General features: G+C 72.6%; 31 protein-coding genes and 4 pseudogenes (2 of these 35 running past the window's edge). 15 read left to right on the plus strand and 20 right to left on the minus strand.

The annotated features are described in order from the left end of the window. On the plus strand, positions 1-113 hold the 3' portion of the coding sequence (locus ACOBQU_RS39870) for a DUF3592 domain-containing protein (RefSeq protein ID WP_423635402.1). 376 nt of this gene lie to the left of the window's left edge; the window shows 113 of its 489 coding nt (coding positions 377-489); its start codon lies off the left edge, out of view; the stop codon is at positions 111-113. Positions 114-358: 245 nt separating this feature from the next. Here the strand turns inward: ACOBQU_RS39870 and ACOBQU_RS39875 are convergent, their stop codons facing one another. From ACOBQU_RS39875 to ACOBQU_RS39890, 4 genes are all read right to left on the minus strand, one after another. Beyond that, the gene (locus tag ACOBQU_RS39875; RefSeq protein ID WP_423635404.1) at positions 359-760 is read right to left on the minus strand and encodes a DUF6009 family protein; all 402 of its coding nucleotides are present in this window, start codon (positions 758-760) and stop codon (positions 359-361) included. Continuing rightward, the gene (locus ACOBQU_RS39880; RefSeq protein ID WP_423635406.1) at positions 757-2,181 is read right to left on the minus strand and encodes a DNA primase family protein; all 1,425 of its coding nucleotides are present in this window, start codon (positions 2,179-2,181) and stop codon (positions 757-759) included. The genes ACOBQU_RS39875 and ACOBQU_RS39880 overlap by 4 nt, the downstream gene beginning before the upstream one ends. 191 nt (positions 2,182-2,372) lie before the next feature. Further along, complete coding sequence (locus ACOBQU_RS39885) at positions 2,373-3,230, minus strand: AfsR/SARP family transcriptional regulator (protein ID WP_423635408.1); 858 nt, start codon at positions 3,228-3,230, stop codon at positions 2,373-2,375. 434 nt (positions 3,231-3,664) lie between these two features. Continuing rightward, a complete protein-coding gene (locus ACOBQU_RS39890; RefSeq protein ID WP_423635411.1) occupies positions 3,665-5,509 on the minus strand; it encodes an acyl-CoA dehydrogenase in 1,845 nt (614 codons plus the stop codon). Positions 5,510-6,004: 495 nt separating this feature from the next. On the opposite strand from ACOBQU_RS39890, the gene ACOBQU_RS39895 reads away from it, so the two are divergent. Further along, positions 6,005-6,694, plus strand: a complete 690-nt coding sequence (locus ACOBQU_RS39895) for a ScbR family autoregulator-binding transcription factor (protein ID WP_423635413.1) — start codon at positions 6,005-6,007, stop codon at positions 6,692-6,694. A gap of 145 nt (positions 6,695-6,839) precedes the next feature. Next, positions 6,840-8,075, plus strand: coding sequence for a cytochrome P450 family protein (locus ACOBQU_RS39900; protein WP_423635415.1), 1,236 nt, complete (start codon positions 6,840-6,842; stop codon positions 8,073-8,075). Between the two features lie 22 nt (positions 8,076-8,097). Here the strand turns inward: ACOBQU_RS39900 and ACOBQU_RS39905 are convergent, their stop codons facing one another. Further along, positions 8,098-8,847, minus strand: coding sequence for a ScbR family autoregulator-binding transcription factor (locus ACOBQU_RS39905; protein ID WP_423635417.1), 750 nt, complete (start codon positions 8,845-8,847; stop codon positions 8,098-8,100). A 796-nt stretch (positions 8,848-9,643) separates the two neighbouring features. Between ACOBQU_RS39905 and ACOBQU_RS39910 the strand changes: the two genes are divergently transcribed. From ACOBQU_RS39910 to ACOBQU_RS39930, 5 genes and pseudogenes are all read left to right on the plus strand, one after another. Next, positions 9,644-10,318, plus strand: coding sequence for a DedA family protein (locus ACOBQU_RS39910; RefSeq protein ID WP_423635419.1), 675 nt, complete (start codon positions 9,644-9,646; stop codon positions 10,316-10,318). Positions 10,319-10,620: 302 nt separating this feature from the next. Further along, complete coding sequence (locus tag ACOBQU_RS39915) at positions 10,621-11,817, plus strand: sensor histidine kinase (RefSeq protein WP_423635421.1); 1,197 nt, start codon at positions 10,621-10,623, stop codon at positions 11,815-11,817. Next, positions 11,808-12,451 (plus strand): annotated as a pseudogene (locus ACOBQU_RS39920) (response regulator transcription factor). Before ACOBQU_RS39915 ends, ACOBQU_RS39920 begins: the two are co-directional and overlap by 10 nt. Positions 12,452-12,714: 263 nt before the next feature. Next, positions 12,715-12,906 (plus strand): DUF5708 family protein, encoded by a 192-nt coding sequence (locus tag ACOBQU_RS39925; RefSeq protein ID WP_423635423.1) that lies wholly within the window; start codon positions 12,715-12,717, stop codon positions 12,904-12,906. Positions 12,907-13,181: 275 nt separating this feature from the next. Beyond that, positions 13,182-13,688: a hypothetical protein gene (locus tag ACOBQU_RS39930; protein WP_423635425.1), complete on the plus strand. Its 507-nt coding sequence runs from the start codon at positions 13,182-13,184 to the stop codon at positions 13,686-13,688. 256 nt (positions 13,689-13,944) lie between these two features. Here the strand turns inward: ACOBQU_RS39930 and ACOBQU_RS39935 are convergent, their stop codons facing one another. Then, positions 13,945-14,970, minus strand: coding sequence for an ornithine cyclodeaminase family protein (locus tag ACOBQU_RS39935; protein WP_423635427.1), 1,026 nt, complete (start codon positions 14,968-14,970; stop codon positions 13,945-13,947). Between the two features lie 323 nt (positions 14,971-15,293). Next, positions 15,294-15,560 (minus strand): hypothetical protein, encoded by a 267-nt coding sequence (locus ACOBQU_RS39940; RefSeq protein WP_423635429.1) that lies wholly within the window; start codon positions 15,558-15,560, stop codon positions 15,294-15,296. A 62-nt stretch (positions 15,561-15,622) separates the two neighbouring features. Between ACOBQU_RS39940 and ACOBQU_RS39945 the strand changes: the two genes are divergently transcribed. After that, entirely contained in the window at positions 15,623-18,070 is a 2,448-nt protein-coding gene (locus ACOBQU_RS39945; RefSeq protein WP_423635431.1) for an MMPL family transporter, read from the plus strand. A gap of 114 nt (positions 18,071-18,184) precedes the next feature. Here ACOBQU_RS39945 and ACOBQU_RS39950 read toward each other — a convergent pair whose 3' ends face one another. Further along, positions 18,185-18,754 (minus strand): GNAT family N-acetyltransferase, encoded by a 570-nt coding sequence (locus tag ACOBQU_RS39950; protein WP_423635433.1) that lies wholly within the window; start codon positions 18,752-18,754, stop codon positions 18,185-18,187. 133 nt (positions 18,755-18,887) lie between these two features. On the opposite strand from ACOBQU_RS39950, the pseudogene ACOBQU_RS39955 reads away from it, so the two are divergent. Then, positions 18,888-19,262: pseudogene (locus ACOBQU_RS39955) on the plus strand (transcriptional regulator); the annotation flags it as partial. Here ACOBQU_RS39955 and ACOBQU_RS39960 read toward each other — a convergent pair. Next, positions 19,249-20,636: pseudogene (locus ACOBQU_RS39960) on the minus strand (hypothetical protein). The pseudogenes ACOBQU_RS39955 and ACOBQU_RS39960 sit on opposite strands and share 14 nt — an antisense overlap. A gap of 175 nt (positions 20,637-20,811) precedes the next feature. On the opposite strand from ACOBQU_RS39960, the gene cutA reads away from it, so the two are divergent. Then, a complete protein-coding gene (gene cutA / locus ACOBQU_RS39965) occupies positions 20,812-21,138 on the plus strand; it encodes a divalent-cation tolerance protein CutA (RefSeq protein WP_423635435.1) in 327 nt (108 codons plus the stop codon). Here cutA and ACOBQU_RS39970 read toward each other — a convergent pair. Then, positions 21,135-22,436 carry a helix-turn-helix domain-containing protein gene (locus ACOBQU_RS39970; RefSeq protein ID WP_423635437.1) on the minus strand — a complete coding sequence of 434 codons (1,302 nt, stop codon included), beginning with the start codon at positions 22,434-22,436 and terminating at the stop codon, positions 21,135-21,137. The genes cutA and ACOBQU_RS39970 overlap by 4 nt on opposite strands. A gap of 180 nt (positions 22,437-22,616) precedes the next feature. On the opposite strand from ACOBQU_RS39970, the gene ACOBQU_RS39975 reads away from it, so the two are divergent. After that, the gene (locus tag ACOBQU_RS39975; RefSeq protein ID WP_423635439.1) at positions 22,617-23,075 is read left to right on the plus strand and encodes a hypothetical protein; all 459 of its coding nucleotides are present in this window, start codon (positions 22,617-22,619) and stop codon (positions 23,073-23,075) included. Between the two features lie 575 nt (positions 23,076-23,650). Here ACOBQU_RS39975 and ACOBQU_RS39980 read toward each other — a convergent pair. After that, a complete protein-coding gene (locus ACOBQU_RS39980; RefSeq protein ID WP_423635441.1) occupies positions 23,651-24,235 on the minus strand; it encodes an HD domain-containing protein in 585 nt (194 codons plus the stop codon). A gap of 16 nt (positions 24,236-24,251) precedes the next feature. Next, a complete protein-coding gene (locus tag ACOBQU_RS39985; RefSeq protein ID WP_423635443.1) occupies positions 24,252-24,815 on the minus strand; it encodes a hypothetical protein in 564 nt (187 codons plus the stop codon). A gap of 706 nt (positions 24,816-25,521) precedes the next feature. Between ACOBQU_RS39985 and ACOBQU_RS39990 the strand changes: the two genes are divergently transcribed. The 3 genes from ACOBQU_RS39990 to ACOBQU_RS40000 all read left to right on the plus strand — a co-directional run bounded on the left by ACOBQU_RS39990 (position 25,522) and on the right by ACOBQU_RS40000 (position 27,602). Then, positions 25,522-25,857 carry a hypothetical protein gene (locus tag ACOBQU_RS39990; RefSeq protein ID WP_423635445.1) on the plus strand — a complete coding sequence of 112 codons (336 nt, stop codon included), beginning with the start codon at positions 25,522-25,524 and terminating at the stop codon, positions 25,855-25,857. After that, positions 25,854-26,177, plus strand: a complete 324-nt coding sequence (locus ACOBQU_RS39995; protein WP_423635447.1) for a hypothetical protein — start codon at positions 25,854-25,856, stop codon at positions 26,175-26,177. The genes ACOBQU_RS39990 and ACOBQU_RS39995 overlap by 4 nt, the downstream gene beginning before the upstream one ends. Before the next feature lie 315 nt (positions 26,178-26,492). After that, positions 26,493-27,602 (plus strand): protein-L-isoaspartate(D-aspartate) O-methyltransferase, encoded by a 1,110-nt coding sequence (locus ACOBQU_RS40000; protein ID WP_423635449.1) that lies wholly within the window; start codon positions 26,493-26,495, stop codon positions 27,600-27,602. A gap of 454 nt (positions 27,603-28,056) precedes the next feature. Here the strand turns inward: ACOBQU_RS40000 and ACOBQU_RS40005 are convergent, their stop codons facing one another. From ACOBQU_RS40005 to ACOBQU_RS40040, 8 genes and pseudogenes are all read right to left on the minus strand, one after another. Further along, positions 28,057-28,824: an alpha/beta fold hydrolase gene (locus ACOBQU_RS40005; protein WP_423635451.1), complete on the minus strand. Its 768-nt coding sequence runs from the start codon at positions 28,822-28,824 to the stop codon at positions 28,057-28,059. 330 nt (positions 28,825-29,154) lie between these two features. Continuing rightward, positions 29,155-29,379 carry an MbtH family protein gene (locus ACOBQU_RS40010; protein ID WP_423635453.1) on the minus strand — a complete coding sequence of 75 codons (225 nt, stop codon included), beginning with the start codon at positions 29,377-29,379 and terminating at the stop codon, positions 29,155-29,157. A 15-nt stretch (positions 29,380-29,394) separates the two neighbouring features. Beyond that, on the minus strand, positions 29,395-34,125 hold the full coding sequence (locus ACOBQU_RS40015) for an amino acid adenylation domain-containing protein (protein WP_423635455.1): 4,731 nt from the start codon (positions 34,123-34,125) through the stop codon (positions 29,395-29,397). 47 nt (positions 34,126-34,172) lie between these two features. Beyond that, on the minus strand, positions 34,173-36,770 hold the full coding sequence (locus ACOBQU_RS40020) for a condensation domain-containing protein (protein ID WP_423635457.1): 2,598 nt from the start codon (positions 36,768-36,770) through the stop codon (positions 34,173-34,175). Then, positions 36,767-41,779: an amino acid adenylation domain-containing protein gene (locus tag ACOBQU_RS40025; RefSeq protein WP_423635610.1), complete on the minus strand. Its 5,013-nt coding sequence runs from the start codon at positions 41,777-41,779 to the stop codon at positions 36,767-36,769. Before ACOBQU_RS40025 ends, ACOBQU_RS40020 begins: the two co-directional genes overlap by 4 nt. Further along, positions 41,776-52,731 carry an amino acid adenylation domain-containing protein gene (locus ACOBQU_RS40030; RefSeq protein ID WP_423635612.1) on the minus strand — a complete coding sequence of 3,652 codons (10,956 nt, stop codon included), beginning with the start codon at positions 52,729-52,731 and terminating at the stop codon, positions 41,776-41,778. Before ACOBQU_RS40030 ends, ACOBQU_RS40025 begins: the two co-directional genes overlap by 4 nt. Before the next feature lie 24 nt (positions 52,732-52,755). Continuing rightward, a pseudogene (locus ACOBQU_RS40035) lies at positions 52,756-57,239 on the minus strand (amino acid adenylation domain-containing protein); the annotation flags it as partial. Continuing rightward, a protein-coding gene (locus tag ACOBQU_RS40040) for an amino acid adenylation domain-containing protein (RefSeq protein ID WP_423635459.1) crosses the window boundary here: on the minus strand, positions 57,236-57,671 show its 3' end. It continues 9,380 nt past the right edge of the window; 436 of the gene's 9,816 nt are visible here — the last part of the coding sequence; its start codon lies off the right edge, out of view — the gene reads right to left on this strand; the stop codon is at positions 57,236-57,238. The gene ACOBQU_RS40040 and the pseudogene ACOBQU_RS40035, both read right to left, overlap by 4 nt.

The following is a 57,671-nucleotide window of genomic DNA, read 5'->3' on the forward strand; positions in this document are numbered from 1 at the left end:
GGATCAAGGGCTTCCTCTCGCTGTGGCTGGGGCCGCTGATCCTCGGAGGGATCGGGCTGGTGTTCACCGGGATCGGGGCGGGCCTGGCGTGGGCGAGGCGCAGGCGCTCCTAGGAGGGGGGCCGCCTCCCGGGGGAGGGGCCTCCCTCCGGAGGAGTGGCGTTCCCGGGAGAGGCGTTCCCAGGGAGAGACGTTCTCAACGAGAGGCATCCCCGGGACAGGCATCCCTGGGGGGCGTCCCGGGGGGCGTCCCCCGGGGGGCGTCCCCCGGGGGAGGGTCATCCCCGGAGAGGGCGCCGGAGCGGGGGGCCCGGAGGCGGAGGCGCCCCCGGGAGCAAAGGCCGTCCCCCAGGGGCGAGTTACCGCCCCCGGTGCCCCGCACCCGCCGTCTCCTGGCTCACCCGGTGGTCCCCCTCCGAGCGTTCCGTTCGGCGGCCCTTGCAGCGGGGGGCGAGGGTGCTGGGGTCGACCGCTTCGGCGGGGGCACCCTTGGCGTACAGACCGGTGGGGACCGAGTCGCGGTCGTGGGGGAGGAGCCAGAACACGCGGCGGCGGAATGTGCCCGAGGGGCGGGACGGCTTCGCGTCGGGTGCGAGGCGCGCGTAGCCGACCATGCGGCCGTCGCGGTGGTAGGCCGGTTTGCCGCGTCGGGTGGGCAGCCGGTCCAGGCTCTGGCGGACGTAGTCGAGCCGCTCGATGTCCTCCAACCAGACGATCTCGGACTCGTGGGCGATCTCTTCCTTCGCGATCAGGGCACTCATGCTGTCTCCTCGTCGACGAGCAGTCCGATGCCGGGGTAGTGCTTGCGCTGGCTGGACAGGATCATGTCCTTGGGGGACGCGATGCCGATCGTCTCGCGCACGCGGGCGGCGAAGGCCCGCGAGGAGACCGGAGGCACCCCCTCGCTGCGGCTCCACGCCCGGTACGCGCTGTGCAGGCGGGTCTGTTCCACCCTCGCGTCGGCCCGCACGACGCAGGCCTCCGTGAGGAAGCGTCCGATGTGGTCCTCGGTCTCGGCGTAGGCGGTGGTGGCGATGCGGACGCGCTCGGTGCCGGTGAGGTCCTTCTCGCCGCCCAGGTAGCGGCGGGCGCCGTCGATCAGCCAGGTGAGGATGCCGGGGCCCTCCTCGGTCACCAGGAGGTCGGCGAGGTTGTCGGTCCGCCGCTCGTCGGGGACGACGCGTTCGAAGGGGATCAGGCGCATGCGGCGCCAGAACGCGAAGCCCCCGGTGCCCACTTCGGGGCGGTGGTTGCCGAGCAGCCACAGCTTGTGGGTGGGCTGGAAGCTGAAGAAGTCCTGCCGCATCCGCCGCGCCTTGATCCGGTCACCGCCGGTGAGCAGCTTCACCCGCGCCTCGTCGAAGCGGTCACCGGGCTTGATCTCCGAGCACACGATGACGCGGCGGCCGTGGAGTTCGGCGAGGTCGGTGGGGTGCCCTTCGTAGGGACGCGCCATCAGGAAACCGGGCGGGGCGGCATCCGCGTAGTCACCGAGCAGTTTGATCAGCACGTCCAGGAGGACGGACTTGCCGTTCCTTCCGGAGCCGAAGAGGAACGGCAGCACCTGCCCGCCGACGTCCCCGGTGACGGAGTAGCCGAGGAGGAGTTGGAGGTAGGCGATGGTCTCCTTGCCTTCGGCGTCGTCTCCGAAGGTGTCGGTGAGGAACCGGTCCCAGCGGGGCGTGGGCGTACGCCGTGGCGCCACCGACGTGGAGCGGGAGTGGAAGTCCGTCGCCGGGTCCGGCGCGCGGACGCCACCGGTGCGCAGGTCGACGATTCCCGCCGGGGTGCACAGCGCGTACGGGTCGGCGTCCAGGACGGCGGCGCTCAGCACCATCCCCGGGGCGGACTTGGCCTGGGCCAGCATCGCGTTCATGCCGGTGGTGGACAGCGCCCTGCGGCGGTGCTGCTGGAGGGCGGTGCCGGAGTGGACGCCGCTCGGGTCGTCGGCGGGGATGCTCTCCGCCAGGTCGCCCGCCGCCCACAGCACGGTGTCGTCCTCGTCGGCCCGCCAGCGGTGGTGGTCCCACCGGTACCAGCCGAGGCCCGGCACGTGCCGGTAGGTGTCGGCGTACCGCTGGACGAACAGCTTGGCGTTGCCACGGTCGGAGAGGGTGTCGGGCACCAGGCCGGGCGCGGCGTCACGCGCGGGCGCGTCACACACACGGGCGAGCGCTGTCATGTACCCAAACCTTGCGTCGCTTCAGTCGCTGTCATGGATCGCTGTCATGGATTGGTGGAACGCCGGAACGCCGGATCGCCGGGCCGCTGGAACGCCGGAACGCTGCCACGGGCCGCCGTACGGCCGTCGGCCGCGTACGTCGGCGTACTCCGCGTACTCCGCGTACTCCGCGCACTCAGTACACGCGTACGTCAGCACACGCGGGCGGCGGCGACCCGCGGCCCCGGCGTCACGCCCCGCACTCCGGTGGAGGCGGTCGGGCCGCCCGCGTCGACGGTGTCCGACTGGGTCCGGATGGACCGCTGGAGGCGCTGGAGCGGCACGGAGGGCTCCAGGCCCAACTCGCCCACGAGCGCGGTGTGCAGCCGCTGGTAGGCGCGCAGTGCCTCGCCGCGCCGCCCGGAGCGGTGCAGCGCCAGCATGAACTGGGCGTGCAGGCCCTCGTGCGTGCGGTGGCGGTGGACGAGGAACGTCAGCTCCGACACGAGCTCGCGGTGGCGGCCGAGGCGCAGGTCGGCCTCGATGCGCTGGTCGAGGGCGTAGAGGCGGGCCTCTTCGAGGCGCTCGACCTCCATGGTGATCTGGCTGCCCGCCTGGATGTCGGCGAGCGCGCCCTCGCCGGACCACAGGGCGAGCGCCTCGCGCAGCTTGCGGGTCGCGCCCTGGTAGTCCTCGGCGTCCATGGCGCGGAACCCGGCGGCCGCGCGGCGCTCGAAGTCGCGGAAGTCGACGCTGCCGCCGCCGGTCTCCAGGCGGTAGCCCCCCGGGAGGGTGACCAGGATGTCCTTGGCGCCCTCGCGCCCCTTGCCCTCGCGGGCGAGCGCCTCACCGATGAGGTCGCGCAGCTGGAGCACGTACGTCTGGAGCGTCGTACGGGCGCTGCGCGGGGGCTTGTGGCCCCACAGCTCCTCCGTCAGCGTCGACACGGGGACCATCTGGTCGGCGTGCAGCGCGAGCAGGGCGAGGACCTGCCGCGGCTTCGGCGCGGAAGGGGCGACGGAGTGTCCGCCCACGCGCACTGACATCGAACCCAGAACCTGGATGTCCATTCTGCTCCCCCTAGACGAGCGCAAGACGGGTTGCCCGTGCTCACCGTGTCCGCAGGCGCTGAGCTGAGCACTGCGGCACGCCTCCACGAACCCCTCAATAAAAAACCCGCGCGGTCGGTTTTGTCAACATGCCCGCTCCGGTTCAAGGCGACCTTTTGCCGGAATTGACCGGAGAATCCATCGTGAAGTACCCGACATGCGCAACAGGAGCGCCGTACGCCGCCTTGATACGCCCTCGGGAAGCGCTCGCGGCTAAGAAGAAGGCGACTGTCCGGTCTCATATGGGGTGGGGGAGACAGGGGAGTAGCCCTGAGGCTTGGGAGACCGTGGGTGAACACGACGCCGACCGGTGCCCCCCACGTACACAGCGGGAGGCACCGGTCGGCGGCACAAGCGCGGGCTGACCCACCGGACGGCAGGGTCGCCCCGGCGACCTACGCGGACATCATCGTGGCGTCAGCGGGTCCCACAGGGCCCACTGACCCTACAGATCCAACCGGTCCCACTGATCCCACAGATCCCACCGACCCCACCGGCTCCGCCGGGTTGATCGGCTCGACCGTCGCCAGGGTGTGGTCCATGTGCGTGGCGTCGCCGTGGACGAGCGGGATCTCGGCGAGGAGGTTCTCGGGGATGTCGAAGGCGTCGACCAGGGTCCGCAGGTGGGGTGCGAGTTCGCAGATGGTCTGCTCGATCGCCGGGGAGAGCGCCCGGACGTGGTCGACCGTCATGTGCTGCTCGGCGAGCAGGTCGCCGCTGCTCTCGGTGAGCTGCTTGAGCAGGAACAGGCGGCACAGGCTGTGCAGCAGCGGGTGCGCGGCGGTGCCTTCGGAGCGCTCGACGGCGGCCAGGAAGGCGTCGGCGGCCTGGCGGCGTGCGTGGGCCTCGACGAGCTCCAGGGCGTAGGGGGAGGCGGTGTTCCAGCGGGCCACCGGGTCGCCGGGTCTGCCCTGCCGCAGGGCGGTGCGGGCCCGGGTCTGCCAGATCGTCTCGACGTCGCACAGCAGGTCCCGCAGGAACGCCAGATCGCTCAGGTGCCGGTCGGCGGGGGCGGTGCCGGGCGCGGAGTGCGGGGGCACCTCGTGGTTGAAGATCATCTCGGCGGCGGCCTTGAGCCAGATCACCAGGTTGTCCCCCTCGGCGGTGATCGTGCCCTCCAGGTCCGTGACCAGCTCGGCCAGGCGGTTGGCGGCGAACAGGCCGCGGGCGCCGCAGCGTTCGCGGCACTCGGTGGCGATGGCGCGGGCCTGCCAGGTGTTCCACCCCTTGGCGACGGCCACCAGGCGCTCGGCCTCGGCCTGCTCCTCCGGAGGGTGCTCCGCCCACCGGGAGACCGCCGTACGGTGCAGGAACGTCATCGCGTACGTGGTCGCGACGGCGTACAGGAGGCGGCCGTGGTGGCTGCGGTGGGCGGCCAGGGGGATGCGCGTGCCCGCCTTGGGGCCGCTGATGTGGCGGCTGTAGGCGAAGCGCACCGCGATGGCCAGGGCGGTGCGCGAGACGCCGGTGGCGGCGGCGCTCATGCACAGCTTGCCCGTGGTGACCCGGGAGATGGAGCGCAGGAACCGCTTGCGCCGGTTGCCCAGGTCGCTGCGGACCTCGCCGCCGGGCGTGAGGCGCCCGTGGTCGGCCTCCAGGAGTGCCGTGCGCGGCAGCCACACGTGGTCGAACGACGTGAGGCAGTGGTCGACCGGGCTGCCGATGCGCGGCGGCAGCGGGCGGACCGTGACGCCGGGCAGGATGCCCATGTCGTCGCTGAGCGGCGTCAGGAAGAGGAAGACGCCGTGGTCCTCGTCGTCGACGAGCAGCCGGGCGGCGACCACCGCGGACTTGGGGCCGCCGACGGTGCTGGTGTTGGGCATGAACTTCTGGGCGCCGGGGTGCGGGGTGTGCAGGACGAACCCGCCCGTCGCCCGGTCGAGTACCGCGGTGGTCTGCAGGGCCGCCGCGTCGTTGCCGTGCTCCAGCTCCGTGCACAGGAACGTTCCGGTGCGGTTCAGGGAGGCGTAGCGGGAGACGTCCCGCAGGTGGCCGTCGTGGTCGAGGAGGCTGCCGAGGAAGAGGTTGTAGTGGATCCCGGCGAGTGTGGTCAGACCGCTGTCGACCACGCCGGTCCACTCGTGCAGGGCGGCGAGCCCGCGCGGGTCGAGGGCCAGCTCCTTGGGGCTCTCCAGGGTGTCGTTGACCAGGCGCAGGCGCTGGTAGGAGAGGGCGGCCCGCTCGGCGGGGGCAGCTCGGGGCGCGGCACGAAGGCCGGACTTGAGATCAGCTCCCGCCACGGAGTGTGGACGCGTTCCCTGGCGTCCTCTTCGAAGAGCAGGCCGGTCAGCTCGGTGACGGCCGGATCGAGGGCGGGCGGGGCGCTGGCGCGGTCGGATCTGTGGGTGTGATCCGGCCGCGTCGTCCACCGGGAGCCTTTTGTCTCAAGAGTCAGCAAGGTCATGGGACCTCCCCCGTAGATGAGGACCCCGAGGTCGGGGGTCCGACGACAAGATACGTACCAACCGGTTTTCTTTTCAAGACTCTTTACCTACGGTGGCGGGGGTCCACGTGGCATATGACGCGTCATGGGGGCCGTGTGACGGAACCCCTTGCGTTAGAAACCGGGTGACTGGTTTTATTGTCGCCGATCGATCCCCGGCGATGGGGAATCGTCACCACTGGGCGATGAAGAGCGGTGACTGCTCACAGTCCGTAGAGGATACGGAGCGTGATCGATGCTAGAATACGAACCTTACGGTTTGCTTTGATGTGACTCAGGGCGGAGGCGCGCGATGGCCCGACAAGAACGAGCTGTTCGGACGCGGCAGAAGATCCTGGTCGCCGCGGCCGAGGTGTTCGACCAGGTCGGGTACGACGCGGCCACGATCTCCGAGATCCTCAAGCGCTCCGGAGTGACGAAGGGCGCCCTGTACTTCCACTTCACGTCCAAGGAAGAGCTGGCCCAGGCGGTCCTGGCCAATCAGATGACCGCGCTGCCCCAGGTGCCGGAGCAGGAGCTGATCATGCAGGAGGGGCTCGACGCCTCCCTGCTCCTCGCTTATCTCCTCTATCTGCACGAGCCGGTGGTGCGCGGCAGCGTGCGCCTCACGGTCGAGCAGGGCGCCCTGCAGAACGTCCTGGACCGGCGGGTCCCCATGCAGGCGTGGATCAGCCACAACGCCGCCCTGCTGACCCGGGCCAAGAGCGCCGGTGAACTCCTGCCGCACGTGGACGTCGACGTCGCGGCCCGGATGTTCATCGGGGCGTTCACCGGCGCCCAGGTCCTGTCGAAGATCATGACGGATCACGCGGACATCGTCGAATGCGTGACGGAGGTGCTCCAGCACCTCCTGGCGTCGATCATGGTTCCGGGAGTCCTCGTCCGCATGGACTTCTCCCGGGACCGGGCGGCGCGTGTGTACGAGGCCGCCATGGCACTCCACCGCGAACAGGAGGAGCCCGAACCCGCGCGGATCGGGTGAATCCGGCTGACGAACCATCAGCCAACGGGGGAGAGGGCGGACAGCGCCCTCGTAGGCACGTGCCGAAACGTTACTTCATGACCTCGTGACTCATGCCCATGAGAACTCGTGACCTCATGACGAACCGAACGGAGTGCATGCACTGATGGGAAGCGCGCTTTGCCCGTACGCCCTGGACGTCACCGGCAGTGACCTCGCGGGGGAGGCGGCACTGCTCAGACAGCGGGGGCCCGCGGTCGAGGTGGAGCTGCCGGGCGGCGTGGTCGCCTGGGCGGTCGTCCGCGGGGAGTACGTGGAGCGGCTGCTGGCCGACCCGCGTGTCTCCCGGGACGCCAAGAAGCACTGGCCCGCCTTCATCGAGGGCCGGATATCCCCGGACTGGCCGCTGTACCCCTGGGTCGCCAACACCAACATGCTCACCTCGTACGGCCAGGACCACACGCGGCTGCGCAGGCTGGTCGCCGGGGCGTTCACCGCGCGCCGCACCGAGAGCCTGCGCGCCAGCGTCGAGGACCTCACCGCCGAACTCCTCGAAGAGCTGGCCGCGACGCCGCCCGGCCAACCCGTCGACCTGCGCAAGCAGTTCGCCGAGCAGCTGCCCCTGAAGGTGATCTGCGACCTCTACGACGTGGCCGCCGACGGCAGCCGCCAGGACCTGTACGAGGCGCTGCACACTGTCTTCTGCTCCGCGGCCAGCGCCGAGCAGATGGAGTGGGCCCGCAAGCGCGCCTTCGAGCTGCTCGCCCAGCACGTCGCGGCCAAGCGCCTCGCCCCCGGTGACGACCTGACGTCCTCGCTGATCGCCGCCCGCGACCAGGACGAGCGCCTGAGCGAGCAGGAACTCCTCGGCACCCTCTATCTGATGATCGCGGCCGGGCAGGACACCACGGGCTCCCTCATCACCAACGCCGTGCGGCAGCTGCTCACCCACCCCGAGCAGCTCGCCCACGTCCGCGAGGGCCGCGCCACCTGGGACGACGTCGTCGCCGAGACCGAACGCATGGACAACCCGGGCGCGTTCGCGCCGCTGCGCTTCGCGGTCGAGGACATCGACCTGGACGGCGTCCTCATCCGGCAGGGCGACCCCATCATCGTCTCCTTCGCAGCGCCCGGCCTCGACCCCGACCGGCACGGCCCCGACGCCCATGTCTTCGACGTCCTGCGCACCGGCCGCGACACCCTGGGGTACGGCCACGGGGTGCACCGGTGCCTCGGGATGCCGCTGGCCCGGGTGGAGGCGGCCACCGCGCTCGCCGCGCTCTTCGCGCGCTACCCGGACCTGGCGCTCGCCAGCCCGGCGGACGAGCTGCGCCCCATGCCCACGTTCATCATCAACAGCTACGCCGAGCTTCCGGTGCTGCTCGGCGCCCCCGCCGCCTGACCGTCCACGGGGGCGCCTCCGGTCAGCGCGGCAGGAAGGACACCGGCTCCTGCCCGGCGTCCCGCAGGGTCACGGCCGTCACGTCGTGGCCCTGCGGGACGCCGCTCGCCGTTTCCGCGGGGCTCGTCTTCCGGGAGGCCGTCTCCGGGGAGTTCGCGTAGTCAAAGTTGGCTACGGCGTCCAGCGTGGCGAGGGCCTCGGCCGTCAGCAGGGACGGCAGGACCAGGCGCCAGAACCGGGCGAGCACTTCGGCCGACAGCCACTGCGGATCCGCGCGGCCGAGCACCTCGAAACCGACGGTCGCGGCCACGATCGAGGCCACCGCGTCCCCCTCGGCGACGTGGTCGGCCAGCAGGTTCTCCGCGGCCGCCTCCGCGACGAGGCGCCGCACGCAGCCGTACCACTCGCCGCGCAGGTCAAGGCTGGTGCCGTCGCTCGCCTCGCAGCTCAGGTGGTACCCGGCGCGGGCCACCACGTCGTCGGACAGCGTCTCGGCGAGCGCCCGGGACGTGCCGGTGAGCCGCTCAAGGGCGTTGGCGCCCGCCTGCCGGGCCTGGGTCGTCGTCCGGCGCAGCGTCGCGGCCGCGGTGGCCTCCACCGTGCCGGCCACCGCCGCCTTGTTCTCGAAGTGGAAGTGCAGCGCGCCGGGGCTGACCCCGGCGTTGGAACTGATCTCCGCGAGCCTGGTCTGCGCGTATCCGCGCCGCTCGAAGGCCACCGCGGCCGAGTGGATGAGCGCCTGACGGGTCCGGACGGCGCGCTCCTGCTTCATTCCCGAAAGCTCCCCATTAACTCCCCCTAGGACGATGTGCCGCGACAATAACAAACCGCCTACGCGGTTTAGAAGGATCACGGCCATTTCTTACGCCTTCTGTCGTACGTCAGTCCGCGATCATGTCGACGAAGTGCGCAGGTCGGTCACGCAGACGGGGTGCGGTGGACGGTGGCTTGAATCCGCGGGGGGCGGCCCGGCGGGTGAAGAGTGGCCTAAGGGTGTCGTCTGGATGTCGTTCCGGCGTCCGTGCGTGCGAGTAAACAGACTTACCGGTATGGTTTCCTGGCGGCGGCGCTCGGAAGCGCTCAGGGGCCCTCGGGGGACGGGGTCCCCGTCCGTCTGCGGGCGCACGCCTGGACGTGTGCGCCCGTGACGCGGGTGGTCTCGTTGACATGGGTGATGACCGGTGAACTGGCTTGCGCAGGGGGGAGGTTGGGGCTCAGTGGCACGGATGAACGCTACTGGATCCGGGGGTGAGCGGAAGGAGCGGGTCCGGTACGTGGGTGGGGTGCTGTGCGTTCCCGCGCCCGTGTGCCACGGGGCTCCCCTCGCCGCGCGGCGGCGGCCGCATCCCGCTGGGCGCCTCCGCCGGGGCGGCGGTGGTGGCGGCGCCTGCGGGGAGGGGACTTCTTCGCCGTGGGGGTGTGGTTTTCTTCGGGGTCGGGCTGCGGTCGGCTTGAAGAAGGTCGGTGGTTTCCCTCGTAGTGGCGCTGATCTGCGGTTTCTAGGGTTGGAGGCAGTTAAGGGGGCGGCCCGCCCGCCTCTTCCCCTTCCGGCCCTCCCGAGGTGTTCTATGCAGTCCGCGACCGCGACCCTGGCCCTGTCCCAAGAGCCCGCCGGCGGCATTGCCGGGTGGGCGGCCGACCTCGTCGACAAGATGGGCGGCATAGGAGCCGGAGCGGCCATCGCTCTGGAGAACCTGTTCCCGCCGCTGCCCAGCGAGGTGATCCTGCCGCTGACCGGCTTCGCCGCCGGGCAGGGCGTCCTCAGCCTCGCCTCCGCCCTGTTCTGGACCACGCTCGGCTCGGTCGTCGGCGCGGTGGCGCTGTACTGGATCGGCGCGCTGATCGGCCGGGAGCGCATGTACGCGATCTGGGCCAGGCTGCCGCTCGTGAAGGTCGCGGACCTGGAGCGGACCGAGGCCTGGTTCGCCAAGCACGGCACCAAGGCCGTGTTCTTCGGCCGTATGGTGCCGATCTTCCGCAGCCTGATCTCGGTGCCCGCCGGGATCGAGCGGATGCGGATGCCGATGTTCCTGGCGCTGACCGCCGCGGGCAGCTTCATCTGGAACGCGGTCCTCGTGATGGCCGGATACTGGCTGGGTGACCAGTGGGAGCTGGTCGAGGACTACGTGGGTGTGCTGTCCAAGGTCGTCCTGCTGCTCGTCCTGGTCGCCGTGGCCGCGTTCGCCGTACGGCGCCTGACCAAGGCGCGGGCCGGCCGCGCCGCCCAGCACCGGAGGTCGTGAATGACCGTCGATCCCGACACGATGCCCGACGCGCCGGTCAAGCCCGGCGCGTTCGGCGCGTCCGCCAAGCCTGGCGCGTCCGCCACCGGCGGCGCGTCCGTAGCGCCCACCGCGTCCACGGCGTACGGAGACTCCACGCCGTACGGAGGCTCTACGGCGTACGGAGGTTCCACCCCGTACGAAGACTCCACCCGGTACGCCAAGGAGGCAGCGGACCGAGGCGCCCCGCGCCCTCCGCCTCCGTCGGCGCCGTCCAGGGCGATCTTGTCTGGGCGCGGAGCGCGCCGCTAGGGTCGGGCAGCGTGTCAGAGGACGCGTCCTACGCCGACGCCCTCGCCCGGGCCATGAACCCGCACGGCGGGGGGCCCGAGCCGGAGGCCGCCGCGCCGTTCGGCCGCAGGGCGGGCGGGCTGCTCCTCGGCATCGCCACCAGCTTCCTGGCGCTGCTGTACTTCCTGACCGCCGGGCTCGGACTCGGCGCGGCCCTGCTGTGGCCGCGCACCCGGCCCGGCGCGCAGCGTCTGCTGCGCGCCGGGGCCGCGCGCCTGACCGCGATCGAGCGGTGGCGGCGGTCGGCGTTCTTCGGAGACACCTACCCCACCGAGCACGACGCCCGTAAGGACCTGCCCTACCTCGCCTCGCGCATCGCCATGGGCCCGGTCAGCGCCGTCGTGGTCGGGCTGCTCGGCGTCGGCGTGGTGCTCGCGGGGCTGCTCGCGTACGGCGCGGTGCGCGGGACCATAAGCGCGGGGGAGCTGCTCGGCCAGGTGCTGCTGGGCAGCGTGCTGCTCTTCCTCGACGTGCAGGGCCTCGTCTCCCTCGCCGGGCTCGACGAGCGGCTCGCCCGGCAGTGCTTCGGCCCCTCCGAACGGGAGCTGCTGGAGCGGCGCATCCTGGAACTCGCCGCCAGCCGCGCCGGAATCGTCCAGGCCATCGACGTCGAGCGGCGCCGCATCGAACGGGACCTGCACGACGGCGTCCAGCAGCGCCTGGTGGCCCTCGCCATGCTGCTCGGCCGCGCCTGCCGCAACCCCGACAAGGCCCCCGACCTGCTCCAGCAGGCGCACAGCGAATCGCGCGAAGTCCTCGGCGAGCTGCGCGAGGTGGCCTGGCGGGCCTACCCGTCGGCGCTCGACAGCCTCGGCCTCGAAGAGGCGCTCGCGGGCGTCGCCGAGCGGTGCAGCATCCCGCTCCACATCGACTTCCGGCTCACCGAGAAGCTGCCCCAGACCGTCGAGACGGCCACCTACTTCGTCGTCTCCGAGTCCGTGACGAACGCCGCGAAGCACTCCGAGGCCGACCGCATCGACGTCACCGTCGCCCTGGAGCGCGGCCGGGTCGTCATCCGCGTCAGCGACAATGGCCGCGGCGGTGCCGACCCGGAGGGCAGCGGTCTGTCCGGGCTGCGCCGCCGGACCGCCGCGCTCGACGGCGACCTGCATGTCCACAGCCCCCTGGGCGGGCCCACCACGATCACTGCGGAGCTTCCGTGCGCATAGTCCTCGCCGAAGACTCGATCCTGCTGCGCGAAGGGCTCGTGCGGCTGCTGACCGAGGAGGGACACGAGGTCGTCGCGGCCGTCGGCGACGGCGTCTCGCTCCTCAAGGCCGTGGAGGAGCACACTCCCGACCTGATCGTGGCGGACATCCGGATGCCCCCACCCACACCGACGAAGGCATCCGCGCCGCCCTGGAGATCCGCAGGCGCTGGCCCGACATCGGCGTGCTCGTGCTGTCCCAGCACGTGGAGAAGAACTACGCCGCCCAGCTCCTGACCACCGACTCCGCGCGCGTGGGCTACCTGTTGAAGGACCGCGTCGCCCAAGTCGAGGAGTTCCTGGAGTCCCTGGAGCGGGTGCACGCGGGCGGCGCCGCCATCGACCCCGAGGTCGTACGCCAGCTCCTCGCCCGCACCACCCACGTCGACCCGCTCAGCAAGCTCACCCGCCGCGAGCGCGAGGTCCTCGCGGAGATGGCCCAGGGCCACACCAACGCGGCCATCGCCCAGAAGCTCAACATCGCCCAGAGCACGGTGGAGAAGAACGCCAATACGATCTTCGACAAGCTCGACCTGTCCCACACGACGGGCTACAGCCGCCGGGTGCTGGCCGTGCTGCGGTACCTGGGGTCGTAAGGCGGTACTCGGGTTCCTCAGGCGGTGCTCGGGTCTCCGTAGAGGCGTACGTACGTGTACGTACGCGCGGTACGGATCCCGGACTCCGGGGCCCGCTGCATCGAACGATGTACTGCCCGTACGCCATCTCGTTCCGCGGGGCGAAGAGGCCGGGCGGGCCGCGTTCCTAAGCTGCCGATCGGCACAGCGGCCGCCGGTCGGTGACAGCTGCCGCCGATCAGGACGGCAAGGGCGCGCGGAGCGCCGATGGAGAGTGGTCGCACATGGGCAAGGCATCGAAGAATCTGGTGGAAGGCGTCGCCACTTTTGTGGTCGGCTTGGCCCTGCGGCTGTTCGCGGACGGGGTCGAGACGCCCGTCGTCACGCTGACGAAGGTCGGCGTGGTGCTCATGTGCCTGGGCGCCGTGATCGCCGTACTGGGGGTGTCCCAGGCGGTTCGCAGCCGCGTGTCGTGACGTACGGGTGCCCGTGGGCACCCCTGCGCCCCGTGGAACCGCCGGGAGAGGGCGGCGCCATGGGGCGTTTTGCGTGACTTCCTCCCCAGGGTGGCGCCGGTGGCACCACCCCTTGGCGTCATACCTGGCGTGCTTGGTGCCATTAATGGCTCGCGCATGGCGCCATTGATGTGCCATGATGGCATCACGGACGGCGCGCACCCGTGGGCTTCGATGGCCGAGGGATGCGCGTCTCGCGGAGTGAGTCATCGGGTGAGTCAGCGAAGGGGCGGATCATGGAGACGCAGGGCCAGCAGCAGGCGGCGGCACCCGGCGCCTTCGTCGCGTTCGCCCGGTTCGTGCTCTGCGGCGGCGGCGTGGGCCTCGCCTCCAGCTTCGCCGTGGCGAGCCTCGCCGCCTGGACCCCCTGGGCGCTCGCCAACGCCCTGGTCACCGTGGCCTCCACGCTCCTCGCCACCGAACTGCACGCCCGCTTCACCTTCGGCGCGGGCGGGCGCGCCACCTGGCGCCAGCACGCGCAGTCCGCCGGGTCGGCGGCCGCCGCGTACGTGGTGACCTGCGCGGCGATGGCCCTGCTCCACCAGTGCGTGGCGGCGCCCGGCGCGGTGCTGGAGCAGGTCGTGTACCTGTCGGCGTCCGCGCTCGCCGGGGTCGCGCGGTTCGTGGTGCTGCGCCTGGTCGTCTTCGCGCGCGGCCGGTCGGGGACCGCCGCCGTCCGCCCGGTGTACGCCCCCGTGGCCCGCGCCTCGGCCGACCCCGGGGTGCTCTGCCGGGCCGCCTGACTCCTTCAGGGCACACGCCGGTGCGCGGTGCTGCCCCCGACCTGTCGGCCGGGGGCAGCACCGCGCTTCGGGGAGGCGTGGGGGGATGTGGGGGGTTCGGGGGTGGGCCCGTGGGGGAGTGGGGGGTGGGCCCGTGAGGGGAGCGGGACCCTTACTGGTCACCGAGCCCCTTACTGGTTACCGAGACCCGTACTGGTTACCGAGACCCGTACTGGTTACCGAGACCCGTACTGGTTACTGGCGAGACCCGTACTGGTTACTGGAAGGAGTACGGGTCCAAGGCGTCCGCCGGGAGGTGCTCCAGGCTGACGCGGTCGCCGATGCCCGCCTCCTCGGCGAGTTCGATGAGGACGTCCAGGGCGACGTGGTCCTCCAGGGCGAAACCGGTGGAGTCGAAGACCGTGACGCGCTCGCGCAGGCCGTCGGCCAGCTCGGGGCGCGCGCACAGGTCCATCAGCTCGGGCCCGAGGTCGTCCTTGGTGAGCTGCTGGCCCTCGCCCTCGCGCAGCGACTGCTCGACGTGGTCGACCGTGACGAACGCGGACTTCAAAAGCGCCTGCGGCAGTTCGAACTTGCCGATCAGGTCGGCGCCGATCGCGTTGATGTGCACGTGCGGCTTCAGGTTCTCACCCGACAGGACCGGGCCGTCGCCCACGCCGACCGACGTGACCGTGCAGATGATGTCCGCCCTGGCCTCGATCTCGGCCAGCTCCACCACGCGTACGTCGAGGCCGAGGAACTCCACGCGGTCCGCGAACGACGCGGCGTGCGCGGGCTCGACGTCGTACACGAGGATCTCCTTCAGCGGGAACACGCGGCTGAGGGCGTGCGCCTGCGTCACCGCCTGCGCGCCCGCGCCCACCAGGCCCAGGACCTCACTGTCCGCCTTCGCCAGCAGGGAGCTGGCGACCGCGGAGGCGGCGCCGGTGCGGATCGCGGTCGGCAGGATGCCGTCGCTGATCGCCACCAGGCTGCCCGTGACGTCGTCGTACCGGGCGAGCGAGCCGATGATGGTCGGCAGGCGCCGCTCGGTCGGGTTCGACGGGGTGTAGCCCACCGTCTTGATCGTCACCGACTGGCCGGGCTGGTGGAAGGGCATCCACTCCAGCACCCCGGTGTCGCCGGGGCAGCGCACGAAGCCCTCACGGGCAGGGGTGTTGCCCCGGCTGTCGGCGGTGAAGGCCGCCCGCAGCCTCTCGATCATCAGGTCCATGAGCTGGTCCCGGCCACTGTTGCCGACGAGCTTGGCAACATGCTGCTGGTTCAGCACCAGGGTTTCCATTTTCTTCCCTTCTTCGATAAACGAGATCTGGCATCTTCTTGCCACGCGGCGCGGCGTATTCACGGGTATATCTGCGCGACAATTGGGACGCTCTCGCCGACGCCGGGAAGAGCAGGAAAAGGCGCCTTGACGAGGGCCGGAAAAGGGGTAGGGAAGGCAGCGTGCGGATTGCTCCCCCAGGCACGGCACCGCGCTTCGTCTCGCCAGAAACGTAGCTGGACAGATTCGAAGACGTCAAGGTTTCCCGATTCCAGGGTGGCGGGAAGCTTCCAGGCCGGACTGGAAGTTTTCTTCAGGGTCCGCATCGGGTTTTTCCCGGGGCATCAGGCGGATTGCTGCCTGTCCTTTGCCGAACTCCGGAAACTAGCGTGGTCCGCGTCGAACCAATCGGCGTCAGCGTCGAGCAGATCGATGTCCGAGCCGAACGAATCGGCGTACGCATCGAACGAATCGGCGCCCTCGCCGAACGAATCGGCGCACGCGTCGAACGAATCGGCGCAGGCGTCGAACGCACGCGTCGAAGCCGTCGGCGCGGGTGCCGAACCCATCGGCGCACGCGCCGAGCCAATCGGCGTACGTGTCGAACCCATCGACTGAGTGGTGACGAGCCGTGTACGGAAGGAAAACGGCGTTGAGGAAAAATCCAGCGACAGTGCGGATCGCGCGGTGGAGCGCCAACCACCCGTGGTCAGCGATCGGTCTGTGGACCGCGTTCGTCGTGCTGTGCCTCTTCCTGGGCGGCGCGGCCGGAACCAACAAGATCAGTGACGACGAGTCGGGTGTCCGCGAGTCGGGCCGCGCGGGCAAGATCGTGGCCGACGGCGACTTCAGCGAGAAGCCCGAGGAAAGCGTCCTGATCACCGCCAAGGAGGGCGGCAAGCTCGAACTCAAGGCCGCCCGGGCCGCCGCCGAGGACGTCCAGCGGCGCATGAAGGGCCTCGACGGCGTCGCCTCCGTGGGCGCGCCCGTCCGCTCCGAGGACGGCCTCGCGATGCTCGTGCCCGTCACCATGAAGGGCGACCCGGAGACCGCCGACAAGCGCATCGACCCGCTGCTCGACGAGAGCGCGGCCGTCGAGAAGGCCCACCCGGGCCTGCGCGTCGAACAGGTCGGCACCGGCTCCACCGCCAAGGGCCTCACCGAAACCCTCGGCAAGGACTTCCAGAAGGCCGAGTTCATCAGCCTGCCGATGACCCTGCTCATCCTGCTCGTGGTGTTCGGCGCCCTCATCGCGGCCGGTGTGCCCGTGGTGCTCGCGCTGTCCGCCGTCGGCGCCGCGATGGGCCTGTCGTCCCTCGCCTCCCACCTGCTGCCCGCCACCAGCGCCATCAGCAACGTGATCCTGCTGATGGGCATGGCCGTCGGCGTCGACTACTCGCTCTTCTACCTCAAGCGGGAACGCGAGGAGCGGCAGAAGGGCAAGTCCCACCACGACGCCATCGAGATCGCCGCCGAGACCTCCGGCCACACCGTCGTCGTCTCCGGCATCACCGTCATGGTGTCCATGGCCGGTCTCTACCTCGCCAACGAGGCCACCTTCGCCTCCCTCGCCACCGGCTCCATCATCGTCGTCGCGGTCGCCGTGATCGCCTCGCTGACCGTGCTGCCCGCGCTGCTCGCCAAGCTCGGCCGCTGGGTCGACCGCCCCAAGGTCCCCTTCCTGTGGCGCCTGACCATGCGCTCCGGCGAGTCCCGCGTCTGGCCCGCGCTGCTGCGCCCCGCCCTCGGACGGCCCGCCCTCACCCTGGTCCTCTCCGTCGGCGCGCTGCTGCTCGCCGCGCTGCCCGCCCTGGACATGAAGCTCAAGCAGCCCGGCTCCGACGACCTGTCCCGCGACATCCCCGTGGTCGCCGCCATGGACCGGCTCACTCACTCCTTCCCGAGCAAGGGCACCGTGCACCAGGTGGCGGTGCGCGCCTCCGCCGACCAGGCCGGTGAGGTCAAGGCCGCCCTGCACGGCCTCGCCAAGCGCGCCGAGAAGGACAAGCTGTTCGCCCACGACCAGGAGCCCAAGCTCCGCGAGTCCGCCGACCACCGCGTCCACACCCTCGACATCGGCACCCCGTACACGCCCAAGAGCGACGGCGCCCGCGAGTCCCTGGACACCCTGCGCGCCTGGGTGCCGCAGGCCTTCGACAAGGTGCCCGGCGCCGAGCACGGTGTGACCGGCAAGGTCGCGCAGAGCGTGGACTTCACCGCGCACCTGGAGGAACGCCTGCCCTGGGTGGTCGGCTTCGTCCTCCTGCTGACCCTCGCCATGATGGCCGGGATCTTCCGCTCCGCCGCGATCGCCCTGTCCGCCATCGGCCTCAACCTGCTCTCCGCCGCCGCCTCCTTCGGTGTCCTGGTCGCCGTCTTCCAGCACACCTGGGCGGAGAAACTGCTCGACTTCCAGTCCAGCGGCGCGGTCGTGTCGTGGCTGCCGCTCTTCCTCTTCGTGGTCCTGTTCGGCCTGTCGATGGACTACCACGTCTTCGTCGTCAGCCGGATCCGCGAGGCCGCCGAGAACGGCATGTCCACCAAGGACGCGGTGCGCGACGGCATCGTGAAGTCCGCGGGCGTGGTCACCAGCGCGGCCGTCGTCATGGTCGGTGTCTTCTCCATCTTCGGCACGCTGAGCATGGTCGAGTTCAAGCAGCTCGGCGTCGGCCTGGCCGTCGCGATCCTCATCGACGCGGTCGTCATCCGCATCTTCGTCCTGCCCGCCCTGATGACCGTCCTCGGCGACCGCAACTGGTGGCCGGGCGGGCTGCGCAAGCGGGGCCCCGGCGCGGCGGCCTCGGCCCCGGGTCACGCCTCGGCGGCGACGCCGGAGCCCGCGTACGCCGGTCAGGCGCGCCACGCGGGGTACGCCCCGCGCCAGGCGGACACCCACCAGGAGGCGTACGCGCCGCAGCACCAGGCCCACCAGGCCCAGCAGCAGTACGCGCCGCCCTACACCCCCGAGCAGCAGTCGTACTCCTACAACCAGCCGCAGCAGCAGTACCAGCAGCACCAGGCGCAGTACCAGCAGCAGCCGCAGGGGTACTGGCCGCAGCAGTCCGCCCAGCACGACCCGCGGAACCAGCCCTACGGCGACCGCCCCGGATCGGAGTACTGACCCCGATCCCCCATGTACGGGAGGGAGGCGGCCCCTGTCCCCCGGAGGGCCCCTCCCTCCTCTCCCTCCCCTAGGAGAAGGCCCTCTCTGCCCTCGGGCGGAGGGGGCCTTCCCCTATGCCCTCGCACTCTCATCCGCCCCGTGTAGGGCGAGCACCATCGTGCACAGCACGGGGGCGCCGTCGAACGGGACCACTTCGCCTACGAGTTCATAGCCCCAGCCCTCATAGAGGGCTCGCACCTTCACATGATCCTTGTGCACGAGCAGGGTCACTCGATCCTCCGGGCGCCCGCACAGCAGCTCGTCGTGGATCAGCCGCGAGGCTCCCGTGCCGCGCCACGGAGTACGGACCATCAGTTCCGACAAGGCGAACGTCCGCAGGCCCGTCTCCGCCGTGAACTCCGGGGGCGGAGCGGGGACGACCTTCGTCCACCACGTCGTGGCGGACGTGAGCGGAGCGCCATAGGCGTAGCCGACGGGTTCGTCCTCGTCGTAGGCGACGACGCAAGCGAAGCCTTCCTTGCCGCTCCAACCGTCGACGAACCGGGCGAACGCCTCCCTTGGGGCGAGGGGGTCATCGACGCCCTCGTACACCTCGTCATGGACGTCCAGGAGGAGTTCACGGATCGAGGCCGCGTGCGCGTGCCCGTAGTGGCGTACGTCTGGTTCGGGGTGCTTGGTCATGTGCGTCCTCCTCAGCGGCGTACCGTGGCAGCGTGGCAACCGAAGACCTGGGGCGGGCCCTTCGTCGTCTGCGTCGCTTGGCCTCGCTGAGTCAAGAGGAGCTGGCCGAGCGTTCCGACGTATCCGTCGACGTGACCGCATGGTCAGCGTCTTCAGCCCGTCGTCGGTCCGCATCGAACGCGTCCGCCTCGCCGTCCAGTACGGCCACCCCGAAGACGCGCTGAAGCTCGCCAAAGGCATGCGGCTGGCCAAGGACACGCCCCCGTCGTGGCGGACGTGGCTGCTGCTCGACGTGGCCCGGGCGCACACGGACGTCGGGGACGCCGCCGGGGCGGTGCGGACCCTTGAGTCGCTGCGCCGGGCCGCGCCGACGTGGATACGCCACCACACGCTGGCGGTGGCCATCGTGCGGGACCTGTGGGCGCTGCCTCACCATCCGCCGGGGTTGCGTTCGTTGGCGGAGTTCCTGGACGTCGCCGGTGAGTGTCGCGCCCCTACGCCCGCTTGAGCGCGGCCACGCTGCGCGCGCGTTCTTCGAGGTCGCGGGCCGCGGCGAGACCCCGGTGGGCCGGGAGGGACCTGACCATCGTCTTCAGGTGTTCGTCGCCGCGCGCGCTGCTGATGGCCATGTACTCGTCCAGGAACCGGCCCCAGGTCCGGCAGGCGGCCTCGACGTGCCGCATCCGGAACTGCCGCTCCGCGATCACTCCCAGGCAGTGCAGCCGCCCCTGGCGCTCCAGCGGGGACCGCGCCTGGTTGGAGCGGTACAACGCCTTGACCGAGCCGTCACGGTCGCTCAGGTGCCAGCGGACGTGCGCCTCGTGGAAGAAGTACGCGGCCTGGTCGTAGCCGCCCACCGCGTCACGGCGGTTGTCCGCCTTCGACAGCGCCGCCTCGGTCTCGTTCAGGCGGGTGAGCGCGGTGTGGCGGTCTCCGGTCATCGCGGCGGCGGCGGCCTGCTGCCCGCGCAGGAACGCCACCAGGCGCGGCCCCGCACCGGGGGTGGCCTCGGCGGCGGCGTCCGCGAGCTGCAAGCCCTTCGCCCCATGGCCCAGATGCGTGGCCTGCAAGCTCATGCCGCGCAGGGTGCGGCAGTACGTGACGTGGTCTCCGGCCTCACCGGCCAGTTCCAGCGCCTGCCGGTAGTACCGCTGACCGAGCCGCTGCATGTTCTCGTACATCGCCATCCACCCCGTCAGGTACACCAGGTCAGCAGCGGCGGACTTCATGTCCCGCCCACGCGGTCCGTGGCCGTGGCCCGCAGGTAGGGGCCCACGGTGTTGACGATGAACGCGGCGGCCATCGGCCGCGCGTGCCCGGCGCCGACCTGGTCCAGAATGTCAGCGACCTTGTCCGTCATCGTGCGGACGGTCCGCACGTCGCTGGCCCCGACACGGACCGTCCGCCCGGCCTTCTCCGCCCGCCCGGCGCGCTCGGCCCGCCCGGCCCGCCCGGCCCGCCCGGCGCGCTCGGCGCGCTCGCCCGCGGTCAGTTCGTCGAAGCGCGGGACGACCATCGCGGCGGCGTACACGCCCGTCGTGAGGACTCCCCGACGCGACGGGTCCATGTCCGCCCGGGTCAGATCGATCACCTCGGTGACCGTGTCGCGCCGGTCCTCGGCCTCGGTGTCCCAGCCGATGTCCGCGCACGTCACGGGCCGGGCGAGCAGCCGCGAGAGCGCTTCCGCCACGGCGGCCCGTACCGGGGGCCTGGGAACACTGCCCGCCAGCCAGTGCGACACGGACGTCTTGTCGTAGTGCAGCGTCAGCCCGAGCTCCCGGCCCGTAGCGTTGACCCTCCGCGCGAGCTGGGAGTTCCCGATCCCGCCCGCCCGCATCAGCTCCGCCAACGCGGTGTTGGGCGTGCGCTGTCGTCGGCTCATGGGTGCACCCCCGGTGCGTTCAACCAGTTCAACCGTCCCTCTACCGTGCCCCGTTCCGCCTCTCGGCGGAAGGACGAAGGCTGATGCCCGCCCCCGGCACGGCACGCCTGCGTGCGGGTGGTCTGGTCGTCATGACGCCCCCGGGACCGTACCTGCGCCCGGCTACGCTCATCGCATGGCTGACTACGTGCAGGTATCAACAGCGACTGAACACCGAGAGCAAGCCGTCGAGTTGGCGCGCACGGCGGTGCGTGAACGCCTCGCTGCGGGCGCTCAGATCATCGGCCCCGTCACGTCCGTGTTCTGGCACGACGGAGAGTTCGGCACAGGTGAGGAATGGCAGCTTCTCCTGAAGACCACCACCGACCGTTACCCACTGCTTGAGAAGCACTTGGTCGACCACCACCCCTGGCAGAATCCCGAGGTGTGTGCCGTTCCGATCGTTGACGGCGCCACGCCTTGCCTTGAATGGATCAGGAAGCACACTGCCCCGGCTGACTAGCCGCGGACCTGCTCCAGCACACTCGCGACAGCGGGCAGCGTCCGGTACTTGGCGGCTGACAACTCCGCAAGGACTGGCTGTAGCCGCTTGTGCGGTCGCACGGATGCCACGCCGTCCGCCAGGACCAGAGCACGACTTGTCACCTCTGCCGCTTGCTCCGCCTCTCCAGCGATCAAGTAGGCCTGAGCGAGCCACGAGGAGTACAGGGCCTTGTCCCGGGCGTGACCGTCGTCGTACTGGGACAAGGCCCTCTCCAGCACCGTCACCGCGCGCAGGGGGCGGCGCAGCTCTGTCCAGCACCGGCCTGTCATGATGTCCACCTCCGTGCGGTCGACCCATGCCGCCCAGTCCGGCTGCGGCCACTCACTCGCCTTCGCCAACGCCTCGTTGGCGGCGACCAGCGACCTCTCCGCCTCAACCGGCATATCGGCCACAGCGCATGCCCACGCCCGCCTTTCGTGCAGCAGCGCGCGTACGCTGGCGGGAGTGCCGTCATCGATCGTCTCCGTCGACCGACTCGCGATCTCCGCCCCTGCCCGCCGGTCCTTACCAAGCCGCTGGTACGCGAGGAACGCGAGCGCGTTTCCCACCAGTGCGGTATCGCCCGCGTCGAGCGCGGCCACCCGACTCGCCTCGTACAGGCTGGTCGCATCCGACTCACGGCCGCCATCGAAGGCAGCCCATCCGGCCTGCTGCGCTTGCTCGGCGAGGACGGACAGAAGCGCGCGTCCTGTCGCCTCGCTGTAACGCGCCTCGCGCAACAGGGCTTTGGTGGCCTGGTACTCGGCCGAGTACACGCGGAAGGTGTCACCTCCGCCCAGAACATCGTCCAGGCGCCGCAGGCGAGCTGTGCGTTCCCGTAGACACGTCACCGTCTGCTGACCGATCCTGCCGGGTGGGTTCGTCAAGATGGACGGCATGGTGGTGGCCAGCCCGGCGGCTTGGAGGAAGCGGCGCCGCAGCACTGTTCCATCCACCTCCGCCCCAGCCCTGCCGCTCCCTGGTGTCGCCTCCCACGGGCGGTCCGTCAACCCCACCAGCCGTCCAGGAATGCGCAGCGCGTCGCAAATCTGAACGATCTTCTCGAAGGTTGCCACCTTGCCCTGCCCGCGCGCCAGAGTCCCGACGCGGTCCGGCTTGATGTCGCACTCGGCTGCGATGCGCGAGTAGCTGATGCCCGCATGTCGGCGTGCCAGGCGGAATACCGTCCCGAAGTCGTGCCGTTGGGCGGCGGCTCGTAGCCGGGCATCATCCAGCAGCCATGAGGGAAGGGCGGTTGACGGAACGTATCCAGTCATGTGGAGAACTCTTCCGTGAGGCCAGAGCCTGCGGCAGCGACTTCGAGGAACGTCTACCCATGATGGGGATACCCGCGAGTGGGACGAATGTCCCAGGTGCCTTCTACGACAGTGAGACAGCAAGGCTCCGGCGACCGCGCGAACCGTCCTCGGGGCGTGGCCGTACACACTGGAGCCGACATGGCCGAGACCACGACAACCCGGTGCGCCGTCACCTGGCTTACGGAAGCGAGGGCCGACGTCCGCAAGGTGCTCGCGGCGTGGGACCGCGCCGAGCTCGCGCCCGTCCCCGCAGGCCGCGCCTGGGACGTCGTACGCATCCCCCAGCGCGTCGGCTGGCGCACCATCCACCGTCTCCGGGGCGACGGGACTCCGCTCGGGCCCGTGCTGCACACCGCCACCCACGTCGAGGTGCTCGTCCCGCCGGGCACCGCGCGGTCGTGGGACGCGCCGCAGACCAGCACGCTCGGCGCCGGGGACTTCATCGCCGCGCCCGACCCCGCCGTCGTCGCTCCGCTCACTGCCCGCACCCGGTCGTGGATCGTCGCCCCTACCGAGCCGTTGACCCTCACGGCCCCCGGGGATCTGCGCGTCGCGTACACCGCCGCGCGCGAGGCGATGAAGGGTGTGAGGACGTGACCGGCCCCGATCTGGACCAAGCGGAAGAGCTTTACGCGGTCTACCGCGCGCACCTCGACACCTGCCGACGCCTTCACTTCGGCTTGCTGGCCGACTGCTCCGAAGGCGTGCGTCTTCGGAGTGCGTGGGCGGACGGAGCCCGGGGCGAGCCCTGGCCCGGGCCGCGCACCCCGCCCGCCTCTGAAGACGGCGGCCCGAGGGGTGTCTGACGAGTGGACCGTGGTGCACCCCCAGACACCCCGGACGCACGCCGCACCCCCGACTTCGGCCCGTGACGCGAGCCCCGCGCCCCTCCACCTCCTATGCCCCTAGGAGCCCCCTGATGAGTCTGAACCGTCTGCACCGCGACCCCGGTTGGGTCACCACAGCGCGTACCCTGCACGACCGCGCCGCTGTTGCGCAGGCGCGGCACCCGGCGCAGCCGTCACCCCCTGTGGACCCGTTCCCCACGGGCGTACGGCCTTACGGGCTGGCCGGGGCCAGGCCCATCCTGGTGTCCGCCCCCCGGCGCGGCCTTCGTGACGCCGGACAGCTGGACGGATGGGTGAATGCTTCCTGGGCGGGTAACGGCCCGGTCAGCGCAGATAGGTCTGCTGCCACTCCACCGACGACATGGTGAGCGCGGCCTCGGCGAGAGCCTGCGCAGATGCGGTCTTGAGCTTGGCCTGGGACGTGTCGATCCAGTTCTGAACGTTGGAGCAGCCCTGTTCCCGGTACTCCACTGCCTGTACGAGGCATTCGAGCTTGTCGGCGTCGTGTGCGCAGATCACTTCGAGGCTGTCGCCGTTCTCGTACTCGGCGACCACGCGGCTGATCCCGGCGGCGACGGCCGGGTGCGCGTCGGCGAGTTGGTCGGCGGTGACCTTCTCGTTCGACGCGGCTTCCAAGTAGCGGCGGCCGATGTGCGGGATGTCGGATACGCGGGTCTCCTGGGTGTCGTGGAAGACGCACAGAAGGGCGACCTTGGCCGGGTCGGCGCCCTCCATCATCGCGAGGACGGAGCCGATCACCGCCGTGCGGAAGGAGTGCTCCGCGATGGTTTCGGGATCCTTCACGCCCGCGATCCACCAGCCGGACCGCTTGGCACGCTTCAGCATGCCCAGTTCGAGCAGATACCCCGCCGTGCCCTTGGCCTGCTCCGGGGTCGTCATGTCCGCCATGTGGTGCCCTCCGGATTCATCGGTGATCGCGTAGAACGTAGTGCACGGCTTCGAGGTCACGGCGGCCTTGTGCGGAAACCCGTCCCCCGTCCAGGAGCAGCACGACGTGGTCGCCGAGTCGTTCGGCGGGGCCGGGCGCGGCCCGCGGCAGCCAGTAGTGCGTGGTGAGGAGTGCCCACAGGGTGTGCGCGTAAAGGTCGACGTACTCGGGGGCCTGGTGGAGCCCCTGGACCAGGCTGCGGAAGACAGTGACCGGATCCCAGTCGGTTCGTTCGCGCATGAACGCGTCGTCGGGCTGGGCGTCGGGCAAGGCACCGAGCCAGTACGCCCAGTAGGCGAGGTTCGCGGCTTCCGCAGTGTCGTCGTCGACCACGGCTCGGGCGATGAAGTCCGACAGGGGTCGGGTATCGCCCTGGCGGACCAGCGCGGTTGCAGTGGAGCGGGCCTCAGCCCAACGCGGAGTCCAGCCGTGGGAGATCAGGCTGTCACGGCGACGGTGGAGTGCGTCGACGGTCCACGACGCTCCCTCGGCGCTGTGATCGTAGGAGGCGAGGTAGAGCGCCTGCCGCCGCAGCAGCACGAAACGGTCACCGGCGCCGGTGGCGGCATCGACCGCCGTACGCAGGTTCTCGAAGAACGCGTTCCGCTCCGCGACCGACAGCAGGGGGCTGCCGGAGCAGCACCGCGCCGGACGGGGGCTGGCCGGTCCCGGAGCAACGGAGGCGCGGTGCCGTTCAGGGCCCAGGCGATCATGTGCGCGGTCGACCTGGTGTGAACCCAGCCCGCCAGCGGGTGCCGGTCCAGCTCCGAAGGAGGTTCGAGCGCGGCACTGATGATCCGGTCCGCATCCATCGCCGCGTCGATGAACCCGAGGACGGTGGTTGCTGCCCCGAGCGTGAGGAGCCGACGACGCAAGTCGAGCACGTCGGCCGCGCGCATGTGGGCAAGCGGGCGCCGTCCGGACTCGCGCCCTTGGACCGTGCCCAGGTCGACGCCCAGCACTTCGGCCATGTCGGCCTGAGTGAGCGGGATGGACTCACGGGCCAGGCGCAGCACGAACCCGGCAATGGTGCCGGTCACCGCACGCCTGCGTGCGGGTGGTCTGGTCGTCATGACGCCCCCGGACGAGTTCGGCTCAACACGTACCCGTAGTCAGTCCTACCGGACTCTGAGTACTCGTACGTTCGTCATGCGCCAAGTGGACCGACCTGATAAATGCCTTACGGAAGTGGGGAGCTGACCATGATGCGAAGCCACGAGCGGGAGATCGCCATGGGTGGTGCATCGTGAGGGCGGCCGTTGTCGAGGACGGCGTGGAGGCCGTCATCACCCGCTGTGGCGAGGCTCTGGCCCTTCCGGACCCGTACGACCCGGTCGCGCTTGAAGCGCTGGTTCGGGCCCTGCTGTCCGACCTCGCCGCGCTCATCAGCTCCGGCCTGAGCGAGCACCGGTCCCGGCTCGTCCTGGACGAGATCCGCAAGGCCCACGCGTTCCTCGGGAGCCACCGGGCCCCGCGCCTCGGCGAGTCGTCGTACGACCACCTGCGCGCGCTCGCCTGGCTGACCCGGACCATCGCGTACATGTACCGGGACTGGGAGCGCCAGGGCGGGGGCTGGCGGTGAGCGGCACTTCCCGCACCGGCCCCGGGTGGGAGTTCGACGCCGGTCGGACAGACTTCGACGTGAAGAACGCGCTAGGCCTGGTCACGGCCGCCGACCCCCGGTTGCCGGACCTGACGTGCGCGCTCCTGCGGGATCTGGCGTTCCTGGTCGACACGCCTCGGCTGCGCGCTGCGGCCGAGTTGGACCAGGCCTTGAAGGCCGAGTTGCAGCGCGCGGCGGAGTTTCTGGAAGGCGCCTTGGGGCACCTGGGGCGGCTGGCTGTGGAGACGCGGTGCATGGCCGCGTCCTACCGGCTGCTCGGAGAAGCGGGTGAGTGGTGAGGGTGTGTACGACCGAGCCCACCCCTCCGATGGGGCGGGACCCGCACTGCGACCTGGACCGTACCAACCTGCCTGCGGGCATGCCCATCGGCATCACGCCGACTTCGAAAGGACCGAGACGATGCGACTGATCGCTGCCGCTGCCGGGACTCCGGGCGAGCCCTGGCCAGGACCGCCGAACCCGCCCACCCCCGACGGCCCCGGCCCCGGGGAGCCCTCGCCGCCGCCGGAGCCCCCCACGCCCGACGGCGGCCCCCGGTGATGGCGGGCGAGGGCGGGGAGCGGCCGGGGCGTGGCGAGCTGGGGCGGGCCCTCATGGCATCCGGCGCCCTGTCCTCGGACTGGGCGCCCGCCTTCGCGGCCGTCGACCGGGCGCGGTTCCTGCCCGAACGGATGTGGCCCTTCGACCTGGATGCCAAGCGGGCGGTCACCGTGGAGAAGGGGCAGGACCCTGATGCCTGGTACGACTACGCCGACCGGGACTGGCCGATCGTCACGCAGTGGGACGACGGCCGTCACTCCGGAGAAGAGCCCGGCACGGTCCCCACGTCGTCCAGTTCGATGCCCTCGGTCGTCTACCGGCTCCTGGGCGACCTGGACGTGAGCGACGGCATGACGGCCCTCGACGTCGGCACCGGGAGAGGCGAGACCGCCGGGCTCCTCTCCTACCGTCTCGGCGGTGGCAACGTGACCACCGTCGAGGTCGATGCTGCGGTGTCCCGCGAGGCTCGGGCGGGGCTCGCGGAGTGCGGCCTGTATCCGACCACCGTCGTCGGGGACGGCCTGAGCGGTCGAGTGCCCGGCGGTCCGTACGACCGCGTGCTGGTCACCTGCGGCATCCGGTCCTTCGGCGGCGTCCTGGACGCGGTGAAGCCCGGCGGCCTCGTCGTCGCCCCCTTCGGCACGCACTACACCCACGCCGACGCTGTCGTACGCCTGACCGCGACCGGTGACGGGATCGCCTCCGGCCGCTTCACCCGGCCCGCGGAGTTCATGAAGGCCCGCGCCCAGCGTGAGCCCGCGATCGTCCACGGCGACCACGTGGGCAGTGTCCATGACGGGGACAAGCGCGCCGCCGCTGTGGGGGAGGAGCTGTTCACCCAGGGCAGGTTCGACGTCATCCACTTCGCCGCCGGTCTGCGCCTGCGCGATGTGCGCCTGTCCGTCGCGGACAAGCGAGGCCCTTCCCGCCCCGTCTGGCTCTACGGCCTCACCGACACGTCGTGGGCCTGCCTGTGGTTCACCGACGGGCAGCGGACCGTCGTGTGGCAGGCGGGGCCACGCCGGTTGTGGGACGAGGCCGAGGGTGCCTACACCTGGTGGGAGGAGAACGACCGCCCCGGACACGACCGCTTCGGTCTGACCGTGACGCCCGACGGCACCCGGGCCTGGCTCGACGACCCCGCGAACTCCTGGCCCCTATGACCCGGTTCGCTGCCCCTCCCGCACGCCGCCCGTCGGCTTGGGCAGCGGCACGCGGCCCTTGGGGCACACGAATGGCCCCGGCAGGGAGCAGCTGCCGCCCGTCAAACCCTGGGAGCCGGTGGAGACCGCGCGTGCCGATCGAAGCGCGGCTCGTCCCGGCGGAGTGGGTCTGCCTGGGGTACGCGTGGACGGCCTACCGCGGCTGCACGCGTGCGGGCGGTGCGCGTACGCGGGGCGGAGGCGGTGAACCGGTCGGGCCGGGCGTTACGCCCGGCGCGGTGCGGTGTTGGCCCGCTGGTTCGGGCGGCTTCTGGTGCGGGACCAGTGTCTGAGGAGGTTCCTCAGGAGGATCGACGTGAAGGGCGGCGCACCCGGCGTGTCCGGCCGGGTGCGCTTTCCGTTTCCGTGGGGGGTCACGCGGTGTGCCTCGCGAAGAAGTCCAGGATGCTCTTGTTCACCGTCGCCGGGTCCTCCAGGTAGCCGTAGTGGCCGCAGTCCGCGACGAGTTCGAAGGTCGCGTCGGGGATGGCGTCGGCGACCTCGCGGGACAGGTGGGGCGGGGTGACGAGGTCGTCGGCGAAGGCGATGACGTGGCAGGGGACCTGGATGCCGCGGTAGGCGGCGAGGCGGTCGTCCAGTTTGCTGATCTCGTACTGGGCGCGCTGGCCCGGGCCGGGCGGTGCGGACAGTTCGAACAGGTCGAGCCAGTCGACGAACTTCGCCTCGTCGTTGAGGGTGCGGGGGAGAGGGACTTCAGGGCGCGCATCGCCGCCGCGTACTTCGCGGGGAGCTGCACCCCGGAGTCGTACAGCTCGATCTCCGCGAGGGTCATCGCCCGGCGCAGCGCGTCCGTGCGTCCGCGCGTGGCCATGAAGACGGCCTGGGTGACCAACTCGGGTCGGGTGAGGGCGAGTTCCTGGGCGACGAAGGCGCCCATCGACGTGCCCACGACGCGGCACGGGCCGAGGCCGAGCCGGGTGATCAGGCCCGCGACGTCGCCGACCAGGTCGTCGATCGTGAAGCCGTCGGCGCACTCCGAACTCGGTGCGATACCGCGGTTGTCGAAGGTGATCACGCGGTACCCCGCGGCGGTCAGATCGGGGACCTGGTGCAGGTCCCACGCGCTGTGGCCGCCGCCCGTGCCCTGGATGAGCACGACCGGGTCGCCCGATCCGGCCTCTTCGTAGTGCAGCCGTATGCCGTTCACCGCTATGACGGGCATGGCGCTGCCCCTCCCTTCCGTCTGTGCTGCCTGTTCAGTCGCTGGTCGTGCGCTGGTCGTGCGCTGGTCGTGCGCTGGTCGTGCTGCCGGTTCGCCGCCGCCGGGCCCACCGGCGCGGCCGACCCCGTTCGTCGACCCCGTTTGTCGACCCTGTTCGTCGATCCCGTTCGCCGACCCCGTTCACCGGGCCGTTCACCGCCACGGCCCGCCCACCGGTTGGGGGCCGGTGGGCGGGCCGTGGCGGTTGTGCGCCAACGCCTCATGTGGGGGTAATTGGGGCGTATCGACTCCCCAATTGGGGAGTCGTGGCGGTCGTGCGAGGGCGCGGGCTCAGCTCGCGGCGGCGCCCTCCATCGCGTTGATCAGGCTCTTCGGGCGCATGTCGGTCCAGTTCGACTCGATGTACTCAAGAGCCGCCTCGCGGGTGGTCTCGGCGAGAGCCGTCTCCCAGCCCGCGGGGACCTCGGCGAACGACGGCCACAGCGAGTGCTGGCCCTCGTCGTTGACCAGAACCAGATAGGTGCCCTCGGGGTCCTCGAAAGGATTGGTGCTCATTTCGCGACTCCTGCTTCAGACGATTTCAATTCCGGAGGGGGTGTCCAGCCTGTCCGCGAGGACTCGGCCGATACGGGCGACGTGCGGCGCATCCGTCATCAGATTTCCGTGCGTCGATTCTATAGCGTGCACTTCGACGCGACCGCCGATGAACGGTTGCCAGAAGCTGACATTCAGGCGGGATTCCCTGTCCTCTTCTGACATGCGGTTCGCGGAGAAGAAAAGAACGTCGCCGTCGAAGAACCCCGGCTTGAACTTCCGCATGATGCGGACATTGTTCACGAAGACGTCCTTCAGAGCGAGGATGTCAGAGGCTTCCAGGTGGGCGAGGGACTCGTCGGTATTTTGCAGGAAGTCCCGGAAGCGCAGCAGCACCGCCTCCTGGTCTGCTATGAGGTCCGCCTCGTCGAATTCGAAGCCCATCGCCTGGAGGTTGTGCGCGACGATCTCGTGGTCGACGACCTCCAGGTTCTCGGCGTCCTCGCCCGGGGGATAGGCGTCGAGCAGCGCGAGCAGTTCGACGTCCTCGCCCTCGGCGCGCAGCCGCACCGCCAGGGCGTGCGCGGACAGGCCGCCGAACGACCAGCCCGCGAGGCGGTAGGGGCCGTGCGGCTGCACGGAGCGGATCTGGGCGAGGTAGTCCTCGACCATCTCGTCCATGTCGGCGGCGAGGTGCCCGCTGCCGTCGAGGCCGCGCGCCTGGATTCCGTACACCGGCACGTCCGGGCCCAAGTGCCGCACCAGACCCGCGTAGCACCAGCTGTAGCCGCCGCCCGGGTGCAGGCAGAACAGCGGGGCCGACGAGCCGCGCGCCCGCAGCGGCAGCAGCACCGCCGTGGAGTCCCGCGTCTCCTTGGCGCCCGCCAGCGAGGCCGCCAGGGCCTCGGCCGTCGGCGCCTCGAAGACGCGGCGCACCGGCACCTCGGCGCCCAACTCCTCCCGGATGCGGCCGACGAGGCGCGCCGCGAGGAACGAGTGGCCGCCCAGTTCGAAGAAGTCGTCCTCCACCCCGGCGGCGTCCAGGCCGAGCACCTCCGCGAACAGCTCGCACAGCGCCCGCTCCAGGGCCGTCGCCGGTTCCCGCGAGGGCGCCGTGGACGACTGCTCGGGGGCGGGCAGCACCGCCCGGTCCAGCTTGCCGTTGGCGGTCAGCGGCAGCGCGTCGAGCGTGACGAACGCCGACGGCACCATGTGGTCGGGCAGCGCACCGGCGCAGTGGGCGCGCAGCGCCGCCCGGTCCGGCGCGGCGGAGCCCTCGGCCGCCACCACGTACGCGACGAGCCGCTTGTCGCCGGGCCGGTCCTCGCGGACGACCACGGCGGCCTGCGCGACGCCCGGGTGGCCGGTGAGGACCTTCTCCACCTCGCCCGGCTCGATGCGGAAGCCGCGGATCTTCACCTGGCCGTCGGCGCGGCCCAGGTAGACGAGCTGCCCGTCCGCGGTCCACCGCGCCAGGTCGCCCGTGCGGTACATGCGGGCCCCGGCGGGCCCGTACGGGTCCGCCACGAACCGGTCCGCGGTGAGCGCGGGCCGCCCGCCGTAGCCGCGGGCCAGGCTCGGGCCCGCGATGTACAGCTCGCCGGGCACACCCGCGGGCAGCGGGCGCAGGCGCGCGTCCAGGACGCGGATCGCGGTGTTGGCGACGGGCGTGCCGATCGGCGGGACCGCGGGCCAGGCGGCGGTGTCCGCCGGGAGCTGGTGGCCCGTCACCACATGGGTCTCGGCGGGACCGTAGTGGTTGTGCAGCCGCAGGCCCGGGCGGTCGGCGAGCAGGGTGCGCAGCGCGCCGTGCGGGGTGAGCGCCTCACCGGCCTGCACCAGCGCGGTCAGCTCCGGCAGGGCGAGGCCGCGCGCCACGGCGGCCTCGGCGACCGCGTCGAGGACCAGGTTCGGCGCGTACAGCTCGTGGATCGCGGCGCTCTGAAGCCACGCCGCGAGCGCCACCGGGTCCCGGCGGGTGTCCTCGTCGCACACCACCAGCGTCTTGCCGGACAGCAGCGCCGACAGGGTCTCCTGCACCGACACGTCGAAGCTGACGGCGGTGAACTGGGCGACGCGCGTGCCCGGACCGCCGGGCAGCGCGGCCTCGTGCCACTCCAGCAGGTTGACCGTCGACGCCGCGGGCATCACGACGCCCTTGGGGCGGCCCGTCGACCCGGACGTGTAGATGACGTACGCGGGGTGCGACGGGTCCAGCGGGGCGGTCCGCTCGGCGTCGGTGACGTCCCCGGCGGGCAGCGCCTCCAGGGCGGCCGCCGTGGCGGGCGCGTCGACCGTCACCGTCACCGCGGCCACGTCCGGCGGCAGGACCGACGCGTGCGCGGCCGTCGTCAGGACGCACGCCGGGCGGGCGTCGGCCAGCATGTACGCGATGCGCTCCGCCGGGTACTCCGGGTCCAGCGGCATATAGCCCGCGCCCGCCTTCAGGGCGGCGAGCAGCGCCGTGACCAGCTCCGCCGAGCGCGGCATGGCCACCGCGACCAGGCTCTCCGGGCCCACGCCACGGGCGATGAGGGCCCGCGCGAGCCGGTTGGCGCGGGCGTTGAGCGCCGCGTAGTCCAGCGCGCCGCCCGGGTGCTCCACGGCGACGGCGTCCGGGTGGCGGGCCGCCTGCTCCTCGAACCGCGCGGGCAGCGAGGCGCCGCCCACCGCGAGCGCGGGCCCGTCCCAGCCGGACAGGACCTGGCGCCGCTCGGCGTCCGACAGCAGCTCGATGTCCCCGACGCGGCGCTTCGGGTCGGCGGTCGCCGCCTCGAGGAGGCGCAGCAGCCGGGCCACGAACGACTCCGCCGTGCTCCGGTCGAACAGGTCGGTGCTGAACTCCAGCGCCGCGCCCAGGCCGTTCGCGGCGCCGTCGCCGTCACGCCGCTCGCTGAACGCGAACAGCAGGTCGAACTTGGCGGTGCCCGAGTCGGCCTCCACCGACGTGACCGACAGGTCCCCGAGCCGCCCGGCACCGGCCGCCGGGCCGCCGGAAGCGCCCGCAGCGGCCTCCTGGTCGGTGTTGTTGTACGTCAGCATCGTCTGGAACAGCGGGTGCCGCGACAGGGACCGGCTCGGCCGGATCTCCTCCACCAGGCGCTCGAACGGCACGTCCTGGTGCGCGTACGCGGCCAGGTCCGTCTCGCGCACCCGGCCGAGGAGTTCCGCGAACGTGGGGTTCCCGGAAGTGTCGGTGCGCAGCACCAGGGTGTTGACGAAGAAGCCGACGAGGTCGTCCAGGGCGTCGTCGGTGCGCCCGGCGACCGGCGTGCCCAGCGGGATGTCCGCGCCCGCGCCCAGTCGCGTCAACAGGGCGGCGACGGCGGCCTGGAGCACCATGAACGGGCTGGCCTGCGCGGACCGGCCGAGCTTCACGATCCGCTCGTGCAGCTCCTTGGGCACCTCGTAGCGCACCCGGTCGCCCCGGTGGGACTCGGCGGCGGGCCGCGGCCGGTCCGTGGGCAGCGCCAGCTCGTCCGGCGCCCCGGCCAGGGCGTCCTTCCAGAAGGCGAGCTGGCGGGCGAGCGCGCTGTCCGGGTCGCTCTCGTCGCCGAGCTGCTCGCGCTGCCAGATGCTGTAGTCGGCGTACGCGACGGGCAGCGGCGACCAGGCGGGCGCCTCGCCCCGCACCCGCGCCGCGTACGCGGCGGTCAGGTCGCGGGCCAGCAGCGGCATCGACCAGCCGTCGCCCGCGATGTGGTGCAGCAGGAGCAGCAGGACGTGGGAGTCCTGGCCGGTCGTCGCGTCCTGGCCGGTCGCGAACAGCGTGGCCCGCAGCGGCAGCTCGGCGCTCAGGTCGAACGCGTACGCCGCGGCCGCCGCGACCTCCTCGGCCACCCGCTCCTCCGGCACGTGCCGCACGTCGAGGACGGGCCGGGCCCGCTCGCCGTCCAGGACCGTCTGGTACGGGCCCTCGGCGTCCTCGGCGAACACCGTGCGCAGCGTCTCGTGCCGCTGCGCCAGGTCGGCGAGCGCGGCCCGCAGCGCGTCGTGGTCCAGGGCGCCGGTCAGCCGCATCCCCAGGGGGATGTTGTACGTGGCGCTGGGGCCCTCGAAGCGGTGCAGGAACCACAGGCGGCGCTGCGCGAACGACACCGGGATCCGCTCCGGGCGCGGCACCACCGGGGTGACCGCGCGCCGGGCACCGGCGGCGCCGCCGACGAGCCGCGCGAGCGCCGCCACGGTCGGCGCCTCGAAGAGCTGCCGGATCGCCAGCTCCACGCCGAGGACGCCGCGCGCCCGGCTCACCAGGCGGGTGGCGAGCAGCGAGTGGCCGCCCAGGTCGAAGAAGTTGTCGTCGATGGTGACCGAGGGCAGGCCGAGGGTCTCCGCGAACAGGCCGCACAGGATCTCCTCGTGCGGGGAGCGCGGCGCGCGGCCCGCCGACGCCGCGCCCAGGTCCGGCTCGGGCAGCGCCCTGCGGTCCACCTTGCCGTTGCCGGTCAGCGGCAGCGCGTCCATGGCCACGAACGCCGACGGCACCATGTAGTCGGGCAGTTCGGCGGCGGCGTGCGCGCGCAGCGCCTCCGTAGCGACGGGCGTGTCCGCGGCGGGCACCAGGTGGGCGACGATCCGCTTGTCGCCGGGTCTGGACTCCCACACGGTGACGACGACCTGCGCCACCTCCGGGTGGCGGCCCAGGACCGCCTCGATCTCGCCGAGTTCGATGCGGAACCCGCGCAGCTTGACCTGTGCGTCGGCGCGGCCCAGGTAGGCGAGGGTGCCGTCGTCCTGCCAGCGCACCAGGTCACCGGTGCGGTACATGCGGGCCCCGGCGGGTCCGTGCGGGTCGGCGACGAAGCGCTCGGCGGTCAGGCCGGGGCGCCGCCAGTAGCCGCGGGCCAGGCCCGCGCCCGCGATGTACAGCTCCCCGGGCAGGCCGGGGGCGACCGGGCGCAGCGCGCTGTCCAGGACGAGCAGCCGGGTGCCGTCCAGGGGGAGCCGATCGGCATCTCCGAAGGCACGGGCGTGCCCGGGGCGACCTTGTGGTGCAGGGCGAACGTCGTGGTCTCCGTAGGGCCGTAGCCGTCGACGACGGCGATGCCCGGGCAGGCGTCCATGACGCGGCGCACCGCGGCGGCCGGGACGACGTCGCCGCCGGTCCACACCTCGGCGACGCCCGCCAGGTGCTCGGGGCCCTCGTCGGCGACCAGCTGGAACAGGCCGGACGTCAGCCACAGGCCGGTGACGCCGTGCTCGGCGACGACCTTGCCGAGGCCCGGCGCGTCCAGGTTCCCCGCCGGGGCGACCACGGCGGTGCCGCCGCGCAGCAGCGGCACCCACAGCTCGTACGTGGAGGCGTCGAAGGCGTGCGGGGAGTGCACCAGGACCCGCTCGTGCGCGCCGGACGCGAACGACGCGTCGGCGGCCAGTTCGAGCACGGCCCGGTGGGTGACGCCGACGCCCTTGGGCAGGCCCGTGGAGCCGGAGGTGTGCATCACATAGGCGAGCTGGTCGGCGTGCGGCTCCGGCAGCGCCTCCGGGCGCGGGGCGCCACCGGGGGCACCCGGGGCGCCCGCCGCGTCCAAGGCCGCCGACGCGCCCGAGGCCGCCGACGCGCCCAAGGAGCCCGGCACGCCCGCCGCGCCCGCCGCGCCCGCCGCGTCCAAGGCCGCCGACGCCCCCAGATCCTCGTACGAGGACTCAGCGTCATCCACGGCGACCACCGCCACCCCGAGCCCGGCCGCCCGCTCCGCGTTCGCCGCGTCCGTGAGGACGACGGGCGCGCCCGTGCGCTCCACGACCGCCCGCAGTCGCTCCGGAGGGTCGTTGTGGTGCAGCGGCGTGTACGCGCCGCCCGCCTTCAGGGCGCCGAGGATCGCGACGACCAGGTCGGCGGAGCGGTCCATCAGCAGCGCCACCGGGGTCTCGGCGCGCACGCCGAGCGCGACCAGGCGGTGGGCGAGGCGGTCGGAGGCGGCGTCGAGTGTGGCGTAGTCCAGAGCGGTGCCGCCGTGGACGACGGCCGTCGCCCCGGGCGTGCGGGCCGCCTGGGCGCGGAACGCGGCGGGCAGCGAGGTGCCCGCGAGCGCGGCCGGGGCGGCGCCCACGCCCGGCGCCAGGGCCGCGCTCCGCTCGTCGGCGGACAGCGCGTCGAGGCGGCCCGTGGGCAGCCCCGGCTCGGCGGCCAGGGACCTCAGGACCCGCTCCAGGCGGTCCAGGACGGCCTGGGCGACCTCGGCGGACACCAGGTCGGGCTGGTGGTCCAGACGGAGCCTCAGGCCGCCGCGGCCGACGGCGACCAGGGCGAGCGGGTAGTGCGTGGCGTCGCGGTTGCGGGTGCCGAGGACCTTCAGGCCGTCGAAGCCATGGGAGTCGTCGCCCTCGGCGCCGATGTCCAGCGGATAGTTCTCGAACACCATGGTGGTGTCGAAGAGTTCGCCGGTGCCCGCGAGGCGCTGGATGTCGGCGAGGCCGATCTGCTGGTGCGCCTGGAGGCGGGTCTGCTCGTCCTGGACGCGCCGCAGCGTCTCCAGGAGCGGCTCGGCGGGGCGCAGCCGCACCCGCACCGGCACGGTGTTGATGAACAGGCCCACCATCGTCTCGATCCCCGCGACCTCCGGCGGCCGCCCGGACACGGTGGTGCCGAACACCACGTCGTCCCGGCCGGTGAGCCGCCCGAGGACGACCGCCCAGGCGCCCTGCACCAGGGTGTTGAGGGTCAGCCCGCGGGCCCGCGCCAGAGCCGCCAGGTCCTGGTACGCGGCGGAGTCCAGCTCCCGCTCCAGGCGGCCCGGCACCCGCGGCGTGCGCTCGCCCGCGCCCGGCGCCACCAGGGTGGGCCCGTCGAGCCCGTCGAGCACCCCGCGCCAGGCGTCAAGCGCCGCGCCCCGGTCCTGCCGGGCCAGCCAGCCCAGGTAGTCGCGGTAGGGGCGCACCCGGGGCAGGCCGCTGGCGTCGCCCTTGGCCGCGTACAGCGCGAGCAGTTCGCGCACCAGCATGGGCTTGGACCAGCCGTCGAGCAGGATGTGATGGTTCGTCAGGACGAAGCGGTAGCGCTGCCCGCCCAGGCGGATCAGCGTGAACCGCAGCAGCGGCGGGCGGCCCACGTCGAACCGGGTGAGCCGGTCCTCCTCCAGGGCCCGGTCGGCCGCCGCCTGGCGCTCCGCCTGGGGCAGGTGCGTCAGGTCCACCTCGTGCCAGGGCAGCTCCGCGCGGTGCGGGATGAGCTGCACCGGCTGCTTCACCCCGGAGTACCGGAACGCCGCCCGCAGGTTGGCGTGCCGGTCGAGCAGGCCCTGACCGGCGGCGCGCAGCGCCGCCACGTCCAGGTCGCCCTCCAGGTCGATGGCCTGCTGCACCAGGTAGACGTCCGGGGCGCCCTCGTCGTACACGCTGTGGAAGAGCAGGCCCTCCTGTAGCGGCGTCAGGGGCAGGATGTCCTGTAGTCCGGACCGGGTCGCCGTCACAGCGTCCTCCACTCGTCTTCAAGCAGGTCGATTTCGTCTTGGCTGAGCAGGCTCAGCGACACGTCGGACACGGTCAGGCCGCCCGCGTCGGGGCGCTCGGCGTGCGCGACCAGCGCCTCCAGCGCCTTGAACCACAGGTCCGCCAGCTCCCGCACCTCCGCTTCGGAGAGCAGGCCCCGCGCGAACGTCCACGTCGCGTTCAGCTCCGGGCCGCGCGGCCCGTCGTTGGTACGGGCGTTCAGCTCCAGGCCGTGCGCAAGCGGCACCCGCGGGTCGGTGCCGCCGATGCCGGACGCGGTGCCGAGGACCGTCCAGTCCGGCACGGCCGCGCTGCCCGCGTCCTCGGCGTCGGCGGTGGTGAAGCGGCCCAGGTAGTTGAAGCCCACCTGGGGGTGCGGCAGGTCCGCGAACGACTCCCGGGTCTCCGGGTTCAGGTAGCGGACCATGCCGTGGCCCATGCCCTTGTCGGGCACCGCCCGCAGCTGCTCCTTGACGCGCTTGAGGACCTCACCAGCGGCCGGGCCGCCCGCCCACGCGTCACCCGCGTCAAAGGAGCCGCCGTCCACGCGCACCGGGTACAGGTTCGTGAACCAGCCCACGGTGCGCGACAGGTCGGCGTGGTCGACCACGTCCTCCTCACGGCCGTGGCCCTCCAGGTCGAGCAGCACACCGCCGCCCCGCCACGTCGACCAGGCCAGCGCGAACGCGGCCAGCAGCACGTCGTTGACCTCGGCGTGGAACGCCGACGGCACCGTCGTCAGGACCGCCTCCGTGGTCGCCACCGGCAGCGTCACGCTGACGTGCCCGGCCGTGGCGTACGTGTCCTTCGCCGCGTCCAGCGGACGGGCGCCGAGCGCCGCGTCACCGTCGCGCAGCACCGCACGCCACCACGCGGCCTCCGCGGCCCGCACGGGCTTCGCCGCCGCCTCGTTCAGGCGCTCGGCCCAGCGGCGCAGCGACGTGCCCACCGGCTGGAGTTCGGGCGTCCGGCCCGCCGCGACGGCCCGGTGCGCCTCCGCCAGGTCCGGCACGAGCACGCGCCAGGACACGCCGTCCACCACCAGGTGGTGCACCAGGACGAGCAGCACGCCCGCCTGCTCGCGGCCCCGGTCGAACCACACCACCTGCACCAGGGAGCCCGCCGCCGCGTCTAGGCGCTCACGGGCCGCCTCGGTGTGGGCGCGCACCAGCTCCTGCTGCGCCGCCTCGTCCAGGCCCGTGGCGTCCACGCGCAGCACCCGCTCGGCGGCGTCCACCGAGCCGGGCTCACCGATCACCAGGCGGGGCCCGAAGGCGCCGTCGGCGAGGCGGGCGCGCAGCGCGTCGTGGTGGTCCAGGACCGTCTGCACGACCGTCACCAGGTCGTCGTGGCGCAGCGACGCGGGCACCTGCACGAGCCGCGACTGGTTGAACTGCCCGACGGGGCCGCCCTGGTCCAGGAACCAGCGCACGATCGGCGTGAGCGGCACCTCGCCCACCCCGGCGCCCGGCTCCTCCACGGCACCGGCACCGGCCTCGGTGACGGTCTCCGCGAGCGCCGCCGCCGTCCGCTGCTCGAACACGTCCCGCACGGACAGTTCGAGACCGGCCCGGCGGGCCCGGCTGACGAGCTGGATCGCCATGATGCTGTCGCCGCCCAGGTCGAAGAACCCGTCGTCGACCCCCACCTCGGCGAGCCCCAGGACGTCCGCGAACAGGCCCACCAGGGTCTTCTCGCGCTCCGTGCGCGGCCCGCGCCCGGCGGACGCCGTCCCGTAGTCCGGGGCGGGCAGCGCCCGCCGGTCCAGCTTGCCGTTGAGCGTCAGCGGCAGCTCGTCGAGGACCACCACCGCCGACGGCACCATGTACTCCGGCAGCGACGCCGCCACGTGCGAGCGCAGCTCCTCGCGGTCCACCAGCGCGCCCGCGGCGGCCACGACGTAGCCGACGAGCCGCTTGTCGCCCGGCCGGTCCTCGCGCAGCACCACCGCGGCCTGCGCCACCTCGGCGCGCGCGGCGAGCACCGCCTCGACCTCGCCCAGCTCGATGCGGAAGCCGCGCAGCTTCACCTGGTCGTCGACGCGCCCCACGAACTCAAGGCGCCCGTCCGCCCGCCAGCGCACCACGTCACCCGTGCGGTACATGCGCCCGCCGTCGCCCCCGAACGGGTCGGCGACGAACCGCTGCGCCGTCAGGCCCCGGCGGCCCGCGTAGCCGCGCGCCACACCCGCACCGGCGATGTACAGCTCACCGCTGACACCCGGCGCGACCGGCCGCAGCCGCTCGTCCAGGACGTACACCCGGGTGTTCCACAGCGGACGGCCGATCGGCACCACCGTCTCCGGCAGCGTCTCGTGCGCCCGCATCTGATTGACGGTGGAGAACACCGTCGTCTCCGTAGGACCGTACTCGTTGGCCACCACCGTGTCGGGGCAGGCCTCCAGGACCCGGCGGACCGCGACCGGCGACACCACGTCACCACCGGCCCAGATCTCCCGCACTCCGGAGAACGCCTCCGGCCGCTCCTCGGCGAGCACCCGGAACAGACCGGCGCTGACGAACAGGCCCGTCACCCGCTGCTCGGCGATGACCGCCGCCAGGTCGGCCGCGTCCAGGCGGCCCGCCGGGGCGACCACGACCCGGCCGCCGGTCAGCAGCGGCGTCCACATCTCGAAGGTGGACGCGTCGAACGCGTACGGCGAGTGCATCAGGACCCGCTCGTGGTGGCCGCCCGTCCAGTACCGGTCGGCCGCCAGGTGCACCACGTTGCGGTGGGTGTTGCCCACGCCCTTCGGAGTGCCCGTCGAACCGGACGTGTACATCGTGTACGCCAGCTGCTCGGGGTGCGTGACCACGTCCGGCGCCGACGCCGGGTACGCCGACAGGTCCAGGGCCGCGCCGACGCGCACCACCGGCGCGGCCACCGCGAAGCCGACCGCGTCGGGCTCCCGGTCGGTGAGCAGCGCCACCGCCTCGGTGTCGGCGAGGATGAACTCCGAGCGGCTCGCGGGCTGGTTCGGGTCGATCGGCACATAGGCGCCGCCCGCCTTCAGGATCGCGAGCGTCGACACCACCAGGTCGGCGGTCCGCTCCTGGAGGACGGCGACCCGGCTCTCCGGCCGCACGCCGAGCCCGATCAGATGGTGCGCGAGCCGGTTGGCGCGCGCGTCCAGCTCCGCGTACGACAGCTCGGTACCGCCCGCGACGAGCGCGACCGCGTCCGGCGTGCGGGCCGCCCACTCCTCGAACAGGGCCTGGATGGAGCCCGCCGAAGCGAGGTCGGACGCCGTGTCGTTCCAGTCGGCGAGCATCCGCCGCCGCTCGCCGTCCGACAGCACCTCGACGGCGCTGACGCGCTGCTCCGGGTCGTCGGCCATCGCCTCAAGGACCCGCACGAACCGCTCGGCGAGCGACTCGGCGGTCGCCCGGTCGAACAGGTCCGTGCTGTAGTCCAGGGCGCAGCTCACCCCGTCCGGAGCGCCCGACGCGTCGACGCGCTCGGCGATCTCGAAGGACAGGTCGAACTTCGCCGACGGCGCGCCCAGCGGACGCCCCGTCACCGTCAGGCCGGGCAGCTCCGCGAGCGCCCCGCCGCCCGTGGAGCGGCTGGCGTTGTCGTAGCTCAGCATCGTCTGGAACAGCGGGTGCCGGGCCAGCGACCGCTCCGGGCTGACCAGGTCCACCAGGCGCTCGAACGGCAGGTCCTGGTGCGCGTACGCCCCCAGGTCCGCCTCCCGCACCCGGCCGATCAGCTCCGTGAACGTCGGGTCGCCGGACGTGTCGGTGCGCAGGACGAGGGTGTTCACGAAGAACCCGACGAGGTCGTCGAGCGCGTCGTCGCCACGGCCCGCGATCGGCGTGCCCAGCGGGATGTCCGTGCCCGCGCCGAGCCGCGTCAGCAGCGTCGCCAGGCCCGCCTGGAGCACCATGAACGGGCTGGCCTGCGTCTCCCGGGCGAGCCGCAGCAGCCGCTGGTGCACATCCGCCGGGATCGCGAACGGCACCCGGTCACCCGCGTACGACGGCTCCGAGCCGCGCGGCCGGTCCACGGGCAGCTCCAGCTCCTCCGGAAGCCCGGCCAGGGCCTGCTCCCAGTACTCGAGCTGACGCGCCGCCTCGCTGCCGGAGTTCTCCTCGTCGCCGAGGGTCTCGCGCTGCCAGACGCTGTAGTCGGCGTACTGCACCGGCAGCGGCGCCCACGCCGGGGCCTCTCCCTGGACGCGCGCCGCGTACGCCGCCGTCAGATCGCGCACCAGGAGGGTGCGGGACCAGGCGTCGCTGGCGATGTGGTGCGTCAGGAGCAGCAGGGCGTACCGGTCGGGCTCGTCGTCGCTCTGGTCGAACAGCCAGGCCCGCAGCGGGATCTCCGACTCCAGGTCGAAGACGTAGCCCGCCGCGCGGCGCAGCCTCCGGTCGACGTCGGCCGCCGCCACCTTCTCCACAACCAGCTCGGGCCGCGCCCGCTCCGCCTCCAGGACCACCTGGAACGCGGCGCCGTCCGCGCCCTGCGCGAACACCGTGCGCAGGCTCTCGTGCCGCGCCGCCACGTCGGCGAGCGCCGCCCGCAGCGCCTCGGCGTCCACCGGGCCCGTCAGGTCGAGGGAGACCGGCACGTTGTACGCGTCGCTCGGACCCTCCAGCTCCTTCAGGAACCACAGCCGCTGCTGCCCGTGCGACAGCGGCACCCGCGCGGGCCGCACCACCGGCACCACACCGCCGCGCGCCCGCGCCGCCCCGTCCAGGGCGCCGCCCAGGCGCGCCACCGTGGGCGCCTCGAACAGCTGCCGCACCGCCAGCTCGACACCGAGCACCGTGCGGACGCGGCTGACGAGCTTGGTGGCGAGCAGGGAGTGCCCGCCGAGGGCGAAGAAGTCGTCGTCGATGGAGACGGACTCCAGGCCCAGGACCTCCGCGAACAGGCCGCACAGGATCTCTTCGCGCGGCGAGCGCGGGGCGCGACCGGTGGCGGTGTCGGTGCTGTAGTCGGGCGCGGGCAGGGCGCGCCGGTTCAGCTTGCCGTTGGCGGTCAGGGGAAGGCGGCCATTGTCACGAACGCCGACGGCACCATGTAGTCGGGCAGTTGGGCCGCCACGTGCTCGCGCAGGGCGGCCGTGGTGGGCGCCCCCTGCTCGGCCGGGATGACGTAGCCGACGAGGCGCTTGTCGCCGGGGCGGTCCTCGCGGACGAGGACGGCGGCCTGCGTGACGCCGTCGTGCCCGGCGATCACGGACTCGATCTCGCCCAGCTCGATGCGGAAGCCGCGCAGCTTGACCTGGTCGTCGACGCGGGCCAGGTACTCCAGGTCACCGCTGGCGTTCCAGCGCGCCAGGTCGCCCGTGCGGTACATCCGCGAGCCGTTCGACGCGAACGGATCGGCGACGAACCGCTCGGCGGTGAGCGCGTGGCGGCCGTGGTAGCCGCGTACGACGCCGTCACCGGCGATGTACAGCTCACCGGGCACCCCGGCCGGGACGGGCCGCAACTGGGCGTCCAGGACGTAGACCTGGGTGTTGGCGATGGGCTTGCCGATGCGCGGGGCACTGGCGGAGGCCGCGTCGATCCGCGACGCCGTGGACCAGATGGTGGTCTCGGTCGGCCCGTAGAGGTTGGTGACGGAGGCGGCGCGGGCGACGAGTTCCTTGGCGAGGTCGGCGGGCAGGGCCTCGCCGCCCACCAGGACCCGCAGCCCGGCCAGCTCCGCGCCCTCGGCGAGCAGGGCGCGCCAGAGGCTCGGGGTGGCCTGCATGACCGAGGCGCCGCAGGACGTCAGCAGCGCGGAGAGGGCCTGCGGGTCGCGGACGGTCTCGCGCTCGGCGAGGACCACGGTGGCGCCGTTGAGCAGCGGGGTGAACAGCTCAAGCCCGGCGATGTCGAAGCCGACCGTGGTCACCGCCAGCAGCCGGTCCCCGGCGGCCAGGTGGAAGCGGTTCTGCATGGCGGTCAGGAAGTTGACCAGCGGACCGCCGGGTACGACGACGCCCTTGGGGCGGCCCGTGGAACCGGAGGTGTAGATGACGTACGCCGACCGGCGCGGGTCGCCCGGGACCCGGACGCCGCCGGTCACGCTCGCGTCCGCCAGCGCCGCCGCCACCTCCGGGTCGTCCAGGAGGACGCTCGGCACGTCGGTCTCCGGCAGCTCGGCGCTCAGCTCGGCCGACGTCACCACCAGGACGGGTGCGGCGTCCTGGAGCATGTAGGCGAGCCGGTCGGCCGGGTACTCGGTGTCCAGCGGCAGGTAGGCAGCGCCGGACTTGAGGACCGCGAGCAGGGCGACCATCAGCTCCGCCGTGCGCGGCAGGGCCACCGCGACGAACCGCTCGGGGGCGGCGCCCCGGTCGGCAAGGAGCCGGGCGAGCCGGTCGGCGCGGGCGTTCAGCTCCGCGTACGACAGCTCGGTACCGCCCGCGACGAGCGCGACCGCGTCCGGCGTGCGGGCCGCCTGCTGCTCGAACAGCTCGACGGCCGACTCCGAAGGCACCGTGCACGCGGTGTCGTTCCAGATCTCCAGGATGCGGCCCCGCTCGGCCGGTTCGAGGAGTTCCGCGCGGCCGATCGGCTCGTCGGGTGCGCTGACCATGGCCGTCAGGACGCGCAGGAAGCGGCGGCCCAGGCCCTCGACCGTGGCCCGGTCGAACAGGTCGGTGCTGTACTCCAGGACACCCCGCAGCGCGCCGGGACCGTCCGCCGTCCCGCGCCGCTCGGCGAAGGCGAAGGACAGGTCGAACTTGCCGACGCCGGTGTCCGTCGCCGCCCGCTCGACCGCCAGGCCGGGCAGCTGGGCGACGGTCTCGTCGGTGTCCGCCGCGCCCGTGTTGTTGAGGGTGAGCAGCACCTGGAAGAGGGGGTGCCGGGACAGGGACCGCTCCGGGTTCAGGACCTCCACCAGGCGCTCGAAGGGCAGGTCCTGGTGGGCGTACGCGGCGAGGTCCGTCTCGCGGACGCGCTCGATCAGCGCGCGCGCCGTCGGGTCGCCGGACGTGTCGGTGCGCAGCACCAGGGTGTTGATGAACACGCCGATGAGATCGTCGAGGGCGTCGTCGGTGCGGCCCGCGATGGGCGTGCCCAGCGGGATGTCCGTGCCCGCGCCCAGCCGCGTGAGCAGGGACGCCAGCGCCGCCTGGAGCACCATGAACGGGCTGGCCTGCGTCTCCCGGGCGAGCGCCGTGACCCGCTCGTACAGGTCCGCCGGGACCTCGAACGGGATGCGGTCGCCACGGTAGGAGGCGACGGCGGGCCGCGGCCGGTCGGTGGGCAGCTCCAGCTGGTCGGGCAGGTCCGCGAGGGCCTGCTTCCAGTAGCCGAGCTGACGCGCGATCTCACTGTCGGGGTCGTCCTCGGAGCCGAGGACGTCACGCTGCCACAGGCTGTAGTCGGCGTACTGCACCGGCAGCGGCTGCCAGGCCGGGGCCTCGCCCCGCACGCGGGCGGTGTAGGCGGCGGCCAGGTCGCGGGCCAGCGGGCCGCGCGACCAGGCGTCGCTCACGATGTGGTGCAGCAGGAGCAGCAGGACGTGCTCCTCGTCGCCCACCGCGAACAGCGTGGCCCGCAGCGGCGCCTCCACCGACAGGTCGAAGCCCCGCCGGGCGGCGGCGCGCAGCCGCTCGTCGACGTCCTCCGGGGACACCTCCACCACAGCCAGCTCGGGCACGGCGTCCGCCGCGTCCCGGACCACCTGGTACGAGCCGTCCGCGTCCTCGGCGAACACCGTCCGCAGGCTCTCGTGCCGGGCCGTGAGGTCCCCGAGCGCCGCCCGCAGCGCCTCCCGGTCCAGCGGACCGGTCAGCCGGATCGACACCGGGACGTTGTAGGTGGCGCTGGGGCCCTCGAACTGGTTGAGGAACCACAGGCGCTGCTGCGCGTACGACAGCGGGATCCGCGCGGGGCGCTCCCCGGCCGTCAGCTCGCGCCGGGCCGCACCGGCGCCGTCGAGCGCGGCCGACAGGCCCGCCACGGTCGGCGTACGGAACAGCTGACGGACCGGCAGCTCGGCGTCGAGCACGGACCGGACGCGGCTGACGAGCTTGGTGGCCAGCAGCGAGTGCCCGCCCAGCGCGAAGAAGTCGTCGTCGATCGTGACCGAGCCGAGGCCCAGGACGTCGGCGAACAGGCCGCACAGGATCTCCTCGCGCGGCGAGCGCGGCGCGCGCCCGGCGGCGGTGTCCGTGCCGTAGTCGGGCGCGGGCAGGGCACGCCGGTCGAGCTTGCCGTTGGGGGTCAGCGGCAGCTCGTCGAGGACGACGAACGCCGACGGGACCATGTACTCGGGCAGCCGCTCGGCGGCGTGCTCGCGTGCCCCGTCCGCGCTGTCGGCGACCAGGTAGGCGACGAGGCGCTTGTCGCCGGGCTGGTCCTCGCGGACGACCACGGCGGCCTGGTCGACGCCGTCGTACGAGGCGATGACGGACTGGATCTCGCCGAGTTCGATGCGGAAGCCGCGGAGTTTGACCTGGTCGTCGACGCGTCCGGCGTAGACGAGCTGGCCGTCGGCGTTCCAGCGGGCCAGGTCGCCGGTGCGGTACATGCGGGCGCCGGGTGCCCCGTGGGGGTCGGCGATGAACCGCTCGGCGGTCAGGCCGGGGCGCTGCCAGTAGCCGCGCGCCAGGACCGTGCCCGCGATGTACAGCTCGCCGGTCACGCCCACGGGTACGGGCCGAAGCTGGGCGTCCAGGACATACGCCCGGGTGTTCCAGAACGGGCGGCCGATCGGCACCGCGCCCGGCTGGACGGGGGTGCCCGGAGCCAGGTGGAAGTCGGTGCAGTTGACGGTCGCCTCGGTGGGGCCGTACGCGTTGACGACGTTGACATCCGGGTGCTGGGCGCGCCAGCGGTCCAGGACTTCGCCGAGCAGGGCCTCGCCGCCGGTGATGAGGGTGCCCGAGGGGGAGACCTCCTGGGGGAGGGCGTCGAGCATCGCCAGGTGGGAGGGGGTGACCTTCATGAAGGTCGGCTGGCCGCTGGCGGCGGCGTTCTCGTCCAGCTCCGTCAGGACCACCCGGCCACCCGAGACGAGCGGGGTGTACAGGGCGGTGACGGTCAGGTCGAAGGCCACCGAGGAGTGCAGCAGGGCGGTGCCCGACGCGTCGGGGTAGACCTGGCGGGCGCGCTCCAAGTAGGCGCCGACAGAGGCGTGCTCGACGACGACGCCCTTGGGGCGGCCCGTCGAACCGGACGTGTAGATCACGTACACCGGGTGGTGCAGGGACAGCGGCGCCAGGCGGTCGGCGTCCGTCACCGGAGCGTCGGACAGATCGGCCGCCTCTCCGTAGACGGGGCTGTCGATGACGAGGACCGGGCGGGCGTCTTCGTGGATGTAGGCGATGCGCTCGGCCGGGTACTCCGGGTCGATCGGCACGTACGCGCCGCCGGACTTGGCGACGGCGAGGAGGGTGACGATCAGCTCCACGGAACGCGGCAGCTGCACGGCCACGAACCGCTCGGGGCCCACGCCCTGGGCGATGAGCCAGCGGGCGACCTGGTTGGCGCGCGCCTCCACCTCGGCGTACGTGAGGGACTGGTCGTCGGCCTCGACGGCGACCGCGTCCGGGGTGCGGGCGGCCTGCTCGGCGAAGAGCTGCGGCAGGGAGACCTCCCGCACCTCCCGCGCGGTGTCGATCCACTCCCCGAGAATCCGGGACCGCTCCTCGTCCGCGAGGACGTCCACCGCACCGACCCGCACCTGCGGGTCGGCCGTGACCGTCTCCAGGACCTTGATCAGCCGCGCCACCAGCGCCTCGGCCGTCGCGCGGTCGAACAGGTCGGTGGAGAAGTCCAGCGCGCCGCTCAGCAGGGCGTCGCCGTCCGCACGGGACGCGCGCGTCTCGGCGAAGCGGAACGACAGATCGAACTTCGCCGCGCCCACGTCCACCGACTGGCCCGACACCGCGAGCCCCGGCAGCGAGGCGACGGCCTCCGCCGCGCCCTGGTCGGTGTTGTTGAAGGTCAGCAGGGTCTGGAACAGCGGGTGCCGGGACAGCGACCGCTCCGGGTTGACGACCTCCACCAGACGCTCGAACGGCAGGTCCTGGTGCGCGTACGCCCCCAGGTCCGCCTCCCGCACCCGGGCGACCAGCTCGGCGAACGTCGGGTCGCCGGACGTGTCCGTGCGCAGCACGAGCGTGTTGACGAAGAAGCCGATCAGGCCGTCGAGGGCGTCGTCCGTGCGGCCCGCGATGGGCGTGCCCAGCGGGATGTCCGTGCCCGCGCCCAGCCGGGTGAGCAGCGTCGCGAGCGCGGCCTGGAGCACCATGAACGGGCTGGCCTGCGCCTCCCGGGCGAGCCCGAGCAACCGCTCGTGGACGGCCGCCGGGACCTCGAACTCGACCCGGTCGCCCTGGTAGGAGGCGACCGCCGGGCGCGGCCGGTCGGCGGGCAGCGCCAGCTCCTCCGGAAGACCGGCCAGGGTCTGCCGCCAGTAGCCGAGCTGGCGCGCGATCTCGCTGTCGGCGTCGTCCTCGGAGCCGAGGACGTCGTGCTGCCAGAGGCTGTAGTCGGCGTACTGCACGGGCAGCGGCTGCCAGGCCGGGGCCTCACCTTGGACGCGCGCCGCGTACGCGGCGGTCAGGTCGCGGGCCAGCGGGCCCATCGACCAGGCGTCGCCCGCGATGTGGTGCGCGACCACGAGCAGCGCGTACTCGTCGCCGCCCAGCTCGAACAGCCAGGCGCGCAGCGGCAGATCGGCCCGCAGGTCGAACGCGGTCCGCGCGGCGCGGCTCAGCTCGGCGCCGAGCCCCGCCTCGTCGGTGGCGACCACCGTCAGCTCGGGGCGGGCCCGGTCGGCGTCCAGGATCACCTGGTACGGGCCGTCCGCGTCCTCCGCGAACACCGTGCGCAGCGACTCGTGCCGCGCCACGACGTCCGCGACGGCCTGCTCCATCGCCGCCCGGTCGAGCGCGCCGGACAGGCGCAGCGCGACGGGGATGTTGTACGCGGCGCTGGGGCCCTCGAACTCGTGCAGGAACCACAGGCGGCGCTGCGCGAGCGACAGCGGCAGCCGCGCCGGACGCGGCGACACGGCCCGCACGGCCGCACGGGCCGCGCCCGCCCCGTCCAGGGCGCCGCTCAGGCGCGCCACGGTGGGCGCTTCGAAGAGACGGCGTACGGGAAGCTCGACGCTCAGCGCCGAACGGACGCGGCTGACGAGCTTGGTGGCGAGCAGGGAGTGGCCGCCGAGGGTGAAGAAGTCGTCGTCGATGGAGACGGACTCCAGGCCCAGGACTTCGGCGAACAGGCCGCAGAGGATCTCTTCACGGGGCGAGCGCGGCGCACGGCCGACGGCGGTGTCGGTGCTGTAGTCGGGTGCGGGCAGGGCGCGCCGGTTGAGCTTGCCGTTGGCGGTCAGGGGGAAGACGTCCATGGTCACGAACGCCGACGGCACCATGTAGTCCGGCAGTTGGGCGCCCACGTGCTGCCGCAGCTCCGCCGCGCCGACGGCGGTGCCCTCGGCCGGGATGACGTAGCCGACGAGGCGCTTGTCGCCGGGGCGGTCCTCGCGGACGAGGACGGCGGCCTGGGCGACGCCGGTGTGGGACGCGATGACGGACTCGATCTCGCCCAGCTCGATGCGGAAGCCGCGCAGCTTGACCTGGTCGTCGACACGGGCCAGGTACTCCAGGTCACCGCTGGCGTTCCAGCGCGCCAGGTCGCCGGTGCGGTACATCCGGGAGCCCGGAGTGCCGTAGGGGTTGGCGGTGAACCGCTCGGCGGTGAGGGCGTGGCGGCCGTGGTAGCCGCGTACGACGCCGTCACCGGCGATGTACAGCTCACCGGGGACTCCGGCCGGGACGGGCCGCAACTGGGCGTCCAGGACGTAGACCTGGGTGTTGGCGATGGGCTTGCCGATGCGCGGGGCGCTGGCGGAGGCCGCGTCGATCCGCGACGCCGTGGACCAGATGGTGGTCTCGGTCGGCCCGTAGAGGTTGGTGACGGAGGCGGCCTGGGCGACGAGTTCCTTGGCCAGGTCCGCGGGCAGGGCCTCGCCGCCGACGAGCACGCGCAGCCCGGCCAGGGAGACGCCCTCCGCGAGGACGGCACGCCACAGACTCGGGGTGGCCTGCATGACCGAGGCGCCGCAGGACGTCAGCAGCGCGGAGAGGGCCTGCGGGTCGCGGACGGTCTCGCGCTCGGCGAGGACGACGGTGGCGCCGTTGAGCAGGGGCACGAAGAGTTCCAGCCCGGCGATGTCGAAGCCGACCGTGGTCACCGCCAGCAGCCGGTCCCCGGCGGTGAGCTGGAAGCGGTTCTGCATGGCGGTCAGGAAGTTGACCAGTGGGCCGCCGGGTACGACGACGCCCTTGGGGCGGCCGGTGGAACCGGAGGTGTAGATGACGTACGCCGACCGGCGCGGGTCGCCCGGCACTCCCGGGCCACCCGTCACGCTCGCGTCCGCCAGCGCCGCCGCCACCTCCGGGTCGTCAAGGAGCAGCCGGGGCGTGGGGTCGTCCGGCAGCAGCGCGGCGGACGCGGTGCCGGTGAGCGTGAGCGCGGGTGTGGCGTCCTGGAGCATGTAGGCGAGCCGGTCGGCCGGGTACTCGGTGTCCAGCGGCAGGTAGGCAGCGCCGGACTTGAGGACGGCCAGGAGCGCGACCATCAGGTCGGCGGACCTCGGCAGCGCGACGGCCACGAACCGCTCGGGGGCGGCGCCCCGGTCGGCCAGGAGGCGGGCGAGCCGGTCGGCGCAGGCGTTCAGCTCCCCGTACGACAGCTCCACGTCACCGGCGACGAGCGCGACCGCGTCCGGAGTACGCGCCGCCTGCCGCTCGAACAGCTCGACGGCCGACTCCGAAGGCACCGTGCACGCGGTGTCGTTCCAGATCTCCAGGATGCGGCCCCGCTCGGCCGGTTCGAGGAGTTCGATGGTGCCGACCGGGCGGCCCGGTTCGGCGACCGCGGCGCGCAGCAGCTTCACCAGGCGGTCGGCCAGGGACTGCGCGGTGGCCCGGTCGAACAGGTCGGTGCTGTACTCCAGGACACCGCCGAGGCCGTCCGCCGCGCCGCCCTCGCCGTGGTTCTCGGCGAAGCCGAAGGCCAGGTCGAACTTGGCCACGGACACGTCGACCGTCTCGCGCGCCGCCGACAGGCCGGGCAGCGCGTCCAGGGACTCCAGGGCGCCCCGGTAGTCGGTGTTGTTGAAGGTCAGCAGCACCTGGAACAGGGGGTGCCGGGCGAGGGACCGCTCCGGGTTCAGGACCTCCACCAGGCGCTCGAAGGGCAGGTCCTGGTGGGCGTACGCCGACAGGTTGCCGGACCGCACGCGCTCGACGAGGTCGCGGAAGGTCGGGTCGCCCGAGGTGTCCGTGCGCAGCACCAGCGTGTTCAGGAACAGGCCGATGAGATCGTCGAGGGCGTCGTCGGTGCGGCCCGCGATGGGCGTGCCCAGGGGGATGTCGGTGCCCGCGCCGAGGCGCGTCAGGAGGGCCGCGAGACCCGCCTGGAGCACCATGAACGGGCTCGACTGCGTCTCCAGGGCGAGCGCGGAGATCCCCTCGTACAGGTCGGCGGGGACCTCGAAGGCGATGCGGTCGCCACGGTAGGACGCGGTGGCGGGACGCGGCCGGTCGGTGGGGAGTTCGAGCTGGTCGGGCAGGTCCGCGAGGGTCTGCCGCCAGTAGGTGAGCTGGCGGGAGATCTCGCTGTCGGGGTCGTCCTCGGAGCCGAGGACGTCACGCTGCCAGAGGCTGTAGTCGGCGTACTGCACGGGCAGCGGCTGCCAGGCCGGGGCCTCGCCCCGCACACGGGCCGCGTACGCGGTGGCCAGGTCGCGGGCCAGCGGGCCGCGCGACCAGGCGTCGCTCACGATGTGGTGCGTCAAGACCAGCAGGACGTGGCTGTCCCGTGAGAGCGCGAAGAGCCGTGCCCGGAACGGGATCTCGGTGGCCAGGTCGAACGCCTCGCCCGCCGCCTCGGCCAGCGCCGCGTCCAGGTGCTCCCGCTCGGTCTCCACGACCGGCAGCTCCGGACGGGACTCCGCCACGGGCAGCACGATCTGGCGCGGCCCCTGCGCGTCCTCCGCGAAGACCGTGCGCAGGCTCTCGTGCCGGGCGACGAGGTCGGCGATCGCCTCGCCGAGCGCCGCGCGGTCCAGCGGACCGTCGAGGCGCAGCGCGACCGGCGCGTTGTAGGTGGCGCTGGGGCCCTCGAACTGGTTGAGGAACCACAGGCGCTGCTGCGCGTACGACAGCGGAATCCGCTCCGGGCGCTCCCCGGCCGTCAGCTCGCGCCGGGCCGCCGCCGCGCCCTCAAGCGTCGCGGCCAGGCCCGCGACCGTCGGCGTCTGGAACAGCTGCCGCAGCGGAAGCTCGGCACCCAGTTCCGTACGGACGCGGCTGACGAGCTTGGTGGCCAGCAGCGAGTGCCCGCCCAGCGCGAAGAAGTCGTCGTCGATGGAGACGGCACTCGACACGGGGTCCAGGCCCAGGACTTCCGCGAACAGGCCGCACAGGACCTCCTCGCGGGCGTCGCGCGGCGCCCGGCCCGCCTCCCGCGAACCGTAGTCGGGCGCGGGCAGGGCACGGCGGTCGAGCTTGCCGTTGGGGGTCAGCGGCAGCTCGTCGAGGACGACGAACGCCGACGGGACCATGTACTCGGGCAGCCGGTCGGCGGCGTGCTCGCGCACCCCGTCCGCGCTGTCGGTGACGAGGTAGGCGACGAGGCGCTTGTCGCCGGGCTGGTCCTCGCGGACGACCACGGCGGCCTGGTCGACGCCGTCGTACGAGGCGATGACGGACTGGATCTCGCCCAGCTCGATGCGGAAGCCGCGGAGTTTGACCTGGTCGTCGACGCGTCCGGCGTAGACGAGCTGGCCGTCGGCGTTCCAGCGGGCCAGGTCGCCCGTGCGGTACATACGGGCGCCCGGGGTGCCGTGGGGGTCGGCGATGAACCGCTCGGCGGTCAGGCCGGGGCGCTGCCAGTAGCCGCGCGCGAGCACGGTGCCCGCGATGTACAGCTCACCCGTCACGCCCACGGGTACGGGCCGCAGCTGGGCGTCCAGGACATACGCCCGGGTGTTCCAGAACGGGCGCCCGATCGGCACCGCGCCCGAGCCCACCTCCGTACCGGCGGGGATGACGAAGTCGGTGCAGTTGACCGTGGCTTCGGTGGGCCCGTACGCGTTGATGACCCGCACGTCCGGGTGCTGGGCGCGCCAGCGGTCCAGGACGTCGCCGAGGAGGGCTTCACCGCCGGTGATGAGGGTGCCGGAAGGAGACACGTCACGCGGCAGGGCGTCCAGCATCGCGAGGTGGGAGGGGGTGACCTTCATGAAGGTCGGCTGGCCGCTGGCGGCGGCGTGCTCGTCCAGCTCGGTCAGCACGACCCGGCCGCCGGACACCAGCGGCGTGTACAGGGCGGTGACGGTCAGGTCGAAGGCCACCGACGAGTGCAGCAGCGCCGTACCGGAGGCGTCCGGGTACACGTGCCGCGCCCGCTCCAGGTACGCGCCCACCGACGCGTGCTCGACGACGACGCCCTTGGGGCGGCCCGTCGAACCCGAGGTGTAGATCACGTACACCGGGTGGTTGAGCGACAGCGGGGCCAGGCGGTCGGCGTCCGTGACGGGCGCGTCGGACAGGGCGTCCGCCTGCGCGAGCACCGACGTGTCGTCGATGACCAGGACCGGGCGGGCGTCTTCGTGGATGTAGGCGATGCGCTCGGCCGGGTACTCCGGGTCGATCGGCACGTACGCGCCGCCGGACTTGGCGACGGCGAGGAGGGTGACGATCAGCTCCACGGAACGCGGCAGCTGCACGGCCACGAACCGCTCCGGGCCGACGCCCTGAGCGATGAGCCAGCGGGCGATCTGGTTGGCGCGCGCCTCGACCTCGGCGTACGTCAGGGACTGACCGTCGGCCTCGACGGCGACCGCGTCCGGCGTACGCGCGGCCTGCTCCGCGAAGAGCTGCGGGAGCGATACGGCACGCACCTCCCGCGCGGTGTCGATCCACTCCCCGAGAATCCGGGACCGCTCCTCGTCCGCGAGGACGTCCACCGAACCGACCCGCACCTGCGGGTCGGCGGCGACCGTCTCCAGGACCCGCACCAGCCGCGCCACCAGCGCCTCGGCGGTCTCCCGGTCGAACAGGTCGGTGCTGAACTGGAGGGCGCCGCTGAGCCCGCCCGGCGTGCCCGTGGAGCTGTGCGACTCCGCGAAGGAGAAGGACAGGTCGAACTTGACGCGGTCGGTCTCGGACGGGTCGTGCCGCACCGTCAGGCCCGGCAGCTTCGCGATCTCGTCCAGGGCCTCACCGAGTCCGGCGTTGTTCAGGTTCAGCATGACCTGGAACAGCGGGTGGCGGGCGAGGGACCGCTCCGGGTTGACGATCTCCACCAGGCGCTCGAACGGCAGGTCCTGGTGGGCGTACGCTCCCAGGTCCGTCTCGCGGACGCGGGCGACCAGCTCGGCGAACGTCGGGTCGCCGGAGGCGTCGGTGCGCAGCACGAGCGTGTTGACGAAGAAGCCGATGAGGCCGTCGAGGGCGTCGTCGGTGCGGCCCGCGATGGGCGTGCCCAGCGGGATGTCCGTGCCCGCGCCCAGCCGGGTGAGCAGCGTCGCGAGGGCGGCCTGGAGCACCATGAAGAGGCTGGCCTGCGAGGTGCGGGCCTGCGCGACCAGGCGCTCGTGCAGCTCGGGGACAGCTCGAAGGTGATGGTGCCGCCCTCGTAGGAGGCGACCGCCGGGCGCGGCCGGTCGGCGGGCAGCGCCAGCTCCTCCGGAAGACCGGCCAGGGTCCGCTTCCAGTAGGCGAGCTGGCGCCCGGCCTCGCTGTCGGCGGTGGCCTCGTCGCCGAGCAGGGCGCGCTGCCACAGCGCGTAGTCGGCGTACTGCACCGGCAGCGGCTGCCAGGACGGCGCCGCGCCCTGGACGCGCGCCGCGTACGCGGTGGTCAGGTCGCGGGCCAGCGGGGCGCGCGACCAGGCGTCGCTGGCGATGTGATGGGTGAGCAGCAGCAGGACGTGCTCGTCGCCGCCCAGGTCGAACAGGGCGGTGCGCAGCGGGGGTTCGGCCGCCAGGTCGAAGCGGTGGGCGGCCGCGCGGGCGAGGTCGTCGGCGAGGCGGGCCTCGTCGGTGGCGGTGACGGTCAGCTCCGGGCGGGCCCGGTCGGCGTCCAGGACCACCTGGTAGGGGCCGTCGGCGTCCTCCGCGAACACCGTGCGCAGGCTCTCGTGCCGGGCCACCACGTCACCGATGGCCCGCTCCATCGCCGTACGGTCGAGCGTGCCGGACAGGCGAAGGACGACCGGGGAGTTGTAGGCGGCGGCGCTGGCGCCCTCGAAGCGGTTGAGGAACCACAGGCGCTGCTGGGCGAACGACACCGGCAGCCGCTCCGGGCGCGGCACCACGGCCGTCACACCGGTACGGGCCGCGCCGCCCGACGTGTCGAGCGCGCCCGACAGGCCCGCGACGGTCGGCGTCTCGAAGAGCTGCCGGATCGCCATCTCGGCGCCCAGCACCGAACGGACGCGGCTGACCAGGCGGGTGGCGAGCAGCGAGTGGCCGCCCAGGGTGAAGAAGTCGTCGTCGATGGAGACCGCGTCCAGGCCCAGGACCTCCGCGAACAGGCCGCACAGGATCTCCTCGCGCGGCGAGCGCGGCGCGCGGCCCGCCGAGCGGGTGCCGTAGTCCGGCACCGGCAGGGCCCGCCGGTCCAGCTTGCCGTTGGGCGTCAGCGGGAACGCGTCCATGGTCACGAACGCCGACGGCACCATGTAGTCCGGCACCCGCTCCGCCACGTACGCCTCCACGGACGCGGTGGTCAGCGCGGGGTCACCCGGCACCACATAGGCGACGAGCCGCTTGTCGCCCGGCTGGTCCTCGCGGACGAGGACGGCGGCGTGCGCCACCTGCTCGTGCGCGGCGATGACCGACTCGATCTCGCCCAGCTCGATGCGGTAGCCGCGCAGCTTCACCTGGCCGTCGCCGCGGCCCACGAACTCCAGCTGCCCGTCGGTGTTCCAGCGCAGCACGTCACCCGTGCGGTACATGCGCGACCCGGCCGGGCCGAACGGGTTGGCGACGAACCGCTCGGACGTCAGACCGCGGCGCTGCCAGTAGCCGCGCGCCAGACCGGTGCCCGCGATGTACGCCTCGCCCGGCACCCCGGGCGGCACCGGACGCAGCCCCGAGTCCAGGACGTACACCTGCGTGTTCCAGAACGGGCGGCCCACCGGCACCGGGCCGCTCGGCGCGGGCGCGTCGGCGGGGATGCGGTACTGGACGCTGTTGACGGTCGCCTCGGTGGCGCCGTACACGTTCAGCACGTCCGCGCCCGGGTGGCGGGCCCGCCAGCGCGAGACGACCTCGCCGAGCAGCAGCTCACCGCCCAGCATGATCAGCTCGCTGGGCGACACCTCGTCGGGCAGCGCCTCCAGGAGCGCCAGCACGCTGGGCGTGCCCTTCAGGAACGTCGGCGTCGGACCGTCGGCGGCCCGCTCGTCCAGCTCGGCGACCCGCACCTGACCGCCGGACACCAGCGTCGTGTACAGGGCCGTCACCGTCAGGTCGAAGGAGACAGGGGAGTGCAGCAGCGACGTGCCCGCCATCGGCGGGTACGCGGCGCGCGCCCACTGGAGGTAGGCGCCGAGCGTGCGATGCTCGATGACGACGCCCTTGGGGCGGCCCGTGGAGCCCGACGTGTAGATGACGTACGCCGGGTTGACCAGCGACAGCGGCAGGTGCCGGTCGGCGTCCGTGGGCGCGGACGCGGGGGCGGCGGCCACCTCGGCGGCGGTCTCCGGGGCGTCCAGGAGCAGCAGCGGCGTGCCGGACTCGGGCAGCGCGGCGGACAGCTCGGCGGTGCTGACGAGCAGCGCGGGCTCGGTGTCGGCCAGCATGAACGCGATGCGCTCCGCCGGGTAGTCCGGGTCGACCGGCAGATACGCCGCCCCCGACTTCAGCACGGCGAGCAGCGCCACGACCACGTCCACCGTGCGGGGCAGGGCGATGCCCACGAACCGCTCAGGCGCCGCACCCCGCGCGATGAGGGCGTGCGCCAACCGGCTGGAGCGGGCGTCGAGTTCGGCGTACGACAGGACGCTGTCCGCGTCCCGCACGGCCACGGCGTCCGGCGTCGCCGCCACCTGCGCGGCGAACAGGTCCAGGACACCGGCGTCGGGCACCTCGTGCGCGGAGTCGTTCCACTCCACGAGGACCTGCGCGCGCTCGGTGTCCGACAGCAGGTCCAGCAGGCCCACCGGCATCGACGGGTCGGCGACCAGGGCACGCAGCACCCGCACGAAGCGGTCCAGGACCCCCTGCGCGGCGTCCGCGTCGAACACGTCCGGGCGGTAGCTCAGACGGAACGCCATGGTGTCGCGCGCGGACGCGATGAGCAGCAGCGGATAGTGGGTGGCCTCGCGGTTCTTGCCCGGTACGAGACTGATCGCGGCGCCGAGCCCGGAGCCCTGCGCGCCCGCCTTCGGCGCCGGATAGTTCTGGAACACCATCGACGTGTCGAACAGCTCGCCGTGCCCCGCCACGCGCTGGATCTCACCGAGCCCCAGGTGCTGGTGCCCGGTCAGCCGGGCCTGCTCGCCCTGCACCCGGGCCAGCAGCTCCACCAGCGGCTCCGCCGGGCGCAGCCGCACCCGCGACGGCAGCGTGTTGATGAACAGGCCCACCATCGACTCGACGCCGTCGAGCTGCGGCGGACGGCCCGACACCGTCGTACCGAACACCACGTCGTCACGGCCCGTGAGCTTGCTCAGGGTGATGCCCCACGCCGCCTGCACCACGGTGTTCAGGGTCACGCCGTGCCTGCGGGCGATCTCCGCGAGGGCCGCGGTGTCCTCCTGGCCGAGGGCGCCCTCGACCTCGGCGCCCGCGACCGCCGCGCGGCCCGCGTCCGGCGCCACCAGCGTCGGCTCGGCGAGGTCGGCGAACGCCTCCCGCCACGCCTCGCGCGCCGCGTCCTGGTCCTGCCCCTGAAGCCAGCGCAGATAGTCCGCGTACGGGCGCACCCGCGGCAGCACCGAGGCGTCGCCGCCCGCGTCGTACAGCGCGAACAGCTCACCCATGAGGACCGGCAGGGACCAGCCGTCCATCAGCAGGTGGTGGTTGGTGAGGACCAGGCGGTGCTCGCCCTCGGCCAGCTTGATCAGGGTGAAGCGCAGCATCGGCGGCCGGGCCACGTCGAAGCGGCGGGCCCGGTCCGCGGCCACCAGCTCGTCGGCGGCGCGCGCCCGCTCCGCCTCCGGCAGGCCGCTCAGGTCCCGCTCCGCCCACGGCAGCTTGACCTGGCGCATCACCAGCTGCGCCCACTCGCCGTTCTTGCGCTGCCGGAACGCCACCCGAAGGTTCGCGTGCCGGTCGAGCAGGGTCTGCGCGGCCGTACGCAGCGCCGCCGCGTCCAGGTCGCCCTCGATGCCGAAGGAGATCTGCACGACGTACGGGTCGAGCTCCCCCTCGTCGTAGACGCTGTGGAAGAGCAGCCCTTCCTGGAGGGGCGCCAGCGGCAGGATGTCCTCGATCTTCCGCGGGTTACGACTCACTCGACTCACTTCTGGTCCTCTTCCTCACCGTCGAACGCGTCTGCCGCGTCGTCGAATTCATCGAAGTCACCGATGTCACTGAACTCGTCCTCGAACGCGTCGATCTCCTCCTGGGCGATCGACGCGTGCGAGAGGTCGGAGGGCGTGAGCCCTCCCGCGTCAGGACGCTCGGCGTGCGCGACGAGCGCCTCCAGGGCCGAGAACCACAGCTCGGCCAGTTCACGGACCTGCTCCTCGGCGAGCAGACCGCCCGCCCAGGTCCACATGGCGTGCAGTTCGGAGCCGCCGGGCCCGTCGTGGGTGCGGGCGTTCAGCTCCAGGGCGTGCGCCAGCGGCATGTCCGGGTGGTCCCCGGCGACCGCCTCCAGATCGCCGACCGGGGTCCAGTCGGCGCCGCCGTCGGCGTCGGCGGTGGTGAAGCGGCCCAGGTAGTTGAAGCCG

It is taken from the genome of Streptomyces sp. G45, assembly GCF_049542095.1.
GTDB lineage: Bacteria > Actinomycetota > Actinomycetes > Streptomycetales > Streptomycetaceae > Streptomyces.

Excerpts from the sequence above, each read along its gene's own strand:
- ACOBQU_RS39895 (WP_423635413.1), top strand. The coding sequence starts at position 6,005 with ATGGCCCGACAAGAACGAGCTGTTCGGACGCGGCAGAAGATCCTGGTC.
- ACOBQU_RS39935 (WP_423635427.1), bottom strand. The coding sequence starts at position 14,970 with ATGGAAACCCTGGTGCTGAACCAGCAGCATGTTGCCAAGCTCGTCGGC.
- ACOBQU_RS39940 (WP_423635429.1), bottom strand. The coding sequence starts at position 15,560 with ATGGGTTCGACACGTACGCCGATTGGCTCGGCGCGTGCGCCGATGGGT.
- ACOBQU_RS40005 (WP_423635451.1), bottom strand. The coding sequence starts at position 28,824 with ATGCCCGTCATAGCGGTGAACGGCATACGGCTGCACTACGAAGAGGCC.
- ACOBQU_RS40000 (WP_423635449.1), top strand. The coding sequence starts at position 26,493 with ATGGCATCCGGCGCCCTGTCCTCGGACTGGGCGCCCGCCTTCGCGGCC.
- ACOBQU_RS39925 (WP_423635423.1), top strand. The coding sequence starts at position 12,715 with ATGGGCAAGGCATCGAAGAATCTGGTGGAAGGCGTCGCCACTTTTGTG.
- ACOBQU_RS39900 (WP_423635415.1), top strand. The coding sequence starts at position 6,840 with ATGGGAAGCGCGCTTTGCCCGTACGCCCTGGACGTCACCGGCAGTGAC.
- ACOBQU_RS40010 (WP_423635453.1), bottom strand. The coding sequence starts at position 29,379 with ATGAGCACCAATCCTTTCGAGGACCCCGAGGGCACCTATCTGGTTCTG.
- ACOBQU_RS39880 (WP_423635406.1), bottom strand. The coding sequence starts at position 2,181 with ATGACAGCGCTCGCCCGTGTGTGTGACGCGCCCGCGCGTGACGCCGCG.
- cutA (WP_423635435.1), top strand. The coding sequence starts at position 20,812 with ATGGCTGACTACGTGCAGGTATCAACAGCGACTGAACACCGAGAGCAA.
- ACOBQU_RS39885 (WP_423635408.1), bottom strand. The coding sequence starts at position 3,230 with ATGGACATCCAGGTTCTGGGTTCGATGTCAGTGCGCGTGGGCGGACAC.
- ACOBQU_RS39975 (WP_423635439.1), top strand. The coding sequence starts at position 22,617 with ATGGCCGAGACCACGACAACCCGGTGCGCCGTCACCTGGCTTACGGAA.
- ACOBQU_RS39970 (WP_423635437.1), bottom strand. The coding sequence starts at position 22,436 with ATGACTGGATACGTTCCGTCAACCGCCCTTCCCTCATGGCTGCTGGAT.
- ACOBQU_RS39950 (WP_423635433.1), bottom strand. The coding sequence starts at position 18,754 with ATGACCAAGCACCCCGAACCAGACGTACGCCACTACGGGCACGCGCAC.
- ACOBQU_RS39875 (WP_423635404.1), bottom strand. The coding sequence starts at position 760 with ATGAGTGCCCTGATCGCGAAGGAAGAGATCGCCCACGAGTCCGAGATC.
- ACOBQU_RS39980 (WP_423635441.1), bottom strand. The coding sequence starts at position 24,235 with ATGGCGGACATGACGACCCCGGAGCAGGCCAAGGGCACGGCGGGGTAT.
- ACOBQU_RS40015 (WP_423635455.1), bottom strand. The coding sequence starts at position 34,125 with ATGTACCGCACCGGTGACCTGGTGCGCTGGCAGGACGACGGCACCCTC.
- ACOBQU_RS39905 (WP_423635417.1), bottom strand. The coding sequence starts at position 8,847 with ATGAAGCAGGAGCGCGCCGTCCGGACCCGTCAGGCGCTCATCCACTCG.
- ACOBQU_RS39910 (WP_423635419.1), top strand. The coding sequence starts at position 9,644 with ATGCAGTCCGCGACCGCGACCCTGGCCCTGTCCCAAGAGCCCGCCGGC.
- ACOBQU_RS39930 (WP_423635425.1), top strand. The coding sequence starts at position 13,182 with ATGGAGACGCAGGGCCAGCAGCAGGCGGCGGCACCCGGCGCCTTCGTC.